Here is a 56636-nt window from a genome sequence, read left to right as displayed (position 1 = left end):
GCGAGATCGAGCAGGTGTACGGCATGGCGCCGCCGGTAGGCCGCCGTCTCCCCGGTCTCGGCCAGCCGGTCGGCGGCGTACGCGCGGATCGTCTCCAGCATCGAATAGCGGCCCTCCGGCGACACCTGGACCAGCGACTTGTCGGCCAGCGCGCCCAGCACGTGGGCGGTGCCACCGCACACCGCCTCGACGGATTCGAGTGTGGCGCCGCCCGCGAAGACCGCGAACCCGCGGGCAAGCTCGCGTTCGGGCTCGTCGAGCAGGTCCCAGCTCCACTCCACCACCGCTCTGAGCGTCTGCTGGCGGGGCAGCGCCGTACGGCTGCCGCCCGTCAGCAGCCGGAAGCGATCGTCGATGCGGTCGGCGAGCTGCCGCGGCGTCATCGTCCGCAGCCGGGCCGCGGCCAGCTCGATGGCCAGCGGCATGCCGTCCAGCCGGCGGCACAGGGCCACCACGGCCGTGACGTTCCCCGCGTCGAGGGCGAACGCGGGCCGGGCCGCCGTGGCACGGTCGAGCAGCAGGCGTACCGACGGGTATTCGGCCGCTCGGGTCGCGTCCACGCCGGTCGGGGGCGGCTCCAGCGGCGGGATGGGCACCAGCCGCTCCCCCGGCACGCCGAGCGGCTCCCGGCTGGTGGCCAGCACATGCAGGCCGGGGCAGCCGGCCAGCAGGTCATCGGCCAGGCGCGCGGCGGCGTCGACGAGGTGCTCGCAGTTGTCCAGCACGACCAGCACCTGGCGCTCGCCCAGGGCCTCGACCACCTGCTGGAGCGGCCCGGCCCCGCCAAGCCGCCCGGCCCCTACCGGTTCTCCGCCCCCTCCCGGTCGCCCGTCCGCCCAGGCGCCCGGCGTGTCCGGCCTTTGGCGCGGATAGTCGGTCATATCCGGCCGGTGATGCGAGTAGCCGGGCCGGTCCTCGCGCAGGCCAAGGGCGTCGAGCACCGCGCCGGGCAGAGCCGTAGGGTCGGTGACGGAGGCCAGCTCGACCATCCACGCGCCGTCGAACCGCGTGTCCATGCGCAGGGCCGCCTCGGCGGCCAGCCTGGTCTTGCCCGCGCCGCCCGGGCCGACGATCGTGACCATCCGGGCGTGACCGAGGACGGTGGTCAGCAGGTCCAGCTCGTCCTCGCGGCCGATGAACGTGGTCAGGGGGACCCGGACGTTGCCCTTGGGCAGGCCCTTGGGAGGGTCCTGCCGTACGGGGACCTCGCCCGACACGACCGCCAGGTGAGCGGCGCGCAGCTCGGGCCCCGGGTCGACGCCGAGCTCGTCGGCGAGTGTCCGGCGGGTGCGCTCGAACAGGGCCAGCGCGTCGGCCTGCCGCCCGGCGGCGGCCAGCCCGCGCATCTCCAGCGCGCACAGCCGCTCACGGAGGGGGTGCGCGGCCACCTCGGCGGCCAAGTCGGCCGGCAGCCCGGCCGCCAGCCGCGCCTCGGCGCGGGCCTCGATCGCGGCCAGCCGGTCCTCCTCCAGCCCGGCGGCCACGTTGGCCAGGTGCGGCACGGCGCCAAGACCGGCGAGCGCGGGCCCCCGCCAGAGCGCGAGCGCCTCATCGAGCTGCGCCAGACCGGTCATATCGATCTTCGCGAGGCCGGTCAGATCGAGCTTGGCGAGGCCGGTCAGGCGGCGAAAGCGCAGCGCGTCGACCTGGTCGGCGTCGACGGCCAGCGCGTAGCCACCCGCCCGGCTCTCCACGATCTCGTACGGCCTGAGCGCCACGCGCAGCCGCCTGACCAGCGTCTGCAGCGCGTTGGCGGCGTTGCCCGGCGGCTCCTGCGGCCAGAGCATGTCGATGAGCCGCTCCGACGTGACGGTCCGCCCGGCTTCGAGGGCGAGGATGGCCAGGAGCGCCCGTAACCGGAACCCACCGACCGCGATCGGCTCCGCGCCGGTCACTTCCAGTGTCCCCAGGATGGATATCCGCACGAATCCCATCCTGCCGCTTTCCCCCGGATGGGCGCTCAAGTGGTACGGCTCGCGCGACCACCCCTAGCCACGCGAGCCGTACCCACTCTCAAACGGCGAACCCGCCGAACAACAGCGCGGCCAGCCCCAGCGCCAGCAGCAGGTTCACCGCCGTCGCGGCGGCGAAAACGCCGACCGGACGCCAGCCGGCCTCCCTGAGCGAGGAGACGCGGAACTCCAGCCCGATACTGACGAACGCCAGGATCAGGAAACACACCCGCAGGTCGTTCACCACGGCGATGGCAGCCTTGTCGCCGCCCGCGCCCAGATACCAGGTGGCGATCACCGAGGCGGCGACGAAGCCGAGCACGAACTTCGGAAAGCGGTGCCACAGGTCCGCCAGGCGCGGCAGGGGCGCGTCGGGGCGGCGCTCGACCTTGAAGGCGAAGTAGGCGGTGAGCGCGACGGCGACGACGCCCATGAGCGCGTTCTGCGTCACCTTGACGATGGTGGCGACCTGCAGCGCCTGCTCGCCGACGATCGCCCCGGCCGCCGTGACCGCCGCTGTGGTGTCGATGTTGCCGCCGATCCACGCGCCCGCCACCTCAGGGCTCAACCCCAGCACCCCGGCCAGCCAGGGCAGCACGAAGATGGACGGCAGCGCGAACGCGATCACCAGGCTCGCGCTGTAGGCCAGCTGCTCCTTCTTGGCCTGTACGGCTCCGGCCGCGGCGATGGCCGCGCTGACGCCGCAGATCGACACGGCGGAGGCGAGGAGCGCCCGCAGCTTGTCGTCCAGCCCCAGCCGCCCGCCGAGCCACCAGGTGAACAGGAAGACGCAGCTGATCAGTACGACCGCCTGGGCGATGGCCGGGCCCGCGGCGGTGACGATCACCTTGAGATTGATCGACGCGCCGAGCAGCACCAGGCCCGTCTTGATGAAGAACTCGGTCCTGAAGCCGCCGGCGAGCCGCTCCCGCAGCCCGGTGGCGCTCAGGACGGCATTGCCGAGCAGGCCGAGGGCGATGGCGTAGACGGGATACTCGACGGCCGCGCCCAGCTGCTCGAACGGCCCTCCTTTGGTGGCGTCGGGCACGCTCTGTTCCAGGAACCTGGTGGCGGCGCCGAGCACCAGCACCACCAGCACTCCTCCGGCGACGTCCAGACCGGTGGCCGTCCGGCCTTCGGTTGCTTCGGCGCTCATCAGGGCACCAACCCGGCCGGGATCACACCGGTGATGACGAGCAACAGCAGCGCCAGGCCGACGATGGTCGCCGCCCAGTCTTCGTTGATCGACCGCATGTTTTCACACTAAACCTACATGGAATCAAGGTAAAGGGGGTCCGCAGTCATCGGGGTAGCCGGTTTACACCGGTCGGCTTTCGTGATGGATTCGGGCAATGACCGTACAAGGGACGTGCGACCCCAGGTTCTCCCAGGTCGCAGAGGAGTTCGATCGTAACCTCGCGCTTCGCGGCGAGGTCGGCGCGTCGGTGTGCGTGGTGCTCGACGGTGAGATGGTCGTCGATCTCTGGGGCGGCCAGGCCGCGCCCGGCGTCCCCTGGCTGCACGACACCATCGGCCATGTCTGGTCATGTACGAAGGGCGCCACGGCGCTCTGCGCGCACATGCTGGCCGCGCGCGGTGAGCTGGATCTCAATGCCCCCGTCGTCCGCTACTGGCCCGAGTACGGGGCCCACGGCAAAGAGGCGACGCTGGTCAGGCATCTGCTCTCGCACCAGGCGGGGGTTCCGGTGTTGCGCGAGCCGCTGGCGCCCGGGGCGTTCTACGACTGGAAGCTGATGGTCGATCGGCTGGCCGGCGAGCGGCCGTTCTGGGAGCCGGGCAGCCGTCACGGTTATCACGCGCTGACGTTCGGGTTCCTGGTCGGCGAGGTCGTCCGCAGGGTGAGCGGGCGCTCGCTCGGCACGTTCTTCCGCGAGGAGGTGGCCGAGCCGCTCGGCCTGGACTTCTGGCTGGGCCTGCCGGAGGAGCAGGAAAGCCGGGTGGCGCCCACGATCCCCGCCGACCCGCCGTCGGACCCGCCCATGTTCTACGTCAAGGCGTTCACCGATCCCGCCTCGATTCCGGGGCTGCTGCTGGCCAACGAGGGCGGCTACATGACGACGCCCGGCGAGTCGGACAGCCGCCAGGCGCACGCGGCCGAATACGGCGCCGTCGGCGCGGTGACGAATGCCAGGGGCCTGGCGGGCATGTACCGGCCGCTGTCCCTCGGGGGTGGCGAACTCGTGACCGAGGAGCAGCTGGCCGTCATGGGGCTGACCGCCTCGGCCGGGACCGACGCGGTGCTGGCCGTGCCGACCCGGTTCTCGACCGGGTTCATGAAGGCGGTCGACAACAGGTACCTGCCGCCCGCCGACAGCGAGGGCGCGCTGCTGTCGGCGACCGCGTTCGGGCACGCGGGCATGGGCGGCTCGCTCGGCTTCTGCGACCCGGCGGCCCGGCTGGCCTTCGGCTACACGATGAACAAGCAGGGCATCGGACTCGGCGTCAACCCGCGCGGCCAGGCCCTGGCGGACGCCACTTATCGGGCGCTCGGTTACCAGCAGGTGCATGGAGGAATTTGGTACGCGCCGAGGGATTAATCGCGCGATACCCTGGCTTGTCATTACGCATTCCAGGAGCGAGCGGCATGTTCTTCGGTATCACGGATCTCTCGACCTATGTCCTCGGTGCCTTCCTCATCATCCTGCTGCCGGGCCCCAACTCCCTGTACGTCCTGAGCGCGGCCGCCCAGCACGGGGTGCGGCACGGCTACCGGGCCGCGGCGGGCGTCTTCGTCGGTGACACGGTTCTCATGGCGTTCACGGCCGCGGGCGCGGCGTCCCTGCTGCGCTCCAGCCCGGTGCTGTTCAGCATCGTCAAGTACGCGGGCGCCGGCTACCTGGCGTGGATCGGCTTTCAGATGCTGCGGAGTGCCTGGCGCGCCTGGCGCTCCCGGCCCAGCACCGCCGACGCCGCCCCGGCCAAGGCCGTTGACGCGGAAATCCCGGGCAGCCGCCTCCGCCCGTTCCGCAAGGCGTTGACGATCAGCCTGCTCAACCCCAAGGCGATCCTCTTCTTCGTCTCGTTCTTCATCCAGTTCGTGGACCCTGGCTACACCGCGCCGGTGCTGTCGTTCCTCATACTGGGCGCGATCATCCAGGTCTTCAGCCTGCTCTACCTCACCGCGCTCATCCTCGGGGGCACCTTCCTGGCCACCCAGTTCCGCGCCCGCAGAAAACTTAGCGCGGGCTTGACCTCGGGTGTCGGCGCCCTGTTCCTCGGTTTCGGGGCCAAGTTGGCGACCACTTCACTGAGCTGAAACCGCTTCTACGGCGGGGCTCAAGCGAGCTCTGGTTGAGTGACGATCGGCGGCGGCGCGCCACCCGCGCCGCACCGAGTCGGACAGCCACAAACTCATGGAACGTGGCAAAAGAGGCAGTGGCATACCGATTCGTCGGGTACGGTAAGCCACCGGCAGACCCGGAGTAACCAATTCGTAATCTCCACCGGTCCGTCCGGGAAGCCTGGTCTCCCGAAGCTCGGGTAGTTCGCTGATCGTCGGCCAATTTGCGGAGCAGTCGTGAATCACCCTCCCGTAACCCTGCCGCGTCTGACCGCTCTTGTGCGACAGGCGGTGCCTCGGCTGCTCGAAGGCGTGGTCGCGCCGCTCGCCGTGTTCTACGCCGCCCTGGCCGTGCTGGGGCTCAACGGGGCGCTGGCCGCGGCCGTGTCCTGGGTCTACCTCGGCGTCGCCTGGCGGCTGATCAGGGGTATCCGGGTGCCCGCCACGATGATCCTGGCCGCGATCGCGATCACCGCGCGCGCCGCCGTGGGCTTCTGGACCGGCAGCTGGGTGGTCTACTTCATCCAGCCGGAGCTGGGCACGCTCTGCATCAGCGTGGCCTTCCTGGCCTCGGTACGGCTCAACAGGCCGCTCGTGCAGAAGCTCACGCTCGACTACATCCACCTGCCGTCGGCGGTGCTCAAGCATGAGCGGGTCCGCAGGTTCTTCGCCAGGATCACGCTGCTGTGGGCGTTCGTGCTGATGGCCAACTCGACGGTGAGCATCTGGCTCGCGCTGCACGAGTCGCTCAGCACGTTCATGCTGCTCCGCACCTCAGTGGTGGCCGTGATCAGCGGTCTCGCGATCGCCTTCTCGATCTTCGCCTTCAAGCGCCTCCTGCGCCGGTTGCACGTGGCCCACGCCTGACCGTTCGGCCAGCAGGAACGCCCCGCACATCGCCATCACCAGCCCGGTCAGCGTGCCGAACAGCTCCACCAGGCCCACCACGCCGGTCATCTTCGCCCCGAGCGGCCCGGCGGTGACCGTGAGGATCATCGCGTACAGCCCCCAGCCGAACATGACGCCCGTGCCGAGCCAGCCCACCACCAGTGGCGGCCAGAACGCCCCGGAGCCCCGGCCTCTGACGAGGAGGACCAGCGCGAGCCCCGCCCCGAGCGCGAGCAGGCCCTTGAAGCCGTCCTGCAGCACCTGATCCGGCGCGGCGTTACCGGCGGCCCAATACAGGCGGGTCGCGCCGAGCACGGCCGACACCGGTAGCGCCCCTCTGGCGACGACGGTCTGGAACGACCTGGTCGGGCTCACGTAGCCGTACCCAAGGGCTGTGGAGAAGACGACGGGCCACCGGTCCCGGGCGTACAGGACGAACGCCACCATCAGCCCCACGCCCTGCCCGATGAACCCGCCGTAGACCATCATGTACACCCAGGGCGCGATGGGCCCGTCCGTCACGAAGATCGACGGGCCGGAGACCAGGACGCTGACCGGCACCGTGACGATTACCACCGACAGCAGGCCGGTGCCGACCCAGAGGGGCAGCAGCACCAGCCAGGCGGGCAGCCGCATGCCCCGCCGCGTGGTGAACGCCAGCGCCAGCAGCAGCGCGACCGCGTCCATGCCGAATGTCATCACGTTCAGCCCGACCATCGCCGGATCGTTCATGAACGCCGGGTCGGAGACGCCCACCGGACGGCCGGTCAGCCAGAAGATCTTCAAAGTCAGGTACGGGAGCATGGCGGCCATCGCCACGACCGCCGCCGTGATGCGGCCGATTCCGGCCTTCTGGGGAGTCATGTGCCCACAGTGCGCCTCGCCACCCCGGCCATCCCTCCCGCAGCGGAGGGATCCGCCTCACCCGTGAGGGGGAACCCGGCGTCCGGATGGGAGTAGGGGAACTACCCTGACGAAAGTCAGGGTGGTGCTGGATAAACCATCCCCGGTGGTGTTAACCCCACCCCAAAGCCGCCCACCCACACTCCTGTGCTGGTAGCGGCGACCCGCTTTGATCGAAGAGTGTCGCCCGGAGGTCGTATGACCGCCCCTGACGAAAGTCGGGGGTCATGTGTGCCGATCGACTGATGTGCCGTGACCTGCGGAGTTTCTAGCTTCAAAAGGTGCGCGCCCTGACCCCTATCGGGGTGGGGCACGCGTTCGACCGGGGTGATCCCCGATGTCCCACGGCACCTCACACAGACACGCTGTGAGGGCGCCTCAACGATCGGAGTACACGCAATGTCGCACGCCATTCTGGAACTGGTCCAGCAGGTGATGTCGTCACCTTGGCTGTACGTGGCGCTGTTCGCGCTGGCGCTCCTCGACGGGTTCTTCCCGGTCGTGCCGGCGGAGACCGCGGTGATCACCGCGGCCGTCTTCGCCGCCTCCGGGCAGACGAACCTGGCGCTGGTGATCGTGGTGTCCGCGCTGGGCGCCTTCGCGGGCGACCATGTCTCCTACCTGATCGGTAAGAAGTCGGGCGGGCGGCTGCGGCACCGCAAGGCGTTCGTGTGGGCCGGGAACGCGCTGGCCGAGCGCGGCGGGATGATCCTCGTGGCCGCTCGCTACATCCCCGGCGGGCGCACCGCGACCACGTTGACCATGGGCGCCGTACGCCATCCGCTGCGTTCCTTCACCTTCTTCGACGCGATCGCGGCCGCCTCGTGGGGCCTGTACTCCGGCCTGATCGGCTTCTTCGGCGGGATGGCCTTCGAGAACGACCCGATCAAGGGACTGCTGCTCGGCCTGGGCATCGCCCTGTCCGTCACCGGCCTGGTCGAGGTCATCCGGTGGGCGCGGAAGCGACGCGCCACCCAGGCTTCCCCGGAGCGCCTTCCGGCGGACACGTCTGTTTGACCTCGCCCGGTAACCATCTGTTTGAGAGGAGTGGGCATGACTGTCCTGGCCGCCGTTATCGCCCTGGTCGGTTCCCTATTCTTCGCGCTCGGCGCCGCGCTTCAGCAGTTCGAAGCGGCCGGTACGACCAAGCCCACCCTGCTCATGCTGTTGCGGAGGCCGCGCTGGCTGCTCGGCGGCCTGTCGATCCTGTCCGGCGGCGGCCTGCACATCGTCGCCCTGGGCCTGGGCCCGCTGACCGTCGTGCAGCCGATGGGGGTGGCGAGCCTGCTGTTCGCGCTGCCGATCGCCGCCGCGCTGCACGGCCGCCGGCCCTCACGCAAGGAACTGAGCGCCGCGGGTGTGGTGGCGGCCGGGCTGATCGGCCTGGTCCTGCTGGTGCCCGCGGCCGAAGGCCCGACGTACCTGAGCCCGAACGGCGTACTGACGCTGCTGGCGGTCGCCGGCATCGCGTCGGTGCTGCTCTGGGCGGGCTCGAAGATCGCCTCGCCGGCGGGCCGGGCGGCGCTGCTGGCCACCAGTTCGGGCGTGTTGTACGGCGCCACGGCCACGCTCATGCGGGCGCTGGTCGACGGCTCCTGGAACTGGTGGTACCTGCTGGCAATGCCGGTGCCCGCGCTGCTGGCGCTGATGATGCTCCAGCGGGCCTACGCCGTCGGCCACTTCGGCGTCTCCTTCGCCTCGCTGCAGATCGCCGACCCGCTCACGGCGGTCGCCTTCGGCGCGCTGCTGCTGGGCGAGCCGCTGCCCTCCGGACTGGCCCCGATCGCGGCGGCGGCGCTGACCGCGGCGGGGACCTTCGCACTGGCTCGCACCACTCCGCTGGAGGCGCGCCACTGACCTGCCCCCGAACCACCTACCCCCACCACCTACTCCCGCACCGGCCTTCCCCAGCCGGTCGGCGATCATCTTTCGACTGGAGTCCCCTGTCATGGTCATGCCCCTGCGCACCACCGCCGCCCAGCGCCCCGAGCTCGCGCCCGCCCCCGCGCGTCCGCGGCGCATCCTGATCTCCACCGACACCTACCCACCCGATGTCAACGGCACCGCCGTCTTCACCTACCGCCTGGCCAGCGGCCTGGCGGCGCGCGGCAACGAGGTGCACGTCGTCTGCCAGTCGGACCAGGGCCCGGCCACGGCCGACGTGGTCGACGGCGTGGTGGTGCACCGGCTGCGCTCCGCGCCCCTCCTGGTCCACCCCACGATGCGGGTCACCGTCCCCACCCGGCTGGACTGGCTGATGAACGCCGTCCAGCCCGACGTCCTGCACTCCCAGGGGCATTTCGTGGTCGGCCGGGCCGCCATCGCCGCCGCCCGCCGCCGCCAGGTGCCCATCGTGGCCACCAACCACTTCATGCCGGACAACCTCTTCCAGTTCGGCCACATCCCCGACCGGCTCCGGCAGAAGGCCGGTCAACTGGCCTGGCGCGACTTCGCCCGGATCTTCGACCGTGCCGACCACATCACCACGCCCACGCCGCTGGCCGCCAAGCTGCTGGCCGACCAGGGCTTCGCCCGCGAGGTGGAATCGGTGTCCTGCGGCATCGACCTGGCCCGCTTCTACCCGCACGCCGAGCCCAAGGCATGGGCCCGCAAGCTGTTCGACCTGCCCGACCGCCCCACCGCGCTGTTCGTCGGCCGCCTGGACGAGGAGAAGCGCCTCGACGAGCTCGTCCGCGCGCTGCCGTACGTGCTCAACGAGACCGACGCGCAGATCGCGCTCGTCGGGCAGGGCAACCAGCGGCCGGAGCTGGAGCGGCTGGCCGAGCGCATCGGGGTCCGCGAGCGGGTGTTCTTCCTCGGCTACGTGCCCGACGAGAACATGCCGCAGGCCTTCGCCGCCGCCGACCTGTTCGCCATGCCGAGCGTCGCCGAGCTGCAGAGCATCGCGACCCTGGAGGCCATGGCCAGCGGGCTGCCCGTGGTCGCGGCGAACGCCATGGCCCTGCCGCACCTGGTGGCGGACAACGGCTACCTGTTCGAGCCGCGAGACGTCATGTCGCTGGCCCGCCACATGACCACCATCCTCACCGACGACGACCTGCGTGCCCGCCTCGGCAAGGCGAGCCGCGACCTGGCCCTCACGCACGACCACCAGAACTCCCTGGCCCGCTTCGAGAAGATCTATGACGAGGTGACCCGATGACCCGAACGGACCTCCCAGGTCGCGGTGTGGAGCCGGTTTCGGTGACGGTGCCCGTGGTGAGCGCCGTGGCCGGCGCGCTGGCCGCCGTCGCCGCGCTCGGCTACGCGCAGTTCGCGCTGCCCGGTCAGCCGCTGCTGAGCGACTACGCGCTGATCCCCGGCGGGATGGCGCCCGTGCTGATCGGCATGCTCGCGCTGGCCGGATCCTGCCTGTCCCTCGCGTACGCGCTGGCGACCCGCGAGCCCGCCCGCAGCGCGGCCGCCCGGGTACTGCTGCTGGCCGCCACGGCCGGCTTGATGCTGAGCGCGGTCTTCCCCACCGACCCAGGCAACGCGGCGGTCGGCTCGCTGGCGGGTGAGATCCACCGCTGGTCCTCGGCCGTCATCTTCACCACCCTGCCCGTGGCCGGCTGGACCCTGGCCAGGGGCCGCGCGCCCCTGCCGAAGTGGAACCGGGTCAGGGCGCTCAGCGTGACCTCGGTGGTGGCGCTGGTCGCCTATCTGGCCGCGCACCCGGCCGCCTTCACCTCGCCACTGATCGGCGGCGGCGCCTACTACGGGCTGCTGGAGCGCGGCGTGGTGCTGGCCGACATCGCGCTGGTCGTCTGCATGGCCATGACCGCCGTGGAACGGCGCCCCGCAGCCCGGTCAGCGGCACGGCCCGGTCCGGCCGAGCACCCCGAGCATCCCGAGCACCCCGAGCGCCTGGCGGCCTGACGCGCCGGCACGTCGCCTCGCCCGTCAGCCTGCCAGGGGGACGCTCCCCGGCGGTCTGACGCGCCGACACTTCGTCCGGCGTCGAAGGGATTCCGGCCTAGCGTGGGTCCCATGTTCATCACCCGCCATGCCGAAGCCGTATCGGTGCTGGCCGACACCCGTTACGTGCCGCCTCCGGTGCGCCAGGACGCGCCCTACGGGACGCTGGCCTGGCTCCGTTCCCAGGTGTCCCGGTTCAGCACCGGCGAGGTCCACGCCGAACGACGCCGTCTGGTCACCGAACGACTCGCCGCGCTCGACCCGGCCGCGCTGAGACAGGCCGCCACGGCGAAGACGCTGGAGCGGGGCGGCGACTGGCCGGGCGTCCCGACGGCGGTGCTCGGCGCCGCGCTCGGGATCACCGACGAGAAGCGGCTGACGGGAGCGGTGACGGCCGCCGCCGCGGGCTACCTGTCCGGCGAGGCCGGGCCCGAGGCCGACGCCGCGGTGGCCGAGCTGGTCGAGCTCCTGTCCGGCGCGGGCGACCCGATCCCCGGGATCACCATCCTCCTGCAGGCCCACGCCGCCACGACGGCCCTCATCGCGAACGCGCTCACCCACGCCGAACCCGGCGACGACACCGACGACCTGCTGCACGAGACGCTCCGCCACGATCCGCCGCTCAAGGCCAGCCGCAGGCTCGACCGGCAGACGGGCGAGGAGGTCACGATCGACCTGGTGGCCGCCAACCGCGACCCGGCCGTCTTCCAGCGACCCGAGCTGTTCGACGTCTCGCGCGGCCCGACGCCCCACCTGACATTCGGCTCGGGCGTGCGCCCCTGCCCCGCCTCCGCCCACGCGCTCGCCCTGGCGGCCGGCGTGCTGGAGGCGATCCTGCGACCGAAGGACATCCGATGAGCACCGCGTTCCGCGACCTGCACCGGCCGGGCGACCCGCTGCTGCTGCCCAACGCCTGGGACTACGGGTCCGCCGCCATGCTGGCCGCCCAGGGCTTCCCGGCGATCGGCACCACCAGCCTCGGCGTGGCCGCCGTACACGGCAAGCCGGACGCCGCGGGCGCCACCAAGGCGGAGACGATCGAACTGGCCGAGCTGCTCACGGACCTCGGCGTCCTGATCACCGTCGACATCGAGGGCGGCTTCAGCGACGATCCGGCACAGGTGTCCGACCTGGTCGCGGCGCTCGCGGCCCTGGGCGTCGCGGGCGTCAACCTGGAAGACGGCCGGCCCGACGGCACGCTGCGGCCGATCGGGCTGCACCAGCGGATCATCGAGGCGGCCACGGGCCACGGCGTGTTCGTCAACGCCCGGACCGACACCCACTGGCTGAAGACGGGCGACACGCGGGAGCGGGTGAGCGCCTACGGGCACGCCGACGGCGTCTTCGTCCCCGGCCTGCGCGAGCTGGGGGAGATCGCCGAGGTGGTGGCGAGCACGCCGCTGCCGGTCAACGTGCTCTTTTTGCCTGACGGGCCCACGCTGGCCCAGCTCGCCTCGGTGGGCGTCGCCAGGGTGAGCACCGGGTCGCTGCTGTACCGGGCCTCGCTGCACGGGGCGTTGTCTAGCCTGCTGGCCGTACAGGGGAAGACGGCACCACCGGCGCCGACGTACGCGGAGATCGTCGCGATGCTGCCGGGACCGCGATAGCGGAGATCGCCGCGATCTTCGCGGGGCCGCGATAATCGAGGCATGCGCTTCGAAATCCTCGGCCCGGCCCGGGCGCTGGGTGAGGACGGCGAGCCGGTCGCGCTCGGCGGCCCCCGGGTGCGGGGGCTGCTCACGCTGCTGGCGCTCGACGCGGGCCGGGTCGTCGGCACCGAGCGGCTGGCCGCCGCCCTGTACGGCCCGCAGCCGCCCGAGGGCGTGGCCAACGCGCTGCAGGCGCAGGTGTCGAGGCTGCGCCGGGCGCTGGGCAAGGACCGGGTGGAGTTCCACCCGGCGGGTTACCGGCTGGCGGCGGACCCGCAGGACGTCGACGCGCACCGGTTCGAGCGGCTGGCCGGTGACGGCCGGCTCGCCCTCGGCGCGGGCGACCCCCGCCGCGCGACGTCACTGCTGCGCGAGGCGCTGGCCCTGTGGCGAGGCGCGCCGCTGTCCGACGCCCCGCACGCGGAGGCGGCCGCCGCCGGGCTGGAGGAGCTGCGCCTGGCCGCCGTCGAGGACCGTGTCCAGGCCGATCTGGAGCTGGGCGCCCATCGCGAGCTGGTCGCCGAGCTGCGGCGGCTCACGGCCGCCCACCCGCTGCGCGAGCGGATGCGGGCCCAGCTCATGCGGGCCCTGTACGGCAGCGGCAGGCAGGCCGAGGCGTTGACCGCCTACGCCGACGCCCGGCGGATCCTCGACGAGGAGCTGGGCGTCGAGCCGGGAGCCGAGCTGGCCGCGGCGCACTTAGCCGTGCTCAGGGCCGACCCTTCGCTGGCGACCACAGTGGCGACCACAGTGGCGGCCGTGAGCAGGCAGGGCCTGCGCGCCCAGCTCACCAGCTTCGTCGGCAGGGCCGAGGAGCTGCGCCAGGTGGGCGCCCAACTGGAGGCGGCCAGGCTCGTCACGCTCATCGGACCGGGCGGGGCGGGCAAGACCCGGCTCGCGATGGAGGCCGCCGAGCGGACCACCGGTGACGTCTGCGTCGTGCAGCTCGCGCCCGTCACCGACCCCGCCGACGTGCCGAAGGCGGTGCTGGCGGCGCTCGACATCCGTGACACCCGGCTGTCCGGCCACGACCGGCCCGCCGTCGATCCCGTGGCCCGCCTGCTCGCCGCGCTCGCCGACCGCGCGCTGCTGCTGGTGCTCGACAACTGCGAGCACCTCGTCGCGGCCGCGGCCGAGCTGACCGACCTGCTGCTGGCCTCCTGCCCCGCGCTGCGGGTGCTGGCGACCAGCCGCGAGGCCCTGGGCATCACCGGCGAGTCCCTGCTGCCCGTGGCGCCGCTGCGGCTGCCGCCGCCCGACGCCGCGAACCCCCTCGACTACCCCGCCGTCCGGCTGTTCGCCGACCGGGCGGCCGCGGTCCGGCAGCCGGTCGACGAGACGAACCTGGCCCAGGTGGCCGGCATCTGCCGGGCGCTCGACGGGCTGCCGCTCGCGATCGAACTGGCGGCCGCGCGGCTGCGCACGATGTCGGTCGGCGACGTGGCGGCGCGGCTCGACGACCGCTTCCGGTTGCTGGCCCGCGGCAGCCGTACGGCCCTGCCCAGGCACCAGACGCTCCGCGCGGTCGTGGCGTGGAGCTGGGACCTGCTCGACGAGCGGGAGCAGCGGATGGCCAGGCGGCTGACGGTGTTCGTGGGCGGTGCCACGCCCGATTCCGCGGAGCGGGTGTGCGGGCTGCCGGAGGAGGTGCTGTTCTCGCTGGCGGAGAAGTCGCTGGTCGAGGCCGTGGACGGCCGCTACTGGATGATGGAGACGATCCGGGCGTTCTGCGCCGAGAAGCTCGCGGAGTCGGGCGAGACGGAGGTGGTGCGCGAGGCGCACGCCGACTGCTACCTGGCGCTGGCCGTCGAGGCGGACGGCCACATGCGCAAGGCCGAGCAGCTGGAGTGGCTGGCGCGCCTGGACGAGGAGAGCGACAACCTGGCCGCCGCCGTGCGCTGGTCGGCCGAGACCGGCCGGCAGGAGCTGGGCCTGCGGATCCTCGCCCACTCCGCCTACTACTGGTGGATGCGCGGCCACCGGGGCACCAGCGCGAACCTGGCCGACGGGCTGATCGCCGATATGGGCAGCACCCCTCCCGAGGGCCTCGAAGAGGAGTACGCCATGTGCGTGCTGGTCGCGGCCTGGGGCAGGCAGCCGGGCGACGAGCTGCGTGCCCGGCTGGACAAGCTCCGCCGCCTGCTGCCGATCGCCTACCTGCCGACGCGGCTGGAGTCCCTGACGATGATGCTGTCGATGTTCACCGGCCCGCCCGACGACTACGAGAGCCTCCAGAAGCTGGTGGCCCACCACTCCGACACCCTGCCGCCCTGGTCACGGGCCTTGGCGCACTGCGGCTTCGCGTTCATGCTGCAGATCATCGGCCGTGGCGACGAGGCCAGGGCCGAGTTCGAGCTGTCGCTGACCGCCTTCCAGGCCCTCGGTGAACGCTGGGGCGCCACGCTGGCGCTCGGCGGGCTCGGCGAGCTGGCCTATGAGCAGGGTGACTACGCGGCCTCGCGCGACCTGGCCGACCAGGGGCTGCGGACGTCCGGGGAGCTGGGCGCGAAGGCGGACATGGCCGAGTGCCTGTGCCTGCGCGCCGACTCCGTGGCCCGGCTGGGCGACCTCGACGGGGCGCGGGTCGACTATCTGCGGGCCGCCGAGATGGCCCGCCGGATCGGCTCGGGTGACACGATGGCCAGGGCGCACGTGGGGCTGGGCGAGCTGGCGATGCTCCGCGGCGACCGCGACGAGGCCCGCGCGCTCATGGAGCAGGCCCTGGCCGAGTGCCCTGGCGACTGGTACAGCGCGGGAGAGGTCCGCGCCCGCATCCAGGCCGGGTTGACCGAGCTCGGGGAGATCGTCAGCGAGCGGTAGGCGATCGGTCAGCGCCTCCGAACATGGTGGTCCGCATGCGCACCATCAACAGCAAATGGTCCTGTCTGGCCGTCGCGTGCCTGGCCAGCCTCCTCCTCTCGCTCGATATGACAGTCCTGCACCTGGCCCTGCCCAGGCTGGTCGGCGACCTCGGCGCGAACGCCACGCAGCTCCTGTGGATCGGCGACATATACGGCTTCGCGCTCGCGGGCCTGCTCGTCACCATGGGCAATCTCGGCGACCGCGTCGGCCGCAAGCGCCTGCTGCTCATCGGCGCCGCCGCGTTCGGGGTCGCCTCGGCGGTGACCGCCTACGCCCCCAATCCGGAGCTGCTCATCGCGGCCAGGGCGCTGCTCGGCGTGGCCGGGGCGACGATCATGCCGTCGACGCTGTCGATCCTCCGGAACGTCTTCACCGATCCCGGAGAGCGGACCGCCGCCGTCGGCCTCTGGAGTGGGATGAGCGCCGCCGGATTCGCCGTGGGGCCGGTCATCGGCGGGCTGCTGCTCGACCATTTCTGGTGGGGCTCGGTCTTCCTGATCAACGTGCCGATCATGGCGCTGGTGCTGGTCGGCGGCGTTCTCGTACTGCCGGAGTCACGCAACCCCGACGCCGGCCGCGTCGACCTGCCGAGCGTGGCACTCTCCTTCGTCGGCATCGTGACGGCCATCTACGCGATCAAGGAGGCGGCCCACCAGGGGTTCGGGAACGTCGGCGTGCCGGTGGCGGCCGTGCTGGGCGTGGCGTGCCTGGGGCTGTTCGGGTGGCGCCAGACCAGGCTGGCGGAGCCGCTGATCGACGTGCGGCTGTTCAGGAACCGGGCCTTCAGCGCGTCGATCGGCACCAACCTGCTGGCGATCTTCACGATGACCGCCATGTCGCTGATGTCCGCCTGGTACTTCCAGCTCGTGCTCGGCTGGACGCCGCTTCAGTCCGGGCTGGCGAGCCTGCCGGGCGGGCTCAGCGGCGCGATCAGCGGCATGCTGGCGGGCCGGGTCATCGGGCTCCTGGGTAGGAACGGCGTCGTGGCGCTCGGCCTGGCGCTGGCCGCGGGCGCGTTCCTCTGCTACAGCACGTTCGGGCTCGACACGAGCCTGCTCGCCATACTCGCTCCGCAGTTCCTCAGCGGGATCGGGATCGGGTTCGCCTTCACCGTCAACCACGACAACGTGCTGGCCACCGCGCCCAAGGAGCGGGCCGGGGCGGCGGCCGCGGTGTCGGAGACGGCGTTCGAGCTGGGCGGGGCGCTGGGCATCGCCATCCTGGGCACCCTGCTGAACAGCTCCTACAGCGCCGGCCTGCGCCTGCCCGCCGGAGTGCCGGACGAGGCCGCCAGGGAGTCGATCGCGGGCGCGCTGCACACGGCCCAGACGCTGCCCGCGGCCCAGGCCGGGCAGCTCATCGAGGCGGCCCGGGTCGCCTACGTCGAGGCCGTCCAGGTCACGGCGCTGGCCACCGCGGCGATGCTGGCCGTGGTGGCGGTGCTCGCGCTGGTGGGGCTGCGCGGCGTGCCCAAGGTCATTCCCGAGACCGTGTCCGAGACGGCCAGAGTCTGACGTTCACAGGTGCTCGCGCAGGAAGTCCGCTGTCGCGTCGACGGCCAGAGTGACGTACGGCTCCTGGTCGTAGAGGTCGATGTGCTGCTTGGCGTCGACCCAGACGAGCTTCTTGGGCTGGTCGAGCCGCCGGAACGCCTCCTCCGCGCCCTCCGGCGAGCAGAACCGGTCCACCACGCCGTGCACGATCAGCGCCGGTTTGGGCGACAGGAAGTCGGCGCCCATCACGTTGTCCATGGTGATCAGCTCGCGGACACTGGCCCGGGTGACCTCGTTCGCCCAGGTCGCCGACGCGCCGCGCGCGCCACCGTAGTAGGCGTACGGCTCGTCGCCGGGCATGGCCGCCTCGCCCTCCTGCGCCACGGCGGGCAGGTATTCCACCGGGCCGCCGAGGTCCTGACGCTCCAGCACCTCGGTGAACGAGGTCAGGGCCGCCGGGTAGTCCATGCCCGAGCGCATCGCGTAGGGGTTGTTGTACGCCCCGGCGATCCCGGCGAAGACCTTCACCCGGGGATCGAAGGCGGCGAACCGCAGCGCGTATCCCCCGCCCAGGCAGATGCCGACCGCGCCGATCCGCGCCGCGTCCACCTCGGGTCGCGCCCGCAGCAGCGACACCGCGGCCCGCAGGTCGCCCAGCTTGCCCTGCGGGTCCTCGTGGCGGCGCGGCTCTCCGCCGGACTCGCCCCAGTTGCGGTGGTCGAAGGCCAGCGTCGCATAGCCCCGCGCGGTCAGCCGCTCCGCGTAGCGCCCGGTGACCTGGTCACGCACCCCGGTGAAGGGTCCGGTGAACACCAGACCCGGCCACGGGCCCGCTCCCTCGGGCACCCGCAGGTCCCCGGCCAGCACGATCCCGTCAGCGGTGAACTCAACCCTCATATGTCCATGATCTCGCCTTCTGATGGATTATCGGTCTTTGGCGGGTTATGAGCCTTGGGCCGGGTCATGAGTCTTCGGCTGGTTATGAGTCGAAGCCGAGGCCCATCCGGTCGAGTGCGCGCAGCCAGAGGTTGCGCCTGCCCTCGTGCTGGTCGGCCTGCGCGATCGACCACCGGGTGAACTGGATCACCCCGGACCGCACCGGCTCCGGCGGGAACGGGATCGGCTTCTCGCGTACCATCCGCAGGTCGGTCCGCTCGGTACGCTCGCCCGAAAGCAGGTCGAGCATCACGTTCGCGCCGAAGCGGGTGGCACCGACGCCCATGCCGGTGTAGCCGACGGCGTAGGCCAGCCGGCCGGCGTGCGCCTGGCCGTAGAAGGCGCTGAAGCGGCTGCAGGTGTCGATCACGCCGCCCCAGCGGTGCGTGAAGCGCACGTCGGCGAGCTGCGGGAACGTGGTGGCGAAGTGCCCGGCCAGTTTCACGAACGTCTCGTCGCGCTGGTCGTACTCCGGCTTGACCAGGCCGCCGTTGTAGTAGACGGCGTCGTAGCCGCCCCACAGGACACGGTTGTCGTCGGTCAGCCGGTAGTAGTGGAACTGGTTGGCCCCGTCGCCGACGCCCTGCCGGTTGCGCCAGCCCACCTCGGCGAGCTGCGCCTCGGTCAGCGGCTCGGTCATGAGCGCGTAGTCGTACACCGGCACCACGAAGTGCTTGAGCCGCCGCAGCAGCGGCGGGAACACGCCGGTGCCGAGCGCGACGCGGCGGCCGGTGGCGACGCCGTGCGGGGTGCGCAGGCTGATCGTGACGCCGTCGTCGACCAGCGAGCGGACCGGGCTGCGCTCATAGACCCGGACGCCGAGCGACACGCAGGCCTCGCGCAGCCCCCAGGCCAGCCGGGCGGGGTCGAGCATGGCGCAGCCGCTGCGGTCCCAGAGCCCGCCAAGGTAGGTGGGCGAGTTCACCTCGGCCCGGACCTGGTCCTGGTCGAGTGGCACGTAGTCGAGGCCGAGCTCGGAGACGAGATCGAGGTGCTCGTTGAGCGCGTCGAGCTGCCATGGCTCGGTGGCGACGTTCAGCTCGCCGGTGCGCTCGAAGGAGCAGTCGATGCCGTAGCGCTCCAGCGTCCGCTCGATCTCGTCGAGATTGGCCACGCCGAGGCGTTCGAGCCGGTCGATCTCGTCGGGCCAGCGTTCGAGGCCGTTGGGCAGGCCGTGGGTGAGGGTCGCCATGCAGAAACCGCCGTTGCGGCCGGAGGCCGCCCAGCCGATCCTGCGGCCTTCGAGTAGGACGACGTCCTGGTCAGGGTCGCGTTCCTTGGCCAGCAGGGCGGTCCACAGCCCCGTGAAGCCGCCGCCGACCACGACGAGGTCGGCGCTGGTGTCTCCGAAGAGCCGCGGTCGCGGCTCCGGTCTGGCCGGATTGTCCAGCCAGTACGGCTTGCGCTCCGCGTCAGCAAGCGCCTTCAGCGGATCCACACATTCCACTTCCCCACAGTGTCTTCTTCACAATGTTCGTCAGGAATTTTCAGGCACGACGGCGAGCCGTGACCGAGGTGGCGATGGCGATCAGTACCCCGACGCCGAAGATCAGCGTACCCATGACGTTGACCTGCGGCGGGATGCCGGTCTTGACGGACCCGACGATCCACAGCGGGAAGGTGACGGTGGAGCCGTTGACGAAGCTGGTCACCACGTAGTCGTCGATCGACAGCGCGAACGACAGCATCGCCCCGGCCAGCACGCCCGGCAGGATCGACGGCAGCGTCACCTGCCGGAAGGTCCCCCAGCTGGTCGCCCCGAGATCCTTGGCCGCCTCCTCCAGCGCCGGATCCAGCACGATCACCCTGGCCCGTACGGTGACGACGACGAACGACAGCGAGAACAGCACGTGCGAGACGATGATCGTGTTCGCGTCGCGCGGCACGTTGCCCGAGACGAACAGCGACAGCAGTGACGCCCCCATGACCAGCTCGGGCGTCGAGATCGCGGCGAACACCAGGAAGTTCGTCACCCCCTGGCCCCGGAAGCGGTAGCGGCCGATGGCCAGTCCCAGCATGGTGCCGATCACGACCGTGATGAGCGTGCTGACCAGGGCGATCACCAGCGAGTTGCGCAGCGCGACGGTCAGGTCGGAGATGTCGAAGAGCTGGCCGTACCACTTGAGGGTGAAGCCCTGCCAGGTGGTGTTCGACTTGCTCTTCTTGTCGTTGAACCCGAAAAGGATCATCACGGCGATCGGCGACGACAGCCAGACGATGATCAGCCAGGTGTAGACGTGCAGCAGCCGGTCCCCGAGCCCGCGGCCCCTCATCGCGCCGCCGCCTCTAGGACGTTCTCGGTGCCGAGCGCTTTGGCGTAGATGAAGATGCCCACGAGCAGCACGGCCATCAGCGTGAACGACAGTGCCGAGGCCGTCGGGTAGTCGAGGTTCGTCAGATACTCGGTCTGGATGATGTTGCCGATCATCGTGTTGGACGTGCCGCCGAGGATCTGCGCGTTGACGGGGTCCGCCGTGGCGGGCACGAACGTCATCAGCACCCCGGCGAACACCCCCGGCAGCGACAGCGGCAGCACCACCCGGCGGAAGGCCGCCGTGCGCGAGGCGTACAGGTCGTAGGCCGCCTCGATGACCCGCGGATCGACGCGCTCCAGCGCCACGTAGATCGGCAGGATCATGAACGGCAGGAAGTTGTAGGTCAGGCCGCCCACCACCGCGAACGTCGTGGCCAGCACGTGGAAGCCGACGGGCAGCACGCCCCAGCTCTTCAGCGGGCCGAACAGGACGCCGTCGTCGGCCAGCAGGAAGCCCCACGAGATCGTCCGCAGCACGAACGACACGAAGAACGGCAGCAGCAGCAGGAACAGGTACATCGACTTGCGCGCGCCGCCCTTGAAGGCGATCCAGTACGCCACGGGATAGCCGATGACCAGCATCGCCACCGTGGCGAGCCCGCCGTACAGGAGGGAGCGCAGGAGCTGCGGGCTGTAGCGGCTGAGCGCGTCGGTGTAGTTGGAGAAGCTGAACGTCATGGCGAAGCCGTCGATCGCGTTGCCCGTCTGCAACGACACCGACGCCATCGCGGCCATCGGCACGACCAGGAAGATTCCCAGCCACATCCAGCTCGGCAGCGCCAGCAGATAGGGGGTGAGCCGCCTCATCGGCTACGCCTGCGTGATCGACTGGAAGATCGGGTTGAACACCTGCTCCTGCTTGGTGCTCAATTTGGTGTAGGTGCGCAGCTTGGCGTAGTCGGCCTCCGACGGGAACATCAGCGGGCTGTCGACCATGTCCTCCAGCGACTTCTTCGCCTCGCCCGTCGCCTTCCCGGCCTTCTCGCGCAGCAGATCCTGTACGGCCGGCACCGGCGTGACGTACTGGATGAACTCATCCAGTTCGGCGGCGACGGCCGGCTGGTAGAGGTAGTCCATGAGGATGAGCGCGTCGAGCGGGTTGGCGGCGTTCTTGGGGATGAGCATGTTGTCGGTCCAGATCGTGCCGCCCTCCTCGGGCACGACGAACTTGACCGGCTCACCGGCGAGCTGCCGCTGGAAGACGTCGCCCGACCAGGCCATGCTGATCCAGACGTCGCCCTTGGACACGGCATCGATATAGCTCTGGTCGTAATATTTCCGGACAATTCCGGCGTCGCGTTGGGCCTTGAGCTTCGCCCCGGCCTTCTGCCAGTCGGCCTCGGTCGACTTCTCCGGGTCCAGGCCCAGGGCGAACATGCCGAAGTTGGCGATCTCCTGCGCGTCGCTCATCATGCCGACCCGGCCCTTGTACTTCGGATCGAAGAGCGCCTCGATGCTCTTGGGCTCGTCCTTGACGTACTTGGTGTTGTAGGCGATCCCCGTCACACCCGACGTGTACGGCATCGTGTAGACGTTGCCGGGGTCGTAGGCGCGATCCTTGTACTTGTCACCGACGTTGGCCAGGAAGTTCGGCATCTGCGAGTGGTCGAGCGCCGTGACGTAGCCCAGGTCGATCATGTGCTGGAGCTGGACGCCGTTGGTCATCACGACGATGTCGAAGCCGAGCGACTGGCCCGCCCTGAGCACGGGGTCGGCCTTGCCGAAGAACTCGGCGTTCTCCTGGATGACCTCCTTGTACTCGTACGAGATGCCGGTGGCCTGCTGGAACTTCTTCAGCGGCGCCTGGTCCTCGGGCATGTACTCGGGCCAGTTGGCGAAGACCACGCGGCCGTGCTTGGTCTGCTTGGCCCAGAACTCCTTGACGGCGTCGGCCTTGGGCGGCGCCGCCTTCTTGCCCTGCACGCCGCAGGCGGCCAGGGCGAGCCCGGCGGCGGACAGACCGGCGATCCTGAAGGCGTCTCGACGGGTACGGGCTTGGGTCATGCCCCTCAGGAGGGCTGGGTTGATCGAGGGGTCCATGAATCAACTTCCGATCGCATAAGAGTGCTGCGCCCTCCACGACAGCCAGACGGGATCGCCCCGCTCCGCGGTGGTCGTCGAGTCGAGCGCGTTCTGCTGGAACACCGTGATCTCGGCCCCGTCGGCGAGGCTCACGGCGTAACTGTTGTAGGTCCCCAGGTAGACCACCTCGGCCACGGTGCCGGGCACGGCGCTGACGTCGCCGTCGGGCTGCTCCGTCGAGATGGTGATCTTCTCCGGCCGGACGGTCACGGTGACCTGACCGTTCCGCTCGGGCACCAGCACCCGGCCGCCGCCGACGGTCAGCACGCCGCCGGCCGCCGTGCCCGCCAGCAGGTTGGAGGTGCCGATGAACCCGGCCACGAACGCCGTCGCGGGCCGCTCGTAGATCTCGCGCGGCCCGGCCAGCTGCTCGACCAGGCCGTCGTTCATGACCGCGATCCGGTCGCTCATGGTGAGCGCCTCGCCCTGGTCGTGCGTCACGTACACGAACGTGATGCCGACCTCGCGCTGGATGCGCTTGAGCTCGATCTGCATGGCCTGGCGGAGCTTGAGGTCGAGCGCGCCGAGCGGCTCGTCGAGCAGGAGCGCCCGCGGCTTGTTGACCAGGGCGCGGGCCAGCGCCACCCGCTGCTGCTGGCCGCCGGACATCTCGCGCGGCCGGCGCTTCTCCCGGCCGGTGAGATCGACGATCTCCAAGATCTCGCCGACGCGCTGCCTGATCTCCTGCTGCGGCACCTTGCGCTGCTTGAGCCCGAACGCCACGTTGTCCCACACGCTCATGTGCGGGAACAGCGCGTAGGACTGGAAAACCATGTTCACGTCACGCTTGTTCGGCGGGACATCCGTCACGTCCTTGCCGTGCAGCCTGACCACGCCACGCGAGGGGTCCTCGAACCCCGCGACCATCCGCATGGTCGTGGTCTTGCCGCACCCGGACGGGCCAAGGAGCGAGAAGAACTCCCCCTCGGCGATGCCCAGCGTTATGCCCTTCACGGCCTGGACGACCTCGCCGTGCGAGAGGTACTCCTTGACGACGTCATCCAGTTCGATCGCGTTCAACTCGGCCATGTCCCGGCACAGTCCTTAGTCGCCGATGTAGTGCATGACGTGCTTGACCCGGGTGTAGTCATGCAGACCGAACACCGAGAGATCCTTGCCGTAGCCCGAGTGCTTGAAGCCGCCGTGCGGCATCTCCGACACGAACGGGATGTGCGTGTTCACCCAGACCACGCCGAAGTCGAGCCTGTTGGACATGCGCATGGCGCGGCCGTGGTCGGAGGTCCAGACGGAGCCGCTCAGGCCGTACCTGACGTCGTTGGCCTTGGTCAGCGCGTCGGCCTCGTCGGAAAAGGTCTGGACAGTGATGACCGGGCCGAACACCTCGTTCTGCACCATCTCGTCGTCCTGCTTGAGCCCGTCGACGATCGTGGGGGCGAAGAAGTACCCCTTCTCGCCGACGCGGTGACCACCGGTGAGCACCTTGGCGTGCGCCGGGACGCGCTCGATGAAGCCCTGCACCCTGGCCAGCTGGTTCTCGTTGTTGAGGGGGCCGTACAGCGCCTCGTCGTTGGACAGGTCACCGGTCACGGTGCCGGCGGCGGCCTCGGTCAGCGCGGCGACGAACTCGTCGTGCACGCTCTCGTGGACCAGTACGCGGCACGCGGCCGTACAGTCCTGGCCCGCGTTGTACAGGCCCGCGGTGGCGATGTCGCCGGCGGCCTTGCGCAGGTCCTTGACGTCCTCGAAGACCACGACGGGCGCCTTGCCGCCGAGCTCCAGGTGCACCCGCTTGAGGTCGTCGGCGGCGGTCTTGGCCACCGACATGCCGGCGCCGACGGAGCCGGTGATGGCGACCATGGCCGCGGTCGGATGGCCCACGACGAGCGCGCCGGTCTCCCGGTCACCTGTGACCACGTTGAAGACGCCGGCGGGCAGCACCTCGCCGAGGATCTCGGCCAGCTTGAGCGTGGAGGCCGGGGTGGTGTCGGACGGCTTGAGCACGATCGTGTTGCCGGCGGCCAGCGCCGGGGCGATCTTCCAGACCGCCATCATCATCGGGTAGTTCCACGGCGTGACCTGCCCGATCACGCCGATCGGCTCGTGCCTGATCACGCTGGTGTGCTCGGCGAGGAACTCGCCCGCAGTGGGGCCTTCCAGCGTACGGGCGGCGCCGGCGAAGAAGCGGAAGTGATCGGATGCGACCGGGGTCTCGTCCTCGGCCATGCGCGCCCGCGGCTTGCCGGTGTTCAGGCACTCCGCCTCGTTGATCTCGTCGGCGCGGGCGTCGATGGCGTCGGCCACCTTGAGCAGCAGGTTAGCCCGCTCGCCCGGGGTGGTCCGGCCCCATGACTCGAACGCGGCAGCCGCGGCGGCGTAGGCGGTGTCGACGTCCTCGCTGCCCGAGATCGGGGCCTGCAGATAGGCCTCGCCCGTGCAGGGGTCGATGACATCGGAGAATCGGCCGCTCTTGGCGTCCACATACTCACCGTTGATGAAGTTCTGCAGACGGGTCGTCATGCGCTCTCCTTCGTCGGTCGCCTGACCAAGGTGCTGTGCCTATGGATGACCTCGACAAGCTCGGTCATATGACCTCCTGGTGAGGTGGCTGAGATGCCGAGACTCTTACAGAGCACACGCCTCACGACAAGGGATTTCGTGGCGAATATACCAAATTGCTACGAATTCGCTTGACAGAGCGATCAGAACTGACACCATGTCGCACCAGGACGGCAACACCGCGGGAATGCGCCCGCAACGCCGGACCGCTAGGAGGATCCTCGCAATGTCCACGCCGCCCCGCGTACGACGCAACAGTGACGCGCCCTCTGGGCCGTTCGTGCTCGACGATCTCTCCAAGCAGATCATCGAACAGCTGCAGAGCGACGGGCGCATGCCGTACGCGGCGATCGGCAAGGCCGTGGGCCTGTCGGAGGCGGCGGTCCGGCAGCGGGTGCAGCGCCTGCAGGAGGCCGGGGTGATGCAGATCGTCGCGGTGACGGACCCCCTGACGCTCGGCTTCCCACGGCAGGCGATGATCGGGGTGAACTGCGAGGGCGACCTGGAGTCGGTCGCGGACGAACTGGCGGCGATCGACGAGATCGACTATGTCGTGCTGACGGCCGGGTCCTTCGACGTGATCGTCGAGGTGGTGTGCGAGGGCGACGGGCACCTGCTGGAGATCCTCAGCAAGATCCGGGCCATCCCGGCCGTGCGGGCCACCGAGTCGTTCGTGTACTTGAAGCTGCGTAAGCAGACTTACTCGTGGGGGACGCGCTGAGCTGACTGGAGGCGGGGTCTGTACGCCCGCCTCAAGTCATCGTTCGGCTGCGGGTCAGGCGAAGAGTTCCTCTGCCGTGGAGATCAGAGCCGCCCGCTTCAGCCACAGCTCGAGCTGTGCGGCGTCATCGCAGGTCGTGATGTGCTCGCGGTCGCTGTCGGACAACACGATCTCGCAGGCCGCGAGCACCCTGAGGAGCCCCTTGACCATCCCCTTGGTCACGCCCTCGGCGTATCTCCTGGCGTACCTCTTGGCCATCCCCTCGGGATACCCCTGGGCGATCGCCTCGGCGTATCCCTCGGCGATCAAACTCTGGGCGCACGCCTCCTAGTAGAGAGAGTTCTCAGGCAAAGACTTCCTCCACCGTGGAGACCAGAACCGCCCGCTTGAGCCACAGCTGGAGGCGTGCGATGTCGCCACAGGTCGTGATGCGCTCACGGTCGCCGTCGGACAACGTCATCCCTCGAGTCTCGAGCACCATGAGCAGGGATTCGATATCGCCCTCGACACGCCCCTTGGCGAGCAGGCTCTGGGCGTACTCCCCTTGGTAGAGGTAGGTCTCTGTGGCCATGAGTCGCTCCATTTCCTTGTGTGCGTTGCCTTTCAGCGCCACGGTGACATATTCAGCGTAGCGTCGGGCCACCTGCGGATCGAGGCTGTCCAAAGCCTTCGTGAGGGTGGCGAGGATGGTCGCTATCTGCGGATGGCTGCTCTGCGTGATCGCCGAGATGGCCGCCAGCCCGATGTTGCCGACGGCTTCGGCCACATCCGTGATGACCGGGGTGTTGTCGGGCCCGATCACCAACGGGGTGAGAGTCAGGCCGGGATGGCCGGTTTCGATGGGAAGCGACGCCCACTCGGCGGTGCTTCGCTTCGGGCAGATGACGACCAGACAGACGGGACAGTTGTCGCGGGCGCGGAGGTTGGCGATGTAGGCGAGCCAGGACAAGCGCTTCGTCTTGTCCTGCTCCAGTTGTACCTCGGCGATGACGCCCAGCTTGCTCTTGGCGTCATCGCTGTACAGCAGCGCCGCGTCCGCCCGGTAGACGGCCGGTACGCATTCCGACAAGTCGCAGGACACCTGGGCGCCCTTGGACTCGTCGGGTATCGGGAGGGCGAACAGCTCGCGCAGCATCCGCGCCGTAAGTTCGGGGTCGAGAGTAGTGATCCCGACCAGCCCCTCGTGCAATGGGGTGATCATGGCCGAGATATTACTCTACGTAGTCATGAAAATACTCTCAGTTTCCAAGTTGGACGGTGGCGATCTCCCAAGGGCGCAAGGGAAGGTGGATCGTGCCGGAGGAGACGGGGAGCGGGTCGCCTGGGCGGCCGCGGAGGTCGGCGTGGCGGGCCTGAGTGAACGTGCCGGAGATGATCGCGTTCGTGGGGGTTTCCGAGTACGCCACGACGCGGAGTTCATGTCGGCCGTCGCGGACCCTGAGCGAGGTCATGACCACGCCGTCGCCCGTCACCGACAGGCCGGAAGCCGCCGGGGGCAGGGCGAGTGACGGGTCGCCGGTGCCGGGCACCGCGAGGAGGTCGTGCCGGAATGTCTCGGCCGCCGACGGCACCGCCGCCCACGACTCGCCGTACGGCATGAGCGCGAGGCTGACCGAGCGCAGGCTGCGCGACTGAGCGGCCGGGGTCGGCAGCTGGGGGCCGGCGGGCTCGGGGCGCATGACGTGCAGGTTGCGGGAGAGGTAGCCGACCGAGCGCAGCAGGGTGAGGGCCAGCTCCGCGCCGTCGTCCACCAGCTCGTACTCGGTGACGTGCTCCAGCAGCGCCGCGACACCACCGGCGGCCACCCACCCGGAGGCCGGGAAGGTGGGCAGTGGTTCCTCGCCGCAGCCGCCCTCCGAGGACAGGCCGCGGGTGACGACCGCGAACTGGCCCTCCGCGTGCGAGGCCGCCGCCCGCGTGGGCAGCGGGACGTGCAGGCGTACCCGGTGGTCGGAGCAGCGGTTGTCGAACGAGACGTGCAGTCTGACGTACGGCTCTCCGGCCCGCAGTTCGACCCGCGTGTCGACGACGATCTCCTCGGTCGCCTCGCTCCTGGCGGCGGCCGGGATCTCGGGAGTGCCCTCGATGCCCTGACCGGCGGCGGGCCAGCGGTAGGTACGGCGGACGTCGAAGGCGGCCACCAGCGGGCCCGAGCAGACCGGCGTCAGCTCGACCGACACCGGGTCCGACACGATCCGGTCCTGGGCCGGGGGCGCGTAGTTGTAGGTGTCGCCCACGTCGCCGCCGTCGACGATGCGGCCGGCGCCCGTGAGGGTGGTCCCGTCGGCGCCGGTCAGCGCCAGCGTCCCGTCCGCCGCCACCTCGACGCGCAGCAGCCCGTTGTCGAGCGCCCGCTCCTCGGCCCGCACCCCGGTGACTGGCGCGATCATCGCGGTGGAGGCCCCGGACGTCGAACCCTTACCACCGGACGCCAAACGCTCGCCACCGGACGCCGCCGGAGAGCCACCCGACGCCTCCTGGGAGCCGCCGGACGCCGTGTCGCGCAAGGTGTCGTGGGATGCCGGGCGGATGCTGGTGTGGCCCAGGGGTGGCGTCTCGACGAGGGCGGCGACCGTACGGCGGGCCTCGGCGACGATGCGTACCCGGGTCACCCCGTCCAGTGCCCCGCGCAGCTGCGCCACGTTGAAGGCCGTCGCCGACTCCCGCGCCACCGTGAACGTCAGCGTGCCGTTGTCCACCGACCAGCCGGTGATGTGCTGGCCGTACAGCTCCGTGCCGTGGATGAACGTCAGCGCCGTGGCCGGGTCCATCTCGGCGTCCAGCAGCAGCGTGGGCGCGTACTCCAGGGGCTGCGCGGGCACCCGTGCTCCGGTCGGGTCCACCAGGGGGTCCAGGCCCGCCACGTCCACCAGTACGACGCCGCGTCGCGTGGCGGGCGTCGGGTTGACGACGAGCACCCCGTCCGACGGGACGGCGGCCGACAGCCGGGCGGTGACCATGTCGCGTACGGCCTGCCCGAGGTGCTCGGCCTCGGCGATGCGCGCGGCGACCTGCTGGGCCGTGTCGTCGACGCCGCAGCCGGTCACCGAGTCGTGCCCGCTGGCGTCCACCAGCCGCCACCACGCCATGTCGAGGAAGCGGCCGGGCCAGTCGCCGCCCCAGAGGGTGGCCAGCGGCTCGGCGTAGCGTTCGACCATCCGCTCGGCCCGGCCCATGGCCTGCTTGACGTGGGCGCGTACGGAGATGACGCCGGGCAGGATGTTCGCGCGGGCGTGGGAGCGCAACTCGCCGGAGACCCGGGGCAGCCCGTCCACAGAACCCGAATAGGCACCGATATATCCGGACAAGGTGTCCATGCGGGCGCCGATGTCCGCCACCATGCCGGGCAACCCGCGCACGGGGGCCGAATGGTCGGTCCCGTACATCGCCAGCAAGGCCCCCTCGGGCCCGTGCCATTCCCGCATCCGTTCGGTGAACTCGGCGGCCCGCTCCGGCAGACGCGCCGGATCCTCGAAGAGGTGCGCCCCGTTGCCGTAGCCGCCGGCCGGAAGGTACTGGGTCCGCAGCGCCGAGCCGTCGGGCGCGACCCAGGCGAAGGCGTCGGTCACCACCGACGACGGCACACCCCGGTAGACGCAGGCGTGCAGCAGCCCGGCCCGCCGCAGGATCTGCGGCATCTGCGCCGTGTGCCCGAACATGTCGGGCAGGTACCCCACCGGCATGGCCCCGCCGAGCTTGTCGGCCCGGTTCATGCCGAGTTCGAGGTTGCGCACGATGTTCTCGCCCGAGCACAGGAACTCGTCGAGCAGGATCTGCCACGGCCCGACCGCCAGCCGCCCGGACTCGACCAGCGCGGCGATGCGGTCGCGGTTCTCCGGCCGGACCTCCAGGTAGTCGTCCACGCAGGCCAGCTGCCCGTCGAGGGTGAAGTGGTAGTCGGGCTCGCGCTCCATCGTGTCGAGCACCTCGTCGAGCAGCGCCACCAGCCGCAGCCGGAAGCGCTGGAAGGGCTCGTACCACTCCCTGTCCCAGTGCGTGTGCGGGACGACGACGATTTCGGCGCTCACGCGGCTTCCCCTCCGATGGGCAGGTCATGCTGTACGGCATAGCGCGCGGCGATGCTCTGGGCCGTGACGATGTCGGCCAGCCCGCCGGCCGCGGCGGTGAACGGCGGCTCGTCCTCGGTGACGTAGGCGTGGAAGGCGGCCAGCTGCACCTCGAACGCCTCGGTCACATCACGCCACTCGGTCCGGCTCTCGCCGCCCGAGCCGTCACCCGAGACCACGGTCAGCGTCGTGGGCGCGTTCATCAGGTACGGAGAGGGGAAGACCAGCTCCAGCGAGCCCTTGTCGTGGTGGATGACCACGGTCTCCCGGTAGGCCGGGTAGTCCTCCAGGTAGTGCCACCGGATCGAGAACCGTCCGCTGACCGGCAGCGTTCCGGAGATCTCGACGGACCCGGGACCCGGCCCCCACGTCTCAACAGCCGAAATTTCGGCAGGCGACCCGCTAAATCGCCTCAGGAGCGACAAATCGTGGCATATCGAGCCGAGGGCTACCCCGTAGAGGGCCCGGACCGAGTCCGGAGCCGACTCCCCCAGCGCCGAGGAGACCAGCGAGTGCTCCGCCGCGCGCAGCGAGGCCAGCAGCGCGGGGTCGACGTCGCGGGCCGGCGTCAGGCTCGCGAAGGCCAGCTGGGACTCGGCGCTCGGATGCAGCACGGTCACCTCGACCGACCGGATCGCGGCCGGGCCGCCCAGCTCGGCCAGCAGCGCCTCGGCCCGGCGCACGGCCGGGTCGTACTGCTTCATGTAGCCGACCATCAGCCGCCCCTCGGGCAGCGCCTCGACCTCGGCCCTGGTCAGCGCGAGCGGCTTCTCGCAGAGCACGGCGTAGCCCGCGGCCAGCGCCCGGCGTACCGGCTCGCCGTGGGAGCCGGAGGCGAGGATGAGCACGGCGTCGAACCCGCCCTCGGCCAGCATGCTCTCCACGGCCGTGAAGCGCCCGGGCGCCCCCAGCCGGTCGCCGACGACGTCGGCGAGAGCCCGCGACAGGTCACAGACGGCGGTCACCTCGAACAGGTCACGGCGTCTCGACAGCAGCGGCACGTACACCGCCTGCGTGACGGCGCCGCACCCGACAAGCGCGATCTTCAAAACCCGATCCTCCAGCGTGGGGTCAGCCTGGGGGTCACAGTCCCAGCTCTCTCAGCTTCTCGCGGTTGGCGGCTTGATCGGCGATGTTCCGCTCAACCGACCGGCGGCCCGGCAGAGTGTCCTGCTCGATGATGATCCAGCCCTGGTAGCCGATCTCGTCGAGCGCGCGGACGACGCCCGGCAGGTCCAGCTCGCCCTCGCCCAGCGGCGCGAAGCCGCCCCGGCCCATGAGCTCGCGCAGGTCCACGCCGTCGGCGAGGGCCTGGCCGAGTATCGCGGTGTCGCCGTCCTTGACGTGCACGTGGCCGACCCGGTCCGACCAGTCGCGCAGGGCGGTCACCGGGTCGCCGCCGGCCAGCAGCAGGTGGCCGGTGTCCAGGCAGAGCTGTACGTCGGTCAGCTCCAGCAGCCGCTCGACGTCCTCGGGCGTCTCGACGTAGGTGCCGAGGTGGTGGTGGAAGGCGGGCTCGAAGCCGCGTTCGCGGCAGCGGTCGGCCGCGATCTGGACGCGGGAGGCGTAGCCGGGCCAGTCGACGGCGGCCAGCCCCGGAGCGTTCCCACCGGGCCTGGCGAACCTCGCCGGCGAGCCCGAGCAGCCGAGCGTGGGCCGGGGCGCCAGGTGCTCGGGGGCGGCCGGCGCGGCGGCGAACACGTCGAGCGTCGCGTCCAGCGCGGCCAGTCCCTTCTCGAACTCCACGGCGTCGCTGTAGCGCAGGTCGGCCCAGCCGCCGGCGAGCAGCAGCCCGTCGAGGCGTTCCACCAGGTCGGCGCCGGTGCCGAGATAGCCGATGGGCCCCAGGTCGATGCCCGCGTACCCGGCGTCGGCGAGCGCACGGACCATCTGGTCGGCGCTCAGCGGGGGCGGCGCGTCGGCCAGTTCGAACACGCCGAAGCTCACGGGGGCGTTGGCGACTCGTGTCACGCGCATATGGCGATCACCTCGTTCTCGTACGTTTCCAGGCGGTGCCGTCCCTCTCCCGCGGAAACCAGTACCCGCTCGCCGCGGATTACCTGGCGATCACCGCCGGGGCGCACCAGGATGAGGCCGTCGGCGTCGAGCGCGAGCAGCTCGTCGCCCAGCCTGAGCAGCAGCGGCTCGCCGGGGCCCGCGGAGATCGCGGTACGGCCCGCGGCGACGGCATCGAAGATCGTGCTGGTGTCCTCGGCCAGGACCCAGGTGGTCGGCGCGCCCGGCAGGCCGTCGTCGCCAACGCGGTGGAAGTCGCTGGCGCCGATCGCGACCAGGTCGGGTCCCCAGGCGTCGGCCCAGGCCAGGGGCGCGCCCCAGCGTCGATCCCACCAACCGGAGTGCCATACCTCGGCGATCCGCGGCCGCTCGCTCAGCGGCTGGAGCCAGGCGCAGTCACCGCCGAGCGGGTGGTTGATCGACATCAGCCCGCCCTCGCGCGCGGCGTGCCGGACCCAGGAGTCGGCGGGCTGCCGGAAGTCCACCCAGCCCACGTCGCCGAACACGTTGGCGTGCCCCCGATCCGTCGTCACCTCCTGGCCGGGCAGCAGGGCGATGCCTCGATCGTCGCCGAGCCAGGGGTGGTGGCTGACGGTGTTGTGGTCGGTGACGACCAGGAAGTCGAGGCCACGGCCCTTGGCCAGCTCGGCCAACTCGGGGACGGTCAGCACGCCGTCGCTGTGGACGGTGTGGGAGTGGAAGTCGCCCGCGAACCAGCGCAGACCGTCGACGCCGGGCAGGTCGCGGCGCGGCGGCCGGTCCCCGTGCGGCGGCTCCTCGATCACCGGCCGTGGGGGCGCGGCGGCCTCGGTGTGGATCTCCAGCGTGTAGTCGAGGCCCTGCGGCGGCACCCGGTGCAGCCGCAGCCACACCTGCCACGTCCCCGGCCCCAGCTCGCCGGGCAGGTAGCCGGGAGTCGCCCAGTCGGCGGTGATCGTGTACTCGTCGCGCGCGCCGCCCGACCAGCCGCGGAACCCGTCCGGCGAGCCGCAGCCGAGGTCGAGCACGCCCTGTGACCGGTCGAAGCTCAGCCGTACGGTCAGCGCGGCGGTGCCGGCCGGCACCTCGAAGGGCACCTCGCGCAGGATCCGCTCCAGCCGGTCGTCCAGGCTCCAATGGCCGCGGATCATGGTCATGCCGACACCAGCTCGCCGTCCCGGTAGACCAGGGCCCGGTCGCGGCGCGGCGTGGCGAAGCCGTCGGCCCCGATCGACGGCTCGCCGCCCTCGGGCACGACCGCCTGCACGAGCACCGCGCCGACCTCCAGCGTCACCAGGTGGGACGCCCCCAGGTTCTCCACGATGACCACCTTTCCCCCCAGCGAGCCCTCGGCGGGCTCGGCCGAGTAGGTGTTGTACTCGGGCCGCACGCCGTACACGACCCGCTCGCCGTCGGTGAGCAGGCCCTCGGCCGAGACGGGGACCGGCACCTTGCACCCGGCCACCTCCAGCGTGTCACCGCGGACGGTCCCGTCGAGCAGGTTCATCGGCGTCGAGCCGATGAAGGCGGCGACGAAGGTGTTGGCGGGCCGCTGGAACACCTCGGCCGGCGTGCCGATCTGACGGATGTGCCCGGACTCCATGACGGCCATCCGGTCGGCCATGGCCAAAGCCTCGGCCTGGTCGTGGGTGACGAAGACGGTGGTGACGCCGAGCTCGCGCTGGAGTTTCTTCAGGAACGTACGGGCCTCCAGGCGGAGCCGGGCGTCGAGGTTCGACAGCGGCTCGTCGAACAGGAACGCCTGCGCCTGCGTCGCCATGACGCGGGCCAGCGCGACCCGCTGCTGCTGGCCGCCGGACAGCTGGCCGGGGCGCCGGTCCATGAGCTGGTCCAGGCCCAGCCTGGCGCCGACCTCCTCGGCCTTGCGCTGCCGGGCGGCCTTGCCGACCTTCTTGATGCGCAACGGGTAGGCGATGTTGTCGGTGACGTCCATGTGCGGGAACAACGCGTAGTCCTGGAAGACCATCGCGATGTCCCGGCCGCCCGGCTGGACGCCGGTGACGTCGCGGTCACCGATGACGACGGCGCCGCCCGTGGCGGTCTCCAGCCCGGCGATCGTGCGCAGCAGCGTGGTCTTGCCGCAGCCGGACGGGCCGAGCAGGGCGAAGAACTCGCCGTCGGGGATGGCCAGGTCGAGCGAGTCGAGCGCTTTGACTCCCCCGGGGTAGACCTTGGTCAGGGCTCGCAGTTCGATTGCGGCCATCAGCGCTTGATCCCTCCGTGGAAGCGGAAGCCATACTTCTTGCTGACGAACAGGTACATGAGCACCACGGGGACCGAATAGAGCAGGCCGAACGTGGACAGCAGGGTGAGGTTGGCCTGGCCGCCCTCGGTGTACAGGGTGTACATGATGACCGCCGCGGGCTGCTTCTCGACATCGCTGAGCAGCAGGTACGGCATCAGGAAGTTGCCCCACACGTTCGCCACGGCCCACACCGCGATCGTCGCCAGCCCCGGCCGTACCAGGGGGACGACCACGTGGCGGACGATCTGCAGCGGCGAGGCGCCGAAGACGCGCGCCGACTCCTCGTAGGACTTCGGCGTGGAGTCCATGAAGTCCTTGAGCATGAAGATCGCCGCGGGCAGCAGGCCGCCGGTCAGGATGAGGATCACCCCGAACTGCGAGTCGATCAGGTTCAGCTCGACGGCCAGCTGGAACAGCGGCACCATCGCGGCCGTGCCGGTGATGATCGAGGACAGCAGCAGCAGCGCGTAGAGCAGCGCGTCGCGGCCCGGCAGCCGCACCCGGCTCAGCGCGTACGCGGCCAGCGCCGCGAAGACCACCACGAGCAGGGCCGTGCCGACCGCCAGCACCAGCGAGTTCAGGAGCGACGGCAGCGCGTACGGATGCTCCAGGATCGCCGTGAAGTTGTCCAGCGTGAAGTCGGGCACCCGGACCTCGTAGGTGGGGTCCGAGGTGAACGGCGCGGCGGCCAGCCACAGCAAGGGGATGGTGAAGAAGGCCAGCAGCACCGCGATCAGCGTGTAGAAGCCGATCCGGCCCAGCACGAACCGCGTCATTTCTTTCTCCTGAGCAGGCGCAGGTAGAACACCGCCACGACCAGGTTGATCAGCAGGATGACCGTGGAGACGGCCGCGCCGTAGCCCAGTTCGCTGCCCTGCAGCGCGACCTTGTAGACGTGGACCGCCAGCACCTCGGTCTGACCATCGGGCCCGCCCGCGGTGAGCATGAACGGGGTGAAGTCGTTGAACGTCCACAGGCTGATCAGCAGGAGGTTCGTCAGGATGTGTCCCCTGATGTGGGGAAACACCACGTCACGTAACTGCTGCCAGCCGGAGGCCCCGGCCAGGCGGGCGCTCTCCAGGTGCGAGGGCGGCACGTTCCCGAGCGCGGCGCCGTACAACATCATCGAGAAGGCGGCGCCGCGCCAGGTGTTGAAGATGACGATCGACAGCATCGGGTGGTCGAGCAGCGGCGCGAATCCCGGGACGTGCAGCAGCGCTTGGAGCGTGCCGCCGTCGCGGTCGAGCAGCGCCACCCACAGGAACGAGACCACCGCGCTGGGCAGGATCCAGGCCAGGATGACCAGGCCCTCGACGGTCCGTTTGAGCGGTCCGGTGCGATCGCGCATCAGCCAGGCGATCGTGAACCCGAGCACGACCTGGCCGATGACGGCCGAGCCGAGCACGAACTGGACGGTCAGCCAGGTCGAGTTCCAGAACGCGGGGTCGGAGACCGCCTTGACGAAGTTGTCCAGGCCGACGAGCTGAGGCTCGGCGGCGGCGGTGCCCGTGAGGCGGTAGTTGGTGAGGCCGAGGTAGAGGACCCAGAGCGCGGGGAAGACCAGGAACACCGCGATCAGCGCCAGCGCGGGCGCCACGAACGCGCCCGCTCTCAGCCTGCCCAGGCCCGCCGCGTCCGAGCTGTAGCGACGGGCCGGTGCGTCCTCGAGAGCTTCAGGAGGCGATATTGCCTGCGCCACCGACGATTCCTTCGAGCTTCTTCTGGTAGTCCGCGGCGGCCTGGTCGGGTGCCGTGCCCCCGACGACGGCGGCCGTGGCCTCCTGGAGTGCGGCCGACACCTGCGGATAGACGGCGACCGGCGGCCGGTAGGCCGTCAACGGCAGCACCTTCTCCGAGATGAACGTCAGCAGCGGCTCCCCGGCGAGGATCTCCTTGTTGACGTCGGTGCGCGGGGTGATGCGCACGTTGCCGTTCTTGGTCTCCTCTTTCAGCCCCTCCGGCGAGAGTGTGAAGGCCAGCAGGTCGAAGGCCTCCTTCGGATGCTTGCTGTTGGGGTTGACGGTCCGCAGCGCGCCGCCCGACATGCTGACGAAGTCCTGGCCCCGCAGGCCCTTGCCGGGCTCCATGGCGGGGATCAGGGCGTAGCCGACGGTCTGGTCACGGTCGGCCATCTTGGCCACGCCGTCCTTGGGGTTGACGACGCCGCGCCAGAAGTAGTCGCCCTCCATCAGGATGCCGATCTTGCCGCCGGCGAACTGCTGGAAGGACTTGTCGCGGCCCTTGGCCTCCTGCTGGAGCTTGGGGTCACCGAGGCCGCTGCCGCCGTAGATCTTCTGGTAGAGGCCGAGCGCGTCCTTGAGCGGCTGGGACGCGCCGGTCCACTTGCCGTCCTTCTGCACCTCGCCGCCCGCGCCCGCCAGCAGCGGGAGCACGCCCTGCATCGAGGTGGCCTCGCCCATCGCGGTGCCGGCGTTGATCTGGATCGGCACCGGTACGCCCGCCGTCTTCAGCTTGGCGCCCGCGTCGAGGATCTCCTGCCAGCTCTTCGGCTGCCAGTCGGCGGGCAGCCCGGCCTTCTGGAAGAGCGTCTTGTTGAAGTAGAGCACCCGGCCGTCCGTGCCGACGGGCAGGGCGTACTTCTTGCCGTTGAAGGTGGCCAGTCCCTGGACCGACTCGGGGATCTGCTGCCAGCCGTCCCAGCTGTCGGCGCTCGCCCCCACCACGTCGGACAGCGGCTTGATGTAGCCCGCCTCGGCGAACTCACCGGCCCAGATGCCGTCGAGGTCGATCACGTCCGCGCCCTTGCCTGACTTCAGGTCGAGGGAGAGCTTGGTCTTGTACTGCTCGTCGTCGACACCGCTGGGGATGAACTTGACCTTGACGTCCTTCCCCTTCGCCTTCTCGGCCGCCTCGAACTTGGGGGCGACCCAGTTGGCGAGGAAGTCGGCCGCCGCCGCGTTCTTGCCGCCCGCGATGGCGTTCTGGGCGATCGTTAACTCGATCGTGCCACCGGAGTCGCCGCCGGACGACTGGCCGCACGCGGCGAGCCCCAGCGCGGACACGGCGAGGACCGCGACCGCGCCTACCGACCTTTTCCGCAATCCCATGCAAACCCTCCGACATGTCCTTAAAGCCAGGAACCCGGCCAATATGTCATGACATCCAGATGACGTAAAGGCCTGCCGATATTTCAGGAGTGTGTCCGCATGCTGCATCTTTGTCACGAGGAGGTCTCGGCGGGAGGTCCGGCCCTAGACGATCCACCTATCGGGGGTTTCGGTCAGGGAAAAAAGCCCGGCATAGCGGACATCCGAATGTCATGACAATATGCCATAGTAGGCACGAAGGCTCCGTCACTGGAGGTGCGTTGTACGACCTGATCACGATCGGCCGCTCCGGGGTCGACGTCTATCCGCTGCAGACCGGCGTGGGCCTGGCCCACGTCGACACCTTCGGTAAGTTCCTCGGCGGGAGCCCGACAAACGTCGCGGTCGCGGCCGCGCGCCACGGGCTGCGCGCCGCCGTGATCACCGCGGTCGGCGCCGACCCCTTCGGGGAGTACGTACGGCAGGCGATCCGCGGTTTCGGCGTGGACGACTCCTTCGTGGCCACCGTCGAAGGTCCCCCGACGCCCGTCACGTTCTGCGAGATCTTCCCGCCGGACGACTTCCCGCTCTACTTCTACCGGGGCGAGCATCCGCCGGACCTGCAACTGACCGCCGAGTCGCTGGACCTGGCCGCGATCAGGGACACGAAGCTGTTCTGGTTCACCGGCACCGGCCTGAGCCAGGAGCCGAGCCGGGCCGCGCACGCCGCCGCCCTGGCCGCGCGCACCTCCGGCTGGACCGTCTTCGACCTGGACCACCGCCCCATGCTGTGGGAGTCGCCCGAGGCCTCCCAGGAGGCGGTACGCCAGGCGCTTCCGCACGCCAACGTGGCCGTCGGCAACCTCGACGAGGTGGAGAACGCGGTGGGCACCCGCGACCCGGAGGCGGCCGCGCAGGCGCTGCTCGACGCCGGGATGCGCGTCGCCATCGTCAAGATGGGCCCCAACGGGGTGCTGGCCCGCAGCAGGGACGAGTACGTGGTGGCGGAGCCGGTCAAGGTCGACGTGGTGAACGGCATCGGCGCGGGCGACGCGTTCGGCGGCGCCGTCTGCCTGGGGCTGCTGAGCGGCTGGCCGCTGGAGCGGACGATCCGCTTCGCCAACGCCGCCGGCGCCTACGTGGCCGCCCGCCTGGCCTGCGCCGACGCGATGCCCACGACTGACGAGGTGCAGGCACTCCTATGAGCGACATGACGCTGCCCCGAACCGCCCGCTACGACCACCTGACCCACATCCGGGCCACCAGGCCGGAGGAGATCGAGCGCGCCGCCGCCCGGCGGCAGCGCCGGGGGCTGCCAGGTGAGGGCGAGCGCCTGCTGATCATCGCGGCCGACCATCCGGCGCGCGGGTCGCTCGGCGTCCGCGACCGGCCGCTGGCCATGGCCAGCCGTCCCGATCTGCTCGACCGGCTCCAGACGGCGCTGGCCCGGCCCGGCGTGGCCGGCATCCTGGCCTCCCCCGACGTGCTGGAGGACCTGCTGCTGCTCGGCGCGCTGGAGGAGAAGCTGGCCTTCGGCTCGATGAACCGGGGCGGCCTGCAGGGCTCGGTGTTCGAGCTGGACGACCGGTTCACCGGTTTCGACGCGGCCGCCATCGACGCGATGCGCCTCGACGGCGGCAAGATGCTCTGCCGCATCGACCCGGCCGACCACGCCACGGTCACCACGCTCGAATCATGCGCCCACGCGGTCACCGACCTGGCCCGCCGGCGGCTGCTGGCGATGGTCGAGCCGTTCTGGGCGGCGCGTACGGAGGCGGGCGTCCTGCGCAACGACCTGTCGCCCGAGGCGGTCATCCGGTCGATCAGCGTCGCCCAGGCACTCGGCACGACCTCCGCCTACACCTGGCTGAAGATCCCCGCGGTCGCCGAGATGGAGCGCGTCATGGCCGCCACCACGCTGCCCGCGCTGCTGCTCGGCGGCGACCCGCCCGATATCGACGCCGCCTACGCCGACTGGGACCGCGCGCTGCGCCTGCCGGGGGTGCGCGGGCTCGTCATCGGCCGCGCGCTGCTCTACCCTCCGGACGACGACGTGGCCGCCGCGGTGGACGGCGCGGCCGCGCTGGTTCGAGAGGTGCGCTCATGACATACCTTCCGTACGGCACGGCCGCCGGCGGGTCGTGGTCGGTGGAGATCACGCCCGCGTTGGCCGGTTGGACCTACTCGGGGCTGCGCGTGGCCGACCTCGGCGGCGCCCCGGTCTCTTTCTCGACCGGGGAGGAGGAGATGCTCGTCCTGCCGCTGTCGGGCTCGTGCACGGTGACGTGCGGCGCCGAGCGGTTCGAGCTGACAGGCCGCACGTCGGTCTTCGCCGGGCCTTCTGATTTCGCCTATATCCCGATTTCTACGGATGTGACGGTGGAGGGGACGGGCCGCATCGCGTTCCCCTCCGCTCGGGCGACCCGGCGGTTGGCACCGCGGTACGTTCCGGCCTCGGAGGTGCCGGTCGAGATCCGGGGCGCGGGCCAGGCCAGCCGCCAGGTGAACAACTTCTGCGCGCCCGGCGTCTTCGAGTGCGACAAGCTCGTGGCCGTGGAGGTGCTCACGCCGGGCGGCAACTGGTCGTCCTATCCCCCGCACAAGCACGACACCCCCAACGAGGGCGAGGCCGTGCTGGAGGAGATCTACTACTTCGAGGTGGCCGACGGCGGCCTGGGCTACCAGCGCGTCTACTCCTCCGGGCGGGGCCAGATCGACACGCTGGCCGAGGTCTCCTCCGGTGACGTGGTGCTGGTGCCCTATGGCTACCACGGCCCGTCGATGGCCGCGCCCGGCTACGACCTCTACTACCTGAACGTCCTGGCCGGTCCCGCCGACGAGCGGTCGATGGCGTTCTGCGACGACCCCCGGCACGCCTGGATCCGTTCTTCCTGGGACGGCCAGGCCATCGATGCGAGACTGCCGTTCGGGAGGACTTCATGACCCGTTTGACCGTGGCGCAGGCCGTGGTGCGCTTCCTGTCCCACCAGTGGAGCGAGCGCGACGGCGTCGAGCACCGGCTGTTCGGCGGCTGCTTCGGCATCTTCGGCCACGGCAACGTGGCCGGGCTCGGCCAGGCGCTGGCCACCTCGACCGAGGACCTGCCCTACCACCTCAGCCGCAACGAACAGGCCATGGTGCACGCGGCCGCCGCCTACGCGCGGGCCGCCAACCGGCTGTCCACCCTGGCCTGCACCACCTCGATCGGCCCCGGCGCGACCAACATGATCACCGGCGCGGCGGGCGCGACGATCAACCGGCTGCCCGTGCTGCTGCTGCCCGGCGACGTGTTCTCCACCCGGGTCGCCAATCCGGTGCTCCAGGAGCTCGAAGACGCCCGCTCGTACGACATCTCGGTCAACGACTGCTTCAAGCCGGTGTCGCGCTTCTGGGACCGGATCAACCGGCCCGAGCAGCTGCCATCGGCGCTGCTGGCCGCCATGCGCGTCCTCACCGACCCGGCCGAGACGGGCGCGGTGACGCTGGCGCTGCCGCAGGACGTCCAGGCCGAGGCCTACGACTGGCCGGAGGAGCTGTTCGAGCGCCGCCTCTGGCACGTGCCGCGACCACGCCCCGAGCGGGCGGCCCTGACGCGGGCGGCCGAGCTGATCAAGTCGGCCAGCCGGCCGCTGATCATCGCCGGCGGCGGGGTGATCTACAGCGAGGCCACGGCCGAGCTGCGGGCCTTCGCCGAGGCGTACGGCATCCCGGTCGCCGAGACGCAGGCGGGCAAGGGCGCGCTGCCGTACGGGCACCCGCTCGCGATGGGCGCGGTCGGCGCGACCGGCACCACCGCGGCCAACGCGCTGGCCCGCGAGGCCGATCTGATCATCGGCGTCGGCACCCGCTACAGCGACTTCACCACGGCCTCCCGCACGCTCTTCTCGGCTGAGGCCCGGTTCGTCAACCTGAACATCACCGGCTTCGACGCGGCCAAGCTGTCGGGGCTCCAGCTCGTGGCCGACGCCCGCGAGGGCCTGACCGAGCTGACCGGGGCCTGCGCCGGCTGGAGCACCACGGAGTCCTACCGCTCGCGCGCCGCCGAGCTGTCGGCCGCCTGGGACGCGGTGGTGGACGAGGCGTACGCGCTGGACGGCCGGCCGATGCCACAGTCGGCCGTGATCGGCGCGGTCAACGCCGCGGCCGGCGACGACGGCGTGGTGGTCTGCGCGGCCGGCTCCATGCCCGGTGACCTGCACAAGCTGTGGCGGCCGAGCGGCCCTGGCAATTATCACGTGGAGTACGGCTACTCCTGCATGGGCTACGAGATCGCCGGCGGGCTGGGCATCAAGATGGCCGTCCCCGACCGCGAGGTGTTCGTCATGGTGGGCGACGGGTCCTACCTGATGATGGCCCAGGAAATCGTCACGGCCGTCTCCGAGGGCATCAAGCTGATCGTGGTGCTGGTGGACAACTCCGGCTTCGCCTCGATCGGCCGCCTCTCGGAGAGCGTCGGCGCCCAGCGGCTCGGCACCTCCTACGCCTACCGGGGCACCGGCCGCTACGACGGCGACGGCCTGCCGGTGGACCTGGCCGCCAACGCCGCCAGCCTCGGCGCCACCGTGCTGCGGCCCGACACGCTGACCGACTTCCGCAAGGCTCTGGAGGCGGCCCGCGCCGCCGAGGAGACGACCGTGATCTATGTCCGCGCCGACCCCATGATCGACAGTCCGTCGTCGGAGGCGTGGTGGGACGTCCCGGTCGCCGAGCTCTCGACCGCGCCGGAAGGCCCTATGGTGCGCGCTTCGTACGAGTCCGAGAAGAGCGCCCAGAAGCCGCACATCACGCCCACCTGACAGAAGGGGCGCTGCTTCAGGCACGCTGCTTCAGGCACGCTGCTTCAGGCGCGCTGCTTCAGGACGTCGGCGATGCCCGCCAGGAACGAGTCGACGTCCGCGATCAGGTAGCCGGGCCGCAGCAGCACGGTCGAGAACTTCGCCTCGCGGACGTCCTTGGCCGTCACCGGATAGTCGGTGGTGCCGCGCAGCGTGGCCACGATCCGGTCCAGGAAGGCGTCGACCTCGTCCTCGTTGTAGCCCGTGCCCATCCGCCCGGGCCGGAAGGCCACCCGCTCCACCCGCGCCGCCTGCGTCTCGAACCACTCCTCGCGCAGCATCTCACCGGTCGGCTCGGCCATGGCCAGCCGTACGGGACTCTTGGCCCGCGTCTCCAGCGCCACCACGAACGCCTCCAACGCGAAGTCCACCGCGGTCTCCTGATAACCGCCGCGCCTGGCCCGGAACGTCGCCCTGCGTACGTCGTCGGCCGTGACCTGCTCGATGTCGCGCGGCCCCCTGCCCAGTGTGGCCTCGATGCGCCCGATCAGGGCGTCGACCTCGACCGGGTCGTAGCCTGAACGCATACCCATGACGCGTGGAAAGCGGTTCAAGCTCACTCCTTCTGCGGTGTGCTGGGGGCCTGCTCATATTGTGGGGCTCTTTATCCTGACAATGCGAACTGAGATATACCGTTACTGCACCATGAGATTGACCAAGGTCTCTTTCCGTTATCGAAGACGTGATCCTTCTGTCATGAAGGACGTGGACGCGCACCTTGATCCCGGTGACGTGATCGAGGTCGCCGGCGTCAACGGTGCGGGCAAGTCCACACTGCTCCGCCTGCTGGCCGGGCTCACCAAGCCGTCGTCGGGCACCATCACCGACCGCCCGGCGGTGGTCGGCTTCGCCCCGGACCGCTTCCCGCTCGAGCAGCCCTTCACGGTCTCCGGCTACCTGCGCCACATGTCCCGGATACGCGGCGGCGCCCGATGGGAGCCCTGGGCGGAACGCCTCGGCATGGCTCACCTGCTCGGCCTGCGGCTGAGCGAGTTATCGAAGGGCAGCGCCCACAAGGTCGGGCTGACCCAGGCCCTGATGTGCGGGCCCGGCCTGCTCATCCTGGACGAGCCGTTCGCGGGGCTCGACGCCGACACCCGCGAGGTGCTGCCGTCCATCGTCACGGAGCTCTCCGAGGGCGGCGCCATCGTGGTCGCCAGTGACCACCAGGGCGGCCTGCGTCACCTTCCCTCCATCCGGCACTGGACGGTGGTGGACGGCCTGGTCAAGGAGGGTACGGCGGGGCAGCGGGCGACCGTGCGGGTGGATCTGCCGGTGGACGAGGTCCGGTCGTTCGTGGCCAGGATGCGTGACGAGGGCTACCGGGTCCAAGACGTGTCCGTCGCCACATCCGTCGCAGAGGTCGGCCACGTCGCGGAAGTCACCGACGCCAACGTTACGAACGTCGCCGACGTCACCGAGGAGCAGCGATGATCGCCTTGACTGTCTTCCGGGTCGCGGCCTACATCCGGTCCCACCGCATTTTCCAGGCGCTCCTGCTCATGCTCGCGCTGGTCGCCATCCTCTACGGCAGCCGCGCGCCCAAGGGCGCCGAGACCGAGGTCCTCACGGACGCCGCGGTGCTGGTGATCCCGATCCTGGCCTGGTCCAGCAGGAGCGTGCTCGACACCGAGCCGGATCAGCAGCGCGCCATGTCGGCGATCAGCGTGGGCGGCCGGCTGCGCGAGCTGAGCGCGGGCCTGCTGGCGGCCTTCGCGACGTCCCTGGTGCTCATCGCGCTGGCCCTGGGCTGGGGCCTGGCACTGGGCGTCAGCACGGTCCCGGCGCCCGAGGAGTTCGCCGCGGTCTTGACGTTGTACGGCCTCGCGACGCTCGCCGGGGTCACGCTCGGCGCCCTCACCAGCCGGGCGATCCTGCGCTCCCCCGCGATCTCCATCATGTCGCTGCTGCTGGGCTTCCTGGTCATGCTGATGCTCAGCGCCTCGCCTCTGTACTGGCTCACGGTCCCGGTCATCACCTGGATGAAGTCCGCGAACTCCGCCGAGCTGACCGCCCGGCTGCCTGAGCTCGCGACCATCTCGCTGGCGTGGTGCCTGCTCGGCCTGGGCTGTTACGCCTGGCTGCGCCGTACCCGACCCTGAAAACACGACGGGAACGTCACGCGTGCCCCTTTTAGCCGCTAGGTTAGTGAGTACTCACCCACCTATGAGGAGCAGGCGCCATGAAGGTGATCTGTGTCGGCGACAGCATCACGCGTGGTCAGGTCAGCGCGAACTACGTGAAAATGCTGGAGTCCAGGCTGCCGGGCACCACTGTGATCAACGCGGGCGTCAACTACGACGTCTCCGCCCATGTGCTGGACCGGCTCTCCGAGGTCGTCGACCAGGATCCCGACGTGGTCACCGTGCTCATCGGCACCAACGACGCCACAGCGACACTGGGCGAGAGCACCGCCCGCAAGCTGCGCGACCGGTGGAAGCTGAGCGAGGACATCAGCCCTGACGGCTACGCGGCGAACCTCTCCGCCATCGCCACCCGGCTCAAGGACGAGACTCGGGCCCGCATCGCGCTGATCTCGCCGCCGGTGCTCGGCGAGGACCTCGACTCGGAGGCGCTGCGGCGGACGTCGGAGTTCGGGGAGATCGTACGTAAGGTGGCGGCCGAGCAGTTCGTGCAGTATCTCCCGCTCAACGAGCAGATGGTGGCGCACCTGGAGAAGGCGGAGCGCAAGCCGCGCGTCCACTACCGGGCGGACAGCCTGCTGGCGCCCACCGCCGCGATGCAGCACTTCTTTCTCGGGCGCGGCTTCGACTCGATCGCCAAGAGCCGCGGCCTGCTGCTGACCACGGACACCGTCCACCTGAACAGCCGCGGCGCCGGGATGATCGCGGACCTGATCGAGGGCGTCGTGCGCTCTTCCTGAGCCTTTCTAGAGCTCTTCCCAGGGCTATTCGGCGGCGGCGAGCTGGCCGCAGGCGCCGTCGATCTCGCGGCCGCGGGTGTCTCGCACGGTCACCGGCACACCGTGGTATTCGAGCCGCCGCACGAACGCCCGCTCGTCCTCCGGCCGGGAGGCGGTCCACTTGGAGCCGGGCGTCGGGTTGAGCGGGATCAGGTTGACGTGCACCAGCTTGTTGCGTACCAGCTTGCCGAGCAGGTCGGCCCGCCACTCCTGGTCGTTGATGTCCTTGATCAGCGCGTACTCGATCGAGATCCGCCTCTTGGTCTTGGCCGCGTACGCCCAGGCGGCGTCGAGGACCTCCGACACCTTCCAGCGCGTGTTGATCGGCACCAGCGTGTCGCGCAGCTCGTCGTCGGGTGCGTGCAGCGACAGGGCGAGCGTGACCGGCAGGCCCTCGTCGGCGAGCTTGCCGATGGCGGGCACCAGGCCGACCGTGGAGACCGTGACGCCGCGCGCCGAGATGCCGAGGCCGTGCGGGGCGGGCTCCACCATCCGGCGTACGGCCCCGATGACCTGCTTGTAGTTGGCCAGCGGCTCGCCCATGCCCATGAAGACCACGTTGCTCACCCGCCCTGTGCCGCCGGGCACCTCGCCCGCGGCCAGCGCGCGGGCGCCGGAGACCACCTGCTCGACGATCTCGGCGGTGGACATGTTGCGGGTCAGCCCGGCCTGGCCCGTGGCGCAGAACGGGCAGTTCATGCCGCAGCCGGCCTGTGACGACACGCACATCGTCACCCGGTCGGGATAGCGCATCAGCACCGACTCGACCAGCGCGCCGTCGAACAGGCGCCACAGCGTCTTGCGGGTGGTGCCGGCGTCGGTGGTCTGCTCCTTGACCGGGGTGAGCAGCGACGGCAGCAGCACCGACAGCTTGTCGCGGGCCGCCGCGGGCAGGTCGGTCATCGCGTGCACGTCGGCGTTCAGGCGCTCGAAGTAGTGCCGGGACAGCTGGTCGGCGCGGAATGCCTTCTCGCCGAGCTCCGTCACCGCCGCGCGGCGGTCGGGCATGGACAGGTCCGCCAGGTGCCGAGCCGGCTTGGCCCTGCGCGGCGCGACGAAGGTGAGCTGGCCTGGCTGCTGGGACACGTTCCTGCCTTTGCTTGGGTGGTTACCGACCAGGTTAGTGAACGTTCGGCTCCCAGGTGTCATTCCATGAGGGAGCTCCGGGTGGCGGAAGCTCTCGCATGAGGGTATGGGCCGATCTAGAGTGCATCTCGTATGGCGATTTTCCGGTCGGCTTCTGGCGAGGGGCAGACCGAGGTCGTCCTCACCGCCGGCAACCCGTACGGCAGCCGAACGCTCGTGGTCGAGCGGGACGAGGACGCCTCGGTAGCTTACCTGTGCTCGCCTGACGGTGCCGTGCACGGCGCCGTGTGGCTGGCCAACCACCGTCCCGCGCCCGAGGTGGTCGATCTGGCCAGGCTCAACTCCGGGTTGCCGCCGCTCATGCCCCGGCCCAACACCACGCACCCGGCCGGGCGCCGGCCGCTCGGGCAGCTGACGGCGCTGTGGTTCGAGGAGGGCGACGGGGTCGCGGTCTATGAGGACGAGGACCTGCTGGCGGTCATCCCCGGGTGGGCCGACATGAGCAGGGGCATGCCCGGCTACGCCCGTGACGCCGTGGGTGAGACGCCGTTCGCCTGGGCGCTGTCCGAGGCGCTCGACGGGCTGCGGCCGCGCATCTCCAACGCCAGGTCCTACTGGCGCTGGCGGCATCTGGAGGGGTCCTGGGCGTCGTTCCAGGAGTTCGTCATGGGGCATCTGGAACGGGGGCTCGGGCCGGCCGGGCGCTACTGGGACGTGAGCGGGGAGCGGCTGCCGGCTGTCGGCGTCACCGAGCGGCCGCCGTACGGGCGCCGGGGGTTCACGGTGCTCTCCACAGTCGGGATGAGCTGCCAGCGGATGCCCACCGTCGAGCAGTGGATCGACCGGCCGGGCGCGTACGCCAGGATCGAGCTGGCCGTGGCCACCCGCGAGGATCCGCGCGAGGCGGCGCTGCTGCTGGTGTGGCTGTCGCAGTATCCGTGGCACTCGGTCACGTGGCTAGGGCACGGGCATACGGCCAAGTGGTATCACGAGCCGGCCACGTTCCCGCTGGGGCCGCAGTACGCGGGGGTCATGATGGTCGCCGACCCACCCGCCATGCCGGATTTATCAGGATTCGCCTTCGGTGGTGAGGCCGTCCGCTGGCTCTGGCTCCAGCCGATCACCATCGAGGCGATGGAAGAACACCGCCACTAGCGACACGTCAGAAGAACACCGTCATCAGCAGCCAGACCGGCACCAGCGTGGTCACCAGCGAGTCGAGCCGGTCCATGAGACCGCCGTGGCCCGGCAGGAGCGTGCCCAGGTCCTTGATGCCGAGATCCCGCTTGATGATCGACTCGATCAGGTCACCGACGGTCGCCAGCACCGCCACGAGCGCGCCGATCAGGGCGCCCTGCCAGAGCTGCCCGTCCATGAGCCAGCTCACCAGCCAGGCGCCTACCGCCACGCACGCGATGATGGACCCCGCCATCCCCTCCCAGGTCTTCTTCGGGCTGATGACGGTCATCTGGTGCTTGCCGAACAGCACGCCCGCGATGTAGCCGCCGATGTCGCTGGCCACGGTCACCGCGATGAAGATGACCACCCGATCACGGCCGTCACCAGGCGCCAGCAGCAACGCCGCGAACCCGGCCAGCAGCGGCGGATAGACCAGGATGAACACCGAAGCGGTCGTGTCGCGTACGTAGCCGTCGGTGCCGTCACTGAACATCCGCCAGATCAGCAGGACGAAGACGACCACCACGAACGCGCCGAGCAGCCAGACAGGCCCGCCCCAGTAGGCACCGGCGAACATCGCGACCATGCCACCGAGCAGGGGCACGGCCGGCACCTTGATGCCGCGGCTCCCGAACGCCTGGATCAGCTCCATGACCCCGACGCCCACGGCTCCCGCCAGCACCAGGAGAAAGAGTTCTTTGACGGTGTAGAGCGTGCCGATGACGAGCGCGCCCAACCCCAAGCCCACCGCTATGGCGGCAGGAAGGTTCCGTCCGGTACGGCTGCCGCCGCTCGGGCTGGTGCCAGCCGTACTTTCGTCCACAGATCTCTTCCTGGGTCTTCCATGAGCCACGGCCCCCGCCACCGGGCGAGGGCCGTGCGGCGCGCCGCTCAGACCTCGAGCAGCTCGGTTTCCTTGTGCTTGAGCAGCTCGTCGATCTTGGCGACGTGCTTCTGGGTGATGTCGTCGAGCTCCTTCTCCGCGCGGCGGACCTCGTCCTCGCCCGCCTCCCCGTCCTTGATCATCTTGTCGAGGATCTCTTTGGCGGAGCGGCGGATGTTGCGCACGGAGACCTTGGCGTGCTCGCCCTTGTTCCTGGCGACCTTGATGTACTCCTTGCGCCGGTCCTCCGACAGCTCGGGGAACGACACGCGGATCACCGCCCCGTCGTTGCCGGGGTTGACGCCCAGGTCGGACTCACGGATCGCCTTCTCGATCGCGGCCATCGAACCCTTGTCGTAGGGCTGGATGATCACCATGCGGGCCTCGGGCACATGGAACGAGGCCAACTGCTGGATCGGGGTCGGCGTGCCGTAGTACTCGGCATTGATCTTGTTGAACATCGAAGGGGTTACCCGGCCCGTCCGGATGCCCGCGAAGTCCTCCTTCGCGACCGTAACGGCCTTGTCCATCTTTTCCTCGGCTTCGAGGAGGGTTTCGTCGATCACAGCGGCTCCCTGTCTTCTGGCTGGCGATGTCGGGCGCGCTCCCTCATTTGCCTGCGGGACTCACCAGCGTGCCGATTTTCTCACCGCGGACCGCTCGCAGGATGTTGCCCTCGCCCATCAGGTCGAAGACGACGATCGGGAGGTCGTTGTCCTTGCACAGGCTGATCGCGGTGGCGTCCATGACCTGGAGGTCGCGGATCAGCACCTCGCCATAGTCGAGGTGGTCGAACCTGACCGCGTCGGGATTCTTCCGTGGATCGGAGTCGTAGACCCCGTCCACCTGAGTGCCCTTGAGCAGCGCCTCGGCGCCGATCTCCAGGGCGCGCTGGGACGCCGCGGTGTCGGTGGAGAAGAACGGCGAGCCGAGCCCGGCGCCGAAGATGACCACGCGACCCTTCTCCAGGTGCCTGATCGCGCGGCGCGGCAGGAACGGCTCGGCGACCTGCTGCATGGTGATGGCGGTCTGCACGCGGGTCTCGACGCCGCGCCGCTCCAGGAAGTCCTGCAGTGCGAGACAGTTGATGACGGTGCCCAGCATCCCCATGTAGTCGGCGCGGGCGCGGTCGATGCCCTGCTCGGACAGCGCCGCGCCGCGGAACATGTTGCCGCCGCCGACCACCACCGACACCTGCACACCCTCGCGTACGGCCTCGGCGATCGAGTCGGCCAGGTGGTCGACCACCAGCGGGTCGATCCCCAGCGGGTCGCCACCGGCGAACGCCTCACCTGACAGCTTCAGCATGACCCGCTTCCACCGGAGCGGGTTCTGATACGAAGAAGCCGCCGACGTAGCTGGCTCCTGGTTCTCCTGCACGGCGGCGGCCTCCCTCTTAGGCGGTTCGATGGGCTGGAATTTCGTTCAAGCCTAAGCCTGGCCGACTTTGAAGCGAACGAAGGCCAGCACCTCGGCGCCGTTCTCCTCGGCGTACTTGCCGACGGTCTTCTTGTTGTCCTTGACGAACGCCTGCTGGAGCAGGGTGAAGTCCTTGTACCAGCCGTTGACGCGACCCTCGACGATCTTGCCGATGGCGGCCTCGGGCTTGCCCTCCTCGCGCGTCATCTCCTCGAAGAGCTTGCGCTCCTTGTCGACGACGTCGGCGGGCACGGCGGCGGCGTTGAGGTACTGAGGGGCCATCGCGGCGGCGTGCTGCGCGATGTCCTTGGCGACCTCGGAGTTCGGCTTGTCGAGCTGGACCAGCACGCCGACGGCCGGTGGCAGCGCCGGGTCGGTGCGGTGCATGTAGGCGCCGATGTAGCCGCCCTCCAGCACCGCGAAGCGGCGGATCTCGATCTTCTCGCCCAGCGCGACGTTGGCCTCGTCGAGGAGTTCCTTGACGGTCTTGCCGTCAAGCGAGGACTCGAGCAGCGTCGCCACATCGGCCGGCTTGGTGGCCAGGATGTGCGCGACGACCTGACCGGCCAGCTCCTGGAAGCGCTCGCCCTTGGCCACGAAGTCGGTCTCGCAGTTGAGCTCCAGCAGCGCGGCGGCGGAGTCGCCGTCCTGCTTGAGCGCGACCAGGCCGTTGGAGGCGGTGCGCGCCTCGCGCTTGCCCACGTCCTTGGCGCCCTTGAGGCGCAGCAGCTCGATGGCGCGGTCGATGTCGCCGTCAGCCTCTTCGAGCGCCTTCTTGCAAGACATCATTCCGGCCGCGGTGATCTCGCGAAGCCGCTTGACGTCGGCCATGTTCACGGAAGCCATTGCTTTTTTCCTTGTGGGATTTCGTCGTGGATCGGGTGGGCGCCGACCTTCCGGCACCCACCCTATGGTTCGAACGGCCGGCGGCTGCCGTACAGGAGCTCAGCGTCTTACCTGGTGAGCAGCCCTGCCTTCGCGGCCTGCCCGGCTCTTCCGGCCTTGCCCGGCGGCGGGGGTCTCGACCCCCCGCCGCCGGGCTCAGCGTCTGCGATTTCCGCTCGGCCTCGCGTGCGGGTCACTCCACGGAGCCGGGCTGGGTAGGCGACTGCTCGCCACCTCGGTGTTCACCCGAGGTGTGAGCGGTCAGGCCTGCTGCTGCTCGGTCTCGCCCTCGGCGGCGGCCGGAGCGACCTCAGCCGCGACCTCAGCCTCAGGGGCAGCGGCCTCAGCCTCGGGAGCGACGGCCTCAGCCTCGGGAGCGGCGGCCTCGGCGGCCGGCTCAGGGGCGGCCTGCTCGGCGGCGCCCTGCTCGATGAGCTCGCGCTCCCACTCGGCCAGCGGCTCGGCGGCAGCGGGCTTCTCGTCACCGCGGGCGGCGCCCGAGCGAGCCATCAGACCGGCCGCGACACCGTCGGCGACGACCCTGGTCAGCAGGCCGACGGCGCGGATGGCGTCGTCGTTGCCGGGGATCGGGTAGTCGACCTCGTCGGGGTCGCAGTTGGTGTCGAGGATCGCGACGACAGGGATGCCAAGCTTCTTGGCCTCGCTGATCGCGATGTGCTCCTTCTTGGTGTCGACGATCCACACCGCGCTGGGCACGCGGCCCATGTCACGGATGCCGCCGAGCGTGCGCTCGAGCTTGTCCTTCTCACGCCGGCGCATGAGGAGCTCCTTCTTGGTGAGCCCCGAGGCGGCGACGTTGTCGAAGTCGAGCTCCTCGAGCTCCTTCAGACGCTGAAGCCTCTTGTGCACGGTGGAGAAGTTGGTGAGCATGCCACCCAGCCAGCGCTGGTTGACGTACGGCATGCCGACGCGAGCCGCCTGCTCGGAGATGGCCTCCTGCGCCTGCTTCTTGGTGCCGATGAACAGGATCGTGCCGCCGTGGGCGACCGTCTCCTTGACGAAGTCGTAGGCACGGTCGATGAACGACAGCGACTTCTGCAGGTCGATGATGTAGATGCCGTTGCGCTCGGTGAAGATGAAGCGCTTCATCTTCGGGTTCCAGCGGCGGGTCTGGTGCCCGAAGTGAACGCCGCTCTCGAGCAGCTGTCGCATGGTGACGACGGGGGCCATGTGATGGTCCTCCAGGTCTGGGCGCCCGTGCGGGCGGGCGCGGTTCTCGGTTGTGCCGCGGCAGCCCAATGGCTGTCGCCCTGATGCCCCGAACCCGCTCCAGCCGAGCCGTGGCTCGGACCGATGGGGCGGTCCGCGATGGGGCATGCGAAGTCGGCCTGTGATGCGCAGGCCACCCAAAAGTCTACCTCCCACGCCGCCCCGGCCTGACCGTCTCGGGTCAGCCCGCGTCGTGGTCCTCCGTAGGCAGCCCCGGCGCCGCCCTCCGCACATGCGGGAAGAGATTGACCTGGGCCTCGGCGATCCTGGCACCGGGAGGCGCCGCCCGCTCATCGCGATGGCGCGCCAGGTACGGCTCGAACAGCTTCTCGACCTCGACATTGAGCCGCGCCATCTCCTCGGCGTCGAGCCGCAGCATCAGGCGGCTGAAGCGGGTCGCCTCGCGCCACTCCTCGGGCTCCTGGTCGATGTTCTCCAGCGCCCGCCGGGCCTCCTCGTCCGCTTCCTTGCGAAACGCCTGGATCAGCAGGTGCTTGGCCTCACGCACCTCCGGCTGATCGCCGGGCTGCACGCCGACCGACAGGGGCGTACTCGTCGGCTTCCAGACCCGCTCCCGCCCGTCGCCGCGCGGCGGCGCATCTTCCACGAACCCGTACTTGGCCAGCATGCGCAGGTGGTAGCTGGCGGCACTCGGAGTGATGCCGGCGACCTCGGCGACCTCGGTGGCGGTGGCGCTGCCGTCGACACCCAGCCGGTTCAGGATCGCCAGCCGGGCCGGGTGCGCCAGGGCCCGCATCGCCTTGGGGTCACTGAGGCTCTCCCGCGTCATGGCACCAAGGTACCCGGAAGTGATGTGAAGCATTGCCTTCATAACCCTGAAGGGTTACTTTCATAGTTATGAAGCATTCCCTTCACAAATCGGCGCCAACTCGCGATCGGATCGCACCCGGAGGCGCGCCGGCCTCACCTGGGGACGCCCCACCGGCGCCAGACCTCACCCCGCTCCTCAAACAGCGCGACTATCGACTGCTCTGGACCGCTCGCACCATCTCCATAACCGGCTCCGAGGTGTCCAAGCTGGCCGTGCCGCTGTCCGCGGTCACCCTGCTCGCCGCCTCCCCCATGGAAATGGGCCTGCTCACTGGGGCGGCCTCACTCCCCGCCCTGCTCCTCGGCCTCCAGTCGGGCGCGATCGCCGACCGCCTCTCGCGCCACCGCCCCCTCATGATCGCCTGCGAACTCGTCTCCTGCGCCGCCGCACTGACGGTCCCTGTGGCCTGGCTCCTGGGCGTGCTCAACGCCTTCTGGCTCATCGTCGTCGCCCTGGTCATCGGCTCAGCGGGCGTGCTCTTCAGGGCCGCGAACTTCCCGCACGTGGCCGCGATCGTCTCCCCCGAACAGCGAACGGAGGCCATGGCCGGCTTCCACGCCTCCTACTCAGTGGCTTCCGTCGGCGGCCCCGGCCTGGCCGGGCTCCTCGTACAACTGCTGACGGCCCCGCTGGCGGTGTTCACGGAGGCGCTGTCGTTCCTGGCCTCGGCACTGCTGCTGCGCTCGATCCGTACCCCGGAGAAGAACGAGCCGGCCCCCTCCCGAGGCATGTGGCGAGACGTGACCGAAGGGCTCCGCGTCAGCGCCACCCATCCCGTACTCCGTGCCCTCCTCGGCGCGGGCGTCACCATCAACTTCTTCGCCCTGGCCTACACGGCCGTCTACATGCTGTACATGGTGAACACCCTCGGCATCCCCAGGGGCCTCATCGGCGCCCTCATCGCCCTCGGCGGCGTCGGCGGGCTCATCGGCGCCTGGATCACCACCCGCGCCGCCAAACGCTACGGCGAGAACCGCGTGCTCCTCGCCTCCGTACTCTTCTTCCCGATCGAAATACTGGCAGTGGGGCTGCTCAGCGGACCCCTCTGGTGGAAGCTGGCTCTGCTCACGCTCACCGGCGTCGTCACAGGTGGCGTCGTAGTCGCGTTCGCGACCTGCATGGGCGCGATCGTCCTGCGCGAAACTGCCCCCGAACTCCGTGGCCGCGTCAATGCCACCATGACGTTCGCCGTACAGGGCGTCATGGCTCTGGGCGGCCTCGCGGGTGGCGCGCTGGCCGAGTTCGCGGGCCTGCGTCCCGTCATTCTCGTCTCAGCGGTCGGCATCGCACTCAGTACGATCTGGATCTGGGCCTCTCCCCTGCGCCCTGGCCGCCGCCGTCGCTTCGCGGACCCCACTGACCCGGCATCGACCCAGCCCTCACCAGAGCCCTCGAAGTCCTGACCCTTCCAGACGAGAACGCCTCGTTCACCGCCACCCACTGACGTTCCCCATCGAGCCGACGCACCATGGCGACCGACGTCCACCGTCCGCACCACGGCGACCGACATTCACCGTCCGCACCACACACCATGGCGACCGACACCGTCTATCCGACGCACCGTGGCGACCGAACATCAACCTGACGGCCCAGCTCTGCGAACACCGCAGCGTGGAGCATCCAGCGTCGCCATCCGTGACATACGGCTCAGGCAACTACACCCCGGCCTCAGCCACCAACCCTTTGAGCACAGGCCCTCAAACACAATCCTTCACCCAGCCAGACGCGGCCCCTCGTTTGGCTAGATCAACTCGTCCGCCAGTAGGTCCATAAGCAACCCATCGTGAAACTCTCCAGTCACCGGATTCCGCTCATAGGCCCGCATAATCCCCACCCGCTTGAACCCCACCCGCTCGTAGGCATTGATGGCCACCGTGTTGTGCGCCGCAGGATCGATGGTCAGCCGGTGATGCCCCCGCTCCTCGATCAACCATCGCGCCAACGTACGAACGGCTTCCTGCCCGAACCCGCGTCCGTGCCACCGCGGTCCGAGGAAGATGTCGATCCCCGAGCTGCGATACATCGGATCCTCGACCTCCTCGTACTGGATGGCCCCGATCACCTCGCCGCCGACCGTAATGGCGAGCATGTCGTCGAACTCATCGACCGGCCCCCACCACTTGGCCACCTCCGGCGTCCCCGCGATCTCCCCCAGCCGCGCCTCGTCATCCCGTACGACGTCCCGCAGTATCACCCGGGACCCACGCAGCTCAACCATGCCGCCTCCCCAACCCCGCCCGCGCCACGATGGCAGCAGTAATCCACAGGCTTACCGACCCGCACCCTCCTTTTCCACAGAATTACGTTCGCCCCTCCGACCGCCCCCACCTTTCCCGCAAACTCACCGCATGCCCATCCATCCCACCCCCTGCTGTCCGCCACCTCTTACCTCTTCCAACTCCGCCCTTCAATCACCGCATCACTTCCACCCCGCCCCTCCATCACGGCATCGCTCCCACCCCACCCCTCCATCACGGCATCGCAACCATCCGCTTCACTCCCGCCCTGACACTCCCAACAGCCACTCCAGCCCCGAATCCCCGCACCTCTTCGGCCCCACAGCTCCACGCCTCTTCGGCCTCAAACCCACGCACCTCTTCGCCCACCAAAAGCCCACAACTCACCACCACCCCTTCAACCACGAAACCCCCACAATCCGCCCACGCCCCTCCGACAGCGGCAGGTCAACCCATCCCCCGCCAACAAAACACCTTCAGCGAGGAGCGCCGTCATACCCGGTGACGCTTCTGGCCGCCCTCCTCGCCCTAGCCATCCCCCTGATCTCCTTGGCACTCGCAAGCCCCGCCGCCGCTGCCGACCGCCCCACCTGGCGATGGCCACTGGGCGGACACCCCAGAGTCCTCCGCCAGTTCGCACCCCCACCCGAGCCGTGGCTGTCGGGCCACCGGGGCATCGACCTCGGCGCCCCACCCAGCACCCCTGTCGTAGCCGCAGGCCCAGGCATCGTCCGCTTCGCCGGCCCCCTCGCGGGCCGGGGTGTGGTCACCATCGAGCACACGGACGGCCTACGCACGACGTATCTGCCGGTCAACGCATCAGTACGCCGGCACCAGCGCGTAACGCCCGGCACCCGCCTGGGAGTCATCGAACGGCCAACTGGCCACTGCCGAGAATCCTGTCTTCACTGGGGCCTCCTGCGCGGCTCCCACTACCTGGACCCCTTGCTCCTCCTCGGACAAGCCCACATCCGCCTCCTCCCTTACTGGAACCTGGACGCCCTGGACACCGCCGCCCTCTGGACGCAGCCACCACCCTCAAGCACCGAACACCTCCACCCGGCATCCGCCGACATGACTCCCTCTACGGCAACAACGGCAACTACCCGACCGCTGACATCGCCACCTCAGCCAGGTCGCACCCCTGCGCCCGGCCCCACCGTTTCGAACGAACCCTCCTGGCCTCCCGACGCCAATCCCGCCTTCCGCTTCGCGGCACGTTCCGCCTCGACACCCGCCATCTCAATCATCAGCGTGGGCACGCTGTTCAGCGCATTACTGCTGATGACCCTGATCCGCCGCCATCGAAGTACGCGCACGCAGCACCCGCGCACCACACGAGGTCAACACCGCAAACAGCAGCGAAATCGACCCCCACGAAAGCGCCGACGCAGAGCCAGGCCCATCAAGCGATAACCCAGGGCGCCCGCCTGCCTGATGGCTGATGGCTGATGGCTGATGGCTGCTGCCAGCCTCTGTGAGGCAGCGTCCCACTGAGTGGTGGATCCACGATCTCGCTATAGGACTTCTACCGGGGACTCACAGGGCCGAGGAGCCGAGGAGCCGAGGAGCCGAGAAGCGACACCGCTCCGCGGGACGTCATCCAGGCCTTGCCACACGGGACCCCCGGTCATGCGGCCAGTCGGTCCGACGAACCCGCCAAATCTCACCGAGCGAAGTCGGTCATACGCCAGCGCGCACTAGGTCCACCCCGCCGAACCCCACAATTTCGTCCCCCGGCCGGACCCAGCCCCAGCAACAACCCCGCTGGACTGGAAACCCGAATCCCGCAGGACCCGAAACCCAGCCCTCTCGAGCTGACGTCCCGCAACGCGGTGAAGTTTCTCACCCCCTCGGCCCTGTTCGCCCACGTAGGAAAGGCACAACGAGATCGTTGTTCCGCCGCTGGGCGGGACACCATCTCCCTCTCTCGAACCAGGGAACCAAGCCCCCGCTGAACCCGGAACTCAGTCCGCTATTGGACTCGAACCAGGAGTTCAGGGTTTTGATGAGTCCACGCGAGTTCAGGTGCGTGGTTAGGCCGGTCAATCGAGCCCAGACCCGTTCGCGCCCGTTCACGCTGTGTGGCTCCCATTCTGGCTCCCTTCGGGCTCTCAGCCAATCACGCCTCTCCAGCTTGGGCGTGTCCGACGGCCAGGGCATAGAGTCCTGCCAGCAGTTGAACCACTGTGCTGTCGAGGGCGCAGCAGCGCGAT

General features: G+C 70.0%; 51 protein-coding genes (1 of these 51 only partly in view). 22 read left to right on the top strand and 29 right to left on the bottom strand.

The features are described 5' to 3' along the window. Positions 1–1925: the 5' portion of a BTAD domain-containing putative transcriptional regulator gene (locus ACGFJ2_RS10905; RefSeq protein WP_393466954.1), read on the bottom strand. It extends 1408 nt beyond the left edge of the window; 1925 of the gene's 3333 nt are visible here — the first part of the coding sequence; its start codon is at positions 1923–1925; its stop codon lies beyond the left edge, outside the window. Between the two features lie 88 nt (positions 1926–2013). Next, positions 2014–3108, bottom strand: coding sequence for a putative sulfate exporter family transporter (locus ACGFJ2_RS10900; protein WP_364012923.1), 1095 nt, complete (start codon positions 3106–3108; stop codon positions 2014–2016). Between the two features lie 196 nt (positions 3109–3304). Between ACGFJ2_RS10900 and ACGFJ2_RS10895 the strand changes: the two genes are divergently transcribed. The 3 genes from ACGFJ2_RS10895 (at position 3305) to ACGFJ2_RS10885 (ending at position 6120) form a co-directional block, all read left to right on the top strand. Further along, a complete protein-coding gene (locus ACGFJ2_RS10895; RefSeq protein WP_393466950.1) occupies positions 3305–4510 on the top strand; it encodes a serine hydrolase domain-containing protein in 1206 nt (401 codons plus the stop codon). 47 nt (positions 4511–4557) lie between these two features. After that, positions 4558–5229, top strand: coding sequence for a leucine efflux protein LeuE (leuE, locus tag ACGFJ2_RS10890; protein ID WP_393466947.1), 672 nt, complete (start codon positions 4558–4560; stop codon positions 5227–5229). 261 nt (positions 5230–5490) lie between these two features. Next, the gene (locus ACGFJ2_RS10885; RefSeq protein ID WP_393466944.1) at positions 5491–6120 is read left to right on the top strand and encodes a VC0807 family protein; all 630 of its coding nucleotides are present in this window, start codon (positions 5491–5493) and stop codon (positions 6118–6120) included. Here the strand turns inward: ACGFJ2_RS10885 and ACGFJ2_RS10880 are convergent. Next, on the bottom strand, positions 6028–7005 hold the full coding sequence (locus tag ACGFJ2_RS10880; RefSeq protein WP_393466941.1) for a hypothetical protein: 978 nt from the start codon (positions 7003–7005) through the stop codon (positions 6028–6030). The genes ACGFJ2_RS10885 and ACGFJ2_RS10880 overlap by 93 nt on opposite strands. 438 nt (positions 7006–7443) lie before the next feature. On the opposite strand from ACGFJ2_RS10880, the gene ACGFJ2_RS10875 reads away from it, so the two are divergent. The 8 genes from ACGFJ2_RS10875 to ACGFJ2_RS10840 all read left to right on the top strand — a co-directional run bounded on the left by ACGFJ2_RS10875 (position 7444) and on the right by ACGFJ2_RS10840 (position 16987). Then, a complete protein-coding gene (locus tag ACGFJ2_RS10875) occupies positions 7444–8061 on the top strand; it encodes a DedA family protein (protein WP_393466938.1) in 618 nt (205 codons plus the stop codon). A 36-nt stretch (positions 8062–8097) separates the two neighbouring features. Beyond that, positions 8098–8901 carry a DMT family transporter gene (locus ACGFJ2_RS10870; protein WP_357943044.1) on the top strand — a complete coding sequence of 268 codons (804 nt, stop codon included), beginning with the start codon at positions 8098–8100 and terminating at the stop codon, positions 8899–8901. Positions 8902–8992: 91 nt separating this feature from the next. After that, a complete protein-coding gene (locus ACGFJ2_RS10865) occupies positions 8993–10207 on the top strand; it encodes a glycosyltransferase (protein WP_358191808.1) in 1215 nt (404 codons plus the stop codon). After that, positions 10204–10923: a DUF998 domain-containing protein gene (locus ACGFJ2_RS10860; protein ID WP_393466934.1), complete on the top strand. Its 720-nt coding sequence runs from the start codon at positions 10204–10206 to the stop codon at positions 10921–10923. Before ACGFJ2_RS10865 ends, ACGFJ2_RS10860 begins: the two co-directional genes overlap by 4 nt. A gap of 111 nt (positions 10924–11034) precedes the next feature. Next, the gene (locus tag ACGFJ2_RS10855) at positions 11035–11820 is read left to right on the top strand and encodes a cytochrome P450 (protein WP_393466932.1); all 786 of its coding nucleotides are present in this window, start codon (positions 11035–11037) and stop codon (positions 11818–11820) included. Then, entirely contained in the window at positions 11817–12569 is a 753-nt protein-coding gene (locus tag ACGFJ2_RS10850; protein WP_393466929.1) for an isocitrate lyase/phosphoenolpyruvate mutase family protein, read from the top strand. The genes ACGFJ2_RS10855 and ACGFJ2_RS10850 overlap by 4 nt, the downstream gene beginning before the upstream one ends. A gap of 42 nt (positions 12570–12611) precedes the next feature. Further along, entirely contained in the window at positions 12612–15431 is a 2820-nt protein-coding gene (locus ACGFJ2_RS10845; protein ID WP_393466926.1) for a BTAD domain-containing putative transcriptional regulator, read from the top strand. 35 nt (positions 15432–15466) lie between these two features. Beyond that, on the top strand, positions 15467–16987 hold the full coding sequence (locus tag ACGFJ2_RS10840) for an MFS transporter (protein WP_393466923.1): 1521 nt from the start codon (positions 15467–15469) through the stop codon (positions 16985–16987). A 3-nt stretch (positions 16988–16990) separates the two neighbouring features. Here ACGFJ2_RS10840 and ACGFJ2_RS10835 read toward each other — a convergent pair whose 3' ends face one another. The 7 genes from ACGFJ2_RS10835 to ACGFJ2_RS10805 all read right to left on the bottom strand — a co-directional run bounded on the left by ACGFJ2_RS10835 (position 16991) and on the right by ACGFJ2_RS10805 (position 24776). Next, a complete protein-coding gene (locus ACGFJ2_RS10835) occupies positions 16991–17863 on the bottom strand; it encodes an alpha/beta hydrolase (RefSeq protein ID WP_393466920.1) in 873 nt (290 codons plus the stop codon). A gap of 82 nt (positions 17864–17945) precedes the next feature. Beyond that, positions 17946–19340, bottom strand: coding sequence for an NAD(P)/FAD-dependent oxidoreductase (locus ACGFJ2_RS10830; RefSeq protein ID WP_393466917.1), 1395 nt, complete (start codon positions 19338–19340; stop codon positions 17946–17948). Positions 19341–19389: 49 nt separating this feature from the next. Next, positions 19390–20175: an ABC transporter permease gene (locus ACGFJ2_RS10825; protein WP_357943026.1), complete on the bottom strand. Its 786-nt coding sequence runs from the start codon at positions 20173–20175 to the stop codon at positions 19390–19392. Continuing rightward, positions 20172–21023, bottom strand: coding sequence for an ABC transporter permease (locus ACGFJ2_RS10820; protein ID WP_357943024.1), 852 nt, complete (start codon positions 21021–21023; stop codon positions 20172–20174). Before ACGFJ2_RS10820 ends, ACGFJ2_RS10825 begins: the two co-directional genes overlap by 4 nt. Before the next feature lie 3 nt (positions 21024–21026). Next, positions 21027–22220, bottom strand: a complete 1194-nt coding sequence (locus tag ACGFJ2_RS10815) for a spermidine/putrescine ABC transporter substrate-binding protein (protein ID WP_357943023.1) — start codon at positions 22218–22220, stop codon at positions 21027–21029. Positions 22221–22259: 39 nt separating this feature from the next. Next, entirely contained in the window at positions 22260–23327 is a 1068-nt protein-coding gene (locus tag ACGFJ2_RS10810; RefSeq protein ID WP_357943021.1) for an ABC transporter ATP-binding protein, read from the bottom strand. A 15-nt stretch (positions 23328–23342) separates the two neighbouring features. Then, on the bottom strand, positions 23343–24776 hold the full coding sequence (locus ACGFJ2_RS10805) for a gamma-aminobutyraldehyde dehydrogenase (protein ID WP_357943019.1): 1434 nt from the start codon (positions 24774–24776) through the stop codon (positions 23343–23345). A gap of 265 nt (positions 24777–25041) precedes the next feature. Here ACGFJ2_RS10805 and ACGFJ2_RS10800 point away from each other — a divergent pair, with 265 nt between their 5' ends. Further along, entirely contained in the window at positions 25042–25536 is a 495-nt protein-coding gene (locus ACGFJ2_RS10800) for an Lrp/AsnC family transcriptional regulator (RefSeq protein WP_225290547.1), read from the top strand. A gap of 54 nt (positions 25537–25590) precedes the next feature. On the opposite strand, the gene ACGFJ2_RS10795 is transcribed toward ACGFJ2_RS10800, so the two are convergent. The 10 genes from ACGFJ2_RS10795 to ACGFJ2_RS10750 are packed head-to-tail and all read right to left on the bottom strand — an operon-like array spanning position 25591 to position 36932. Next, positions 25591–25845, bottom strand: coding sequence for a hypothetical protein (locus ACGFJ2_RS10795; protein WP_393466910.1), 255 nt, complete (start codon positions 25843–25845; stop codon positions 25591–25593). 34 nt (positions 25846–25879) lie between these two features. Further along, positions 25880–26737 carry a hypothetical protein gene (locus ACGFJ2_RS10790; protein ID WP_393466907.1) on the bottom strand — a complete coding sequence of 286 codons (858 nt, stop codon included), beginning with the start codon at positions 26735–26737 and terminating at the stop codon, positions 25880–25882. Between the two features lie 37 nt (positions 26738–26774). Continuing rightward, on the bottom strand, positions 26775–29564 hold the full coding sequence (locus ACGFJ2_RS10785; protein WP_393466904.1) for an alpha-mannosidase: 2790 nt from the start codon (positions 29562–29564) through the stop codon (positions 26775–26777). Then, positions 29561–30652 (bottom strand): Gfo/Idh/MocA family protein, encoded by a 1092-nt coding sequence (locus ACGFJ2_RS10780; RefSeq protein WP_393466901.1) that lies wholly within the window; start codon positions 30650–30652, stop codon positions 29561–29563. The genes ACGFJ2_RS10785 and ACGFJ2_RS10780 overlap by 4 nt, the downstream gene beginning before the upstream one ends. A gap of 34 nt (positions 30653–30686) precedes the next feature. Continuing rightward, entirely contained in the window at positions 30687–31580 is an 894-nt protein-coding gene (locus ACGFJ2_RS10775) for a TIM barrel protein (protein WP_393466898.1), read from the bottom strand. Further along, positions 31571–32755, bottom strand: a complete 1185-nt coding sequence (locus ACGFJ2_RS10770; RefSeq protein ID WP_393466895.1) for a CehA/McbA family metallohydrolase — start codon at positions 32753–32755, stop codon at positions 31571–31573. Before ACGFJ2_RS10770 ends, ACGFJ2_RS10775 begins: the two co-directional genes overlap by 10 nt. Beyond that, positions 32752–33822, bottom strand: a complete 1071-nt coding sequence (locus ACGFJ2_RS10765) for an ABC transporter ATP-binding protein (RefSeq protein ID WP_393466892.1) — start codon at positions 33820–33822, stop codon at positions 32752–32754. The genes ACGFJ2_RS10770 and ACGFJ2_RS10765 overlap by 4 nt, the downstream gene beginning before the upstream one ends. Continuing rightward, positions 33822–34640, bottom strand: coding sequence for a carbohydrate ABC transporter permease (locus ACGFJ2_RS10760; protein WP_357943003.1), 819 nt, complete (start codon positions 34638–34640; stop codon positions 33822–33824). The genes ACGFJ2_RS10765 and ACGFJ2_RS10760 overlap by 1 nt, the downstream gene beginning before the upstream one ends. Next, positions 34637–35563 (bottom strand): sugar ABC transporter permease, encoded by a 927-nt coding sequence (locus ACGFJ2_RS10755; protein WP_357943001.1) that lies wholly within the window; start codon positions 35561–35563, stop codon positions 34637–34639. The genes ACGFJ2_RS10760 and ACGFJ2_RS10755 overlap by 4 nt, the downstream gene beginning before the upstream one ends. After that, a complete protein-coding gene (locus ACGFJ2_RS10750) occupies positions 35538–36932 on the bottom strand; it encodes an extracellular solute-binding protein (protein ID WP_358191690.1) in 1395 nt (464 codons plus the stop codon). Before ACGFJ2_RS10750 ends, ACGFJ2_RS10755 begins: the two co-directional genes overlap by 26 nt. 260 nt (positions 36933–37192) lie before the next feature. On the opposite strand from ACGFJ2_RS10750, the gene iolC reads away from it, so the two are divergent. The 4 genes from iolC to iolD are packed head-to-tail and all read left to right on the top strand — an operon-like array spanning position 37193 to position 41707. Continuing rightward, positions 37193–38116 carry a 5-dehydro-2-deoxygluconokinase gene (gene iolC / locus ACGFJ2_RS10745; protein WP_358191672.1) on the top strand — a complete coding sequence of 308 codons (924 nt, stop codon included), beginning with the start codon at positions 37193–37195 and terminating at the stop codon, positions 38114–38116. Beyond that, positions 38113–39018 (top strand): deoxyribose-phosphate aldolase, encoded by a 906-nt coding sequence (locus tag ACGFJ2_RS10740; RefSeq protein ID WP_393466887.1) that lies wholly within the window; start codon positions 38113–38115, stop codon positions 39016–39018. The genes iolC and ACGFJ2_RS10740 overlap by 4 nt, the downstream gene beginning before the upstream one ends. Then, positions 39015–39854 (top strand): 5-deoxy-glucuronate isomerase, encoded by an 840-nt coding sequence (gene iolB, locus ACGFJ2_RS10735; RefSeq protein WP_393466884.1) that lies wholly within the window; start codon positions 39015–39017, stop codon positions 39852–39854. Before ACGFJ2_RS10740 ends, iolB begins: the two co-directional genes overlap by 4 nt. Next, positions 39851–41707, top strand: a complete 1857-nt coding sequence (iolD, locus tag ACGFJ2_RS10730) for a 3D-(3,5/4)-trihydroxycyclohexane-1,2-dione acylhydrolase (decyclizing) (protein ID WP_393466881.1) — start codon at positions 39851–39853, stop codon at positions 41705–41707. The genes iolB and iolD overlap by 4 nt, the downstream gene beginning before the upstream one ends. Positions 41708–41751: 44 nt before the next feature. On the opposite strand, the gene ACGFJ2_RS10725 is transcribed toward iolD, so the two are convergent. After that, the gene (locus ACGFJ2_RS10725; RefSeq protein ID WP_357942991.1) at positions 41752–42300 is read right to left on the bottom strand and encodes a DivIVA domain-containing protein; all 549 of its coding nucleotides are present in this window, start codon (positions 42298–42300) and stop codon (positions 41752–41754) included. Between the two features lie 142 nt (positions 42301–42442). Between ACGFJ2_RS10725 and ACGFJ2_RS10720 the strand changes: the two genes are divergently transcribed. From ACGFJ2_RS10720 to ACGFJ2_RS10710, 3 genes are all read left to right on the top strand, one after another. Next, entirely contained in the window at positions 42443–43180 is a 738-nt protein-coding gene (locus tag ACGFJ2_RS10720) for an ATP-binding cassette domain-containing protein (RefSeq protein WP_393466877.1), read from the top strand. Next, positions 43177–43848, top strand: a complete 672-nt coding sequence (locus ACGFJ2_RS10715) for a hypothetical protein (protein WP_393466874.1) — start codon at positions 43177–43179, stop codon at positions 43846–43848. Before ACGFJ2_RS10720 ends, ACGFJ2_RS10715 begins: the two co-directional genes overlap by 4 nt. Positions 43849–43928: 80 nt before the next feature. Beyond that, on the top strand, positions 43929–44630 hold the full coding sequence (locus tag ACGFJ2_RS10710; RefSeq protein WP_357942985.1) for a GDSL-type esterase/lipase family protein: 702 nt from the start codon (positions 43929–43931) through the stop codon (positions 44628–44630). A gap of 24 nt (positions 44631–44654) precedes the next feature. Here the strand turns inward: ACGFJ2_RS10710 and rlmN are convergent, their stop codons facing one another. Further along, entirely contained in the window at positions 44655–45755 is a 1101-nt protein-coding gene (rlmN, locus tag ACGFJ2_RS10705) for a 23S rRNA (adenine(2503)-C(2))-methyltransferase RlmN (protein WP_358191609.1), read from the bottom strand. 132 nt (positions 45756–45887) lie between these two features. Here rlmN and ACGFJ2_RS10700 point away from each other — a divergent pair, with 132 nt between their 5' ends. Continuing rightward, entirely contained in the window at positions 45888–46910 is a 1023-nt protein-coding gene (locus tag ACGFJ2_RS10700; protein WP_393466870.1) for a suppressor of fused domain protein, read from the top strand. Between the two features lie 7 nt (positions 46911–46917). Here ACGFJ2_RS10700 and ACGFJ2_RS10695 read toward each other — a convergent pair whose 3' ends face one another. The 6 genes from ACGFJ2_RS10695 to ACGFJ2_RS10670 form a co-directional block, all read right to left on the bottom strand. After that, the gene (locus tag ACGFJ2_RS10695; RefSeq protein ID WP_393466867.1) at positions 46918–47757 is read right to left on the bottom strand and encodes a phosphatidate cytidylyltransferase; all 840 of its coding nucleotides are present in this window, start codon (positions 47755–47757) and stop codon (positions 46918–46920) included. A 68-nt stretch (positions 47758–47825) separates the two neighbouring features. Beyond that, positions 47826–48383 carry a ribosome recycling factor gene (frr, locus tag ACGFJ2_RS10690; protein WP_357942977.1) on the bottom strand — a complete coding sequence of 186 codons (558 nt, stop codon included), beginning with the start codon at positions 48381–48383 and terminating at the stop codon, positions 47826–47828. A gap of 43 nt (positions 48384–48426) precedes the next feature. Continuing rightward, positions 48427–49125 (bottom strand): UMP kinase, encoded by a 699-nt coding sequence (gene pyrH, locus ACGFJ2_RS10685; RefSeq protein WP_225290523.1) that lies wholly within the window; start codon positions 49123–49125, stop codon positions 48427–48429. Between the two features lie 123 nt (positions 49126–49248). Then, on the bottom strand, positions 49249–50082 hold the full coding sequence (gene tsf / locus ACGFJ2_RS10680) for a translation elongation factor Ts (protein ID WP_357942975.1): 834 nt from the start codon (positions 50080–50082) through the stop codon (positions 49249–49251). A 300-nt stretch (positions 50083–50382) separates the two neighbouring features. Continuing rightward, positions 50383–51312, bottom strand: a complete 930-nt coding sequence (rpsB, locus tag ACGFJ2_RS10675; protein ID WP_357942973.1) for a 30S ribosomal protein S2 — start codon at positions 51310–51312, stop codon at positions 50383–50385. 220 nt (positions 51313–51532) lie between these two features. Then, positions 51533–52141 (bottom strand): winged helix-turn-helix domain-containing protein, encoded by a 609-nt coding sequence (locus tag ACGFJ2_RS10670; protein ID WP_357942971.1) that lies wholly within the window; start codon positions 52139–52141, stop codon positions 51533–51535. A 110-nt stretch (positions 52142–52251) separates the two neighbouring features. Between ACGFJ2_RS10670 and ACGFJ2_RS10665 the strand changes: the two genes are divergently transcribed. Then, positions 52252–53586, top strand: a complete 1335-nt coding sequence (locus ACGFJ2_RS10665; protein ID WP_393467022.1) for an MFS transporter — start codon at positions 52252–52254, stop codon at positions 53584–53586. 338 nt (positions 53587–53924) lie between these two features. Here ACGFJ2_RS10665 and ACGFJ2_RS10660 read toward each other — a convergent pair whose 3' ends face one another. Continuing rightward, complete coding sequence (locus ACGFJ2_RS10660; protein ID WP_393466861.1) at positions 53925–54401, bottom strand: GNAT family N-acetyltransferase; 477 nt, start codon at positions 54399–54401, stop codon at positions 53925–53927. Between ACGFJ2_RS10660 and ACGFJ2_RS10655 the strand changes: the two genes are divergently transcribed. After that, positions 54400–55836 (top strand): M23 family metallopeptidase, encoded by a 1437-nt coding sequence (locus ACGFJ2_RS10655; protein WP_393466858.1) that lies wholly within the window; start codon positions 54400–54402, stop codon positions 55834–55836. The two genes, ACGFJ2_RS10660 and ACGFJ2_RS10655, sit on opposite strands and share 2 nt — an antisense overlap. Positions 55837–56636 lie beyond the last annotated feature (800 nt).

The organism is Nonomuraea sp. NPDC049028, assembly GCF_043197735.1.
In the GTDB taxonomy this organism is placed as follows: domain Bacteria; phylum Actinomycetota; class Actinomycetes; order Streptosporangiales; family Streptosporangiaceae; genus Nonomuraea.
The sequence above is the reverse complement of the archived record's forward strand: the minus strand, read 5'-3'. Positions and strand labels throughout refer to the sequence as shown.

Excerpts from the sequence above, each read along its gene's own strand:
- ACGFJ2_RS10900 (WP_364012923.1), bottom strand. The coding sequence starts at position 3,108 with ATGAGCGCCGAAGCAACCGAAGGCCGGACGGCCACCGGTCTGGACGTC.
- ACGFJ2_RS10895 (WP_393466950.1), top strand. The coding sequence starts at position 3,305 with ATGACCGTACAAGGGACGTGCGACCCCAGGTTCTCCCAGGTCGCAGAG.
- leuE (WP_393466947.1), top strand. The coding sequence starts at position 4,558 with ATGTTCTTCGGTATCACGGATCTCTCGACCTATGTCCTCGGTGCCTTC.
- ACGFJ2_RS10880 (WP_393466941.1), bottom strand. The coding sequence starts at position 7,005 with ATGACTCCCCAGAAGGCCGGAATCGGCCGCATCACGGCGGCGGTCGTG.
- ACGFJ2_RS10875 (WP_393466938.1), top strand. The coding sequence starts at position 7,444 with ATGTCGCACGCCATTCTGGAACTGGTCCAGCAGGTGATGTCGTCACCT.
- ACGFJ2_RS10870 (WP_357943044.1), top strand. The coding sequence starts at position 8,098 with ATGACTGTCCTGGCCGCCGTTATCGCCCTGGTCGGTTCCCTATTCTTC.
- ACGFJ2_RS10865 (WP_358191808.1), top strand. The coding sequence starts at position 8,993 with ATGGTCATGCCCCTGCGCACCACCGCCGCCCAGCGCCCCGAGCTCGCG.
- ACGFJ2_RS10860 (WP_393466934.1), top strand. The coding sequence starts at position 10,204 with ATGACCCGAACGGACCTCCCAGGTCGCGGTGTGGAGCCGGTTTCGGTG.
- ACGFJ2_RS10855 (WP_393466932.1), top strand. The coding sequence starts at position 11,035 with ATGTTCATCACCCGCCATGCCGAAGCCGTATCGGTGCTGGCCGACACC.
- ACGFJ2_RS10850 (WP_393466929.1), top strand. The coding sequence starts at position 11,817 with ATGAGCACCGCGTTCCGCGACCTGCACCGGCCGGGCGACCCGCTGCTG.
- ACGFJ2_RS10845 (WP_393466926.1), top strand. The coding sequence starts at position 12,612 with ATGCGCTTCGAAATCCTCGGCCCGGCCCGGGCGCTGGGTGAGGACGGC.
- ACGFJ2_RS10840 (WP_393466923.1), top strand. The coding sequence starts at position 15,467 with ATGCGCACCATCAACAGCAAATGGTCCTGTCTGGCCGTCGCGTGCCTG.
- ACGFJ2_RS10835 (WP_393466920.1), bottom strand. The coding sequence starts at position 17,863 with ATGAGGGTTGAGTTCACCGCTGACGGGATCGTGCTGGCCGGGGACCTG.
- ACGFJ2_RS10825 (WP_357943026.1), bottom strand. The coding sequence starts at position 20,175 with ATGAGGGGCCGCGGGCTCGGGGACCGGCTGCTGCACGTCTACACCTGG.
- ACGFJ2_RS10820 (WP_357943024.1), bottom strand. The coding sequence starts at position 21,023 with ATGAGGCGGCTCACCCCCTATCTGCTGGCGCTGCCGAGCTGGATGTGG.
- ACGFJ2_RS10815 (WP_357943023.1), bottom strand. The coding sequence starts at position 22,220 with ATGACCCAAGCCCGTACCCGTCGAGACGCCTTCAGGATCGCCGGTCTG.
- ACGFJ2_RS10810 (WP_357943021.1), bottom strand. The coding sequence starts at position 23,327 with ATGGCCGAGTTGAACGCGATCGAACTGGATGACGTCGTCAAGGAGTAC.
- ACGFJ2_RS10805 (WP_357943019.1), bottom strand. The coding sequence starts at position 24,776 with ATGACGACCCGTCTGCAGAACTTCATCAACGGTGAGTATGTGGACGCC.
- ACGFJ2_RS10800 (WP_225290547.1), top strand. The coding sequence starts at position 25,042 with ATGTCCACGCCGCCCCGCGTACGACGCAACAGTGACGCGCCCTCTGGG.
- ACGFJ2_RS10790 (WP_393466907.1), bottom strand. The coding sequence starts at position 26,737 with ATGATCACCCCATTGCACGAGGGGCTGGTCGGGATCACTACTCTCGAC.
- ACGFJ2_RS10775 (WP_393466898.1), bottom strand. The coding sequence starts at position 31,580 with ATGCGCGTGACACGAGTCGCCAACGCCCCCGTGAGCTTCGGCGTGTTC.
- ACGFJ2_RS10770 (WP_393466895.1), bottom strand. The coding sequence starts at position 32,755 with ATGACCATGATCCGCGGCCATTGGAGCCTGGACGACCGGCTGGAGCGG.
- ACGFJ2_RS10765 (WP_393466892.1), bottom strand. The coding sequence starts at position 33,822 with ATGGCCGCAATCGAACTGCGAGCCCTGACCAAGGTCTACCCCGGGGGA.
- ACGFJ2_RS10760 (WP_357943003.1), bottom strand. The coding sequence starts at position 34,640 with ATGACGCGGTTCGTGCTGGGCCGGATCGGCTTCTACACGCTGATCGCG.
- ACGFJ2_RS10750 (WP_358191690.1), bottom strand. The coding sequence starts at position 36,932 with ATGGGATTGCGGAAAAGGTCGGTAGGCGCGGTCGCGGTCCTCGCCGTG.
- ACGFJ2_RS10740 (WP_393466887.1), top strand. The coding sequence starts at position 38,113 with ATGAGCGACATGACGCTGCCCCGAACCGCCCGCTACGACCACCTGACC.
- iolB (WP_393466884.1), top strand. The coding sequence starts at position 39,015 with ATGACATACCTTCCGTACGGCACGGCCGCCGGCGGGTCGTGGTCGGTG.
- iolD (WP_393466881.1), top strand. The coding sequence starts at position 39,851 with ATGACCCGTTTGACCGTGGCGCAGGCCGTGGTGCGCTTCCTGTCCCAC.
- ACGFJ2_RS10720 (WP_393466877.1), top strand. The coding sequence starts at position 42,443 with ATGAAGGACGTGGACGCGCACCTTGATCCCGGTGACGTGATCGAGGTC.
- ACGFJ2_RS10715 (WP_393466874.1), top strand. The coding sequence starts at position 43,177 with ATGATCGCCTTGACTGTCTTCCGGGTCGCGGCCTACATCCGGTCCCAC.
- ACGFJ2_RS10710 (WP_357942985.1), top strand. The coding sequence starts at position 43,929 with ATGAAGGTGATCTGTGTCGGCGACAGCATCACGCGTGGTCAGGTCAGC.
- ACGFJ2_RS10700 (WP_393466870.1), top strand. The coding sequence starts at position 45,888 with ATGGCGATTTTCCGGTCGGCTTCTGGCGAGGGGCAGACCGAGGTCGTC.
- pyrH (WP_225290523.1), bottom strand. The coding sequence starts at position 49,125 with ATGCTGAAGCTGTCAGGTGAGGCGTTCGCCGGTGGCGACCCGCTGGGG.
- tsf (WP_357942975.1), bottom strand. The coding sequence starts at position 50,082 with ATGGCTTCCGTGAACATGGCCGACGTCAAGCGGCTTCGCGAGATCACC.
- rpsB (WP_357942973.1), bottom strand. The coding sequence starts at position 51,312 with ATGGCCCCCGTCGTCACCATGCGACAGCTGCTCGAGAGCGGCGTTCAC.
- ACGFJ2_RS10670 (WP_357942971.1), bottom strand. The coding sequence starts at position 52,141 with ATGACGCGGGAGAGCCTCAGTGACCCCAAGGCGATGCGGGCCCTGGCG.
- ACGFJ2_RS10655 (WP_393466858.1), top strand. The coding sequence starts at position 54,400 with ATGCCGCCTCCCCAACCCCGCCCGCGCCACGATGGCAGCAGTAATCCA.
- ACGFJ2_RS10660 (WP_393466861.1), bottom strand. The coding sequence starts at position 54,401 with ATGGTTGAGCTGCGTGGGTCCCGGGTGATACTGCGGGACGTCGTACGG.